Genomic DNA, 57498 nt, shown 5'->3' with positions numbered 1-57498 from the left:
GACAACGGCATTGCCCTTGCCTACATGCTGGCCGTGCTCGATTCCTCCGATCTGCCGCATCCCCCGCTGGAAGCAGTAGTCACCGTTGACGAGGAAGTGGGCATGGGCGGAGCCACAGCCTTCGACGTATCCTCTCTCGACGCCTCCCTGTTCCTCAACATGGATTCGGAAGAAGAAGGCATTTTCTGCGTCAGCTGCGCCGGAGGCAGAAGAAGCAGAATGAACATTCCCGTGGAATTTCAGGATGCTTCCACCGTTTGCACAGGCGAAGGCTGGTCTTCCCGGCGCATCACGCTCGGCGGACTCGCAGGCGGACATTCCGGGCTGGAAATCATCCGTGAACGGGGCAACAGCAACAGACTGCTGGCCCGTCTGCTGGACGGACTCGGACGCACCTTCCCCTGCCGTCTTGCCGCCCTGCAGGGGGGCACGGCGGCGAACGCCATTCCCAAGGAAAGCTCGGCCGTGCTGTTCATCAAGGCGGAGGATGAGGCCGTTCTGAAGGAAGTGAAGCGCTGGGAAGAAATATTCCGTCATGAGCTTCGCGGCTCCGACGGCGCAGGCCTTGTCATCAGCATGGACAAGGTGGAAGAAACGCGCGTTCTTACGCCGGAGAGCGAAAAACGCGTTCTTTCCGCAGCGCTGCTCGTGCCTGACGGCATAGCCTCCATGGACAAGAACATCACGACGCAGAACCTTGTGGAAAGCTCCAACAACTTTGCCGTGATCCGCATGGAAGGAGAAAACATCGTCTTCCAGTGCCAGACCAGAAGTTCCGTTGCCAGCAGAAAAGACGATCTGTGCCGCAGAATCGATATTCTCGGCGCGCTGGTCGGCGGGAGCGTCGAACATTCGGGCGATTATCCCGCCTGGGAATACAACCCCGCATCCCGTCTCGAGGCCGTCTTCACGAAGACCTATGAAGAACTCTTCCAGAAAAAGGCCAAAGTGGAAGGCATCCACGCCGGACTGGAATGCGGGCTCTTTGCCGACAAGTTCCAGAAACTCGGCCGCAAGGTGGACTTCATTTCCTTCGGCCCGACGGTGACCGGAGCGCATTCCACCAAGGAAACCCTCCATCTTGCCTCGGCGGAAAGGGCCTGGACGCTTCTTACGGAAGTGCTCCGCCGCATCGGCGAAATGAAGTAACGCCCGGCTGATAAGGGCATATCGAACACAAAAAAAGGCCGCGCCGGAACAAGTTCCGGCGCGGCCTTTTTCCACCTCCAAAGCCATATCCCCGAATGCAGAGACAAGCAGCACTTCGGGCCGTTCCAAAATTCTTCCCGGAAAAACGCTCCTTCCTCAAAAGAACGGACACGGAACCGGACCCAAAAAGCGGATGCCCGCCCGAAGGAGGACATCCGCCCGCAACGCAGAAAAAGGCATTCAGGAGAAGAACTTCTGAATATAGCCCTGCACGAAGACGAGGGCCACAACCAGAGGCAGAATCCAGGTAAGATAGAAACGCAACGCCCGGGGGAATTTGACGCCGCGGCCCGCATCCGTTTCCGCCATGAAATTGTCCCAGCCCCAGCCGAACTTATGACAGCAGAACAGCATGAAGGTGACGGCCCCCACCGAAAGCAGGTTGTTGCTGAGAATGAAGTCTTCAAGATCCATGAGCGTGCTGCCCGCTCCGAGAGGCTGCACGAAGGAAAGCACGTTGAAGCCCAGCACGCAGGGAAGCGTGAGCAGGGTAAGCGCTACGCCGTTGACCAGCGTGGACTTTCTGCGCGACCACTTCCACACGTCCATGCTGTAGGAAATGATGTTCTCGATGACGGTGATCACGGTGGTGAGCGCGGCCGCGCTCATGAACACGAAGAAAAGCGTCCCCCAGAAGCGGCCCCCCGGCATGGAGTTGAACACGTTGGGAAGCGTAATGAAAATAAGTCCCGGTCCGGAATCCGGTTCCACCCCGAAGGCAAAGCAGGCCGGAAAGATGATGAAGCCCGACATCATGGCCACGAAGGTGTCGAGTCCGACGATGCAGAGGGATTCCTGCGTGATGGTGTATTCCCGCCCGAGGTAACTGCCGAAGATGCACATGGAACCTATGCCGAGCCCGAGGGTGAAGAAGGCCTGATTCATGGCATCGTTCAAAAGGCTCCAGATACCGGCATTCACCGCACGTTCCCAGTCGGGGGCAAGGTAGAAGGCAAGGCCGTCCAGAGCTCCCGGCAGGGTGACGGCGCGCAGCGCAAGTCCCAGCATGATGACGAGAAGGCCCGTCATCATGATTTTGACCACGCGTTCTATGCCCCGGCGAAGCCCGAAGCTGCACACCAGAAAACAGAGGATGGACGTGAGAAAGGCCCAGAAGGTCATGCCCGCAGGATCGGCCAGCATGGAGCCGAAGGCGGCGGGCATCTGATCGGGAGGCAGCTCAAGAGAGCCTGCGGCTGTTCTCCATACATAAAAGAGCATCCAGCCCGCCACGGGGATATAGAACATCATGAGCAGATAACTGCCCACCATGCTGATCCAGCCCATGCGGTGCCAGGAAGTGCCCTCGGGTTCCAGCACACGCAGGGCGTTGCCGAGATTCTGCTGCGAAGCGCGGCCCACGGAAAATTCCATGATGAGCAGAGGCAGCGCCAGCATGAACAGAAAGAACAGGTAGGCCGCCACAAAGACGGCCCCGCCGTATTTCCCCGTGATGTAGGGAAATCTCCAGACATTGCCGAGCCCAATGGCGCATCCTGCGGAAACGAACAGAAAACCGATACGGCTGGCCATCTTTTCTCGTTGCATGATTCACTCCGAAATACAAAAAATGCCCGACGCACGGTTTGCGGCGCCGGACGCGAGGGGGAAAAACATCCGCAGGGCCGTGTGACGGCCGGGCGGCGAAGGGGCCTGTTCCGCAGAAGAACAGGCCCCTTCCTGCTAGAAGAATTTCTGAATGTAGCCTTCCACAAAAATAACCAGAAGCACCACAGGCAGTATCCAGGTCAGATAGAAGCGCAGGAACCTGGGGAACTTCAGGCCCGCGCCAGCATCGGCCTCGGCAATGAACTTGTCCCAGCCCCATCCGTAGCGCTGGCAGCAGAACAGGCAGAAGATGAGCGAGCCTATGGGCAGCAGGTTGTTGCTGATGATGAAGTCCTCAAGATCCATGATGGTGGAACCCGCGCCCAGAGGCTGGAAGTCCGACCACAGGTTGAATCCCAGGATGCAGGGAAGCGTGCAGAGGGTAAGAACCACGCAGTTCACCTTCACGGCCTTCTGTCTGGACCATTCGTAAGTGTCCATGAAGTGGGAAATGATGTTTTCCAGCACGGCGATGACGGTGGTGAGCGCGGCCGCGCTCATGAACACGAAGAAGAGCGTGCCCCAGAAGCGGCCCAGAGCCATGTTGTTGAAGATATTGGGGAGCGTGATGAAAATGAGACCGGGGCCTGCGTCGGGCTGCACGCCGAAGGCGAAACAGGCCGGGAAGATGATGAGGCCCGACATGAAGGCGACGAAGGTATCCAGAGAAACGATGAACACCGATTCCTTGGTCAGAGAGTTCTCTCTGTTGAGATAGCTGCCGAAAATGCACATGGCGCCGATGCCGATGCTCAGGGTGAAGAAGGCCTGATTCATGGCGTCGTTGATGAGCGACATGATGCCCGCATCCATGGCGCGCTGCAGATCGGGCACAAGATAGAAGGCCACTCCCTCAAAGCTTCCGGGCAGGGTGATGGAGTGCGCGGCAAGCCCGATGACGATGAGCAGAAGGCCGCCCATCATGAACTTGACCACGCGTTCCACGCCCTTCTGCAGCCCCATGGCGCAGACGCCGAAGCAGCCGAGAGAAGCCACCAGCGTCCAGAAAAGCATGGTGCCGGGGCTGGCGAGAAGGCCGGTGAACACACCGGGAACCTGATCCACCGGAAGGGACAGCCCGCCCGTGGCCGTGACCCAGCAGTAGTACATCATCCATCCGGCCACGGGGATGTAGAACATCATGAGGGCGTAGGAGCCTATGATGCTGAAGCAGCCGAAATACTTCCATCGGGAACCGGGCGTCAGCTCCTGGAAGGCGCGGGACATATTGCGCCGCGAGGCACGGCCCACGGAAAATTCCATGATAAGGATGGGAAGCCCCATGCCGAGAAGGAACACAAGGTAGGCGACAAGAAAGACCGCACCACCATATTTACCTGTAATAAAAGGAAAACGCCATACATTGCCGAGCCCGATGGCACAGCCAGCGGAAAGGAACAGAAATCCCAGTCGACTGGCGAGCTGTTCACGTTGAGCCATACCCTTATTTCTCCTTGGCGGGAATATTTTTTCTCGTATATGATGAAACCTTGCAGAACGGCAACCGGAAATCCCCCTTTTCGGCAGCCGGATACTCTTTTTCAGGCTGTTCTCAGACCTGAGAGGACGGATTTCATACGCCGGGGCAGGCCCCCGGCGGCAATGTTTAGAAGAACTTCTGAATATATCCCTGGGCAAAGATGAAGAGGAAGACCACGGGCAGTATCCAGGTAAGATAGAAACGCAGGAACCTGGGGAACTTCATACCCTTGCCTTCGTCGGCCTCGGTCACGAAGCCGTCCCAGCCCCAGCCGTAGCGGTGACAGCAGAAGAGCATGAACAGGAAGGAACCGAGGGGCAGAATGTTGTTGCTGATGATGAAGTCTTCAAGATCCAGCACGCAGCTGCCCTTGCCGAAGGGTTCAAAACCCGACCATACGTTGAAGCCGAGAATACAGGGAAGCGTAAGCAGGGTAAGCGCCACGAAATTGATGACGGTGGCCTTTCTGCGCGACCAGCCGTAGCCGTCCATGAAGAAGGCGATGATGTTCTCCAGCACGGCGATGACGGTGGTGAGCGCGGCCGCGCTCATGAACACGAAGAACAGAAAACCCCACAGGCGGCCCATGGCCATGTTGTTGAAGATGTTGGGAAGCGTGACGAAGATGAGGCCGGGACCTGCGTCGGGAGTGACGTTGAAGGCGAAACATGCCGGAAAAATGATGAGACCCGCGGTAAGGGCCACAAAGGTATCCAGCGCGACGATGATGACGGATTCCTGAGTGAGGGAACGATCCTTTTTAAGGTAGCTGCCGAAAATGCACATGCTGCCCATGCCCACGCTCAGAGTGAAGAAGGCCTGATTCATGGCGTCGTTGACGAGGGCCATGAATCCGGCATCCATGGCGCGCCCGAAGTCGGGCTTGAGGTAGAATTCCATGCCGCGGCTTCCGCCTTCAAGGAAGCAGGAATGTGCGGCAAGCCCCACCATGATGATGAGCAGCCCCAGCATCATGATCTTGACCACGCGCTCCACGCCCTTCTGCAGGCCCATGGCGCAGATGGCGAAGCAGGAGGCGGAAACCACCACCGACCAGAACAGCATGAGCCAGGGATTGCCCAGCATACCGCCGAATACCGCGGGCACCTGTTCCGTGGGCACGGCCAGCGTGCCGTTCAGCATGAACCAGCAGTAGCAGAGCATCCATCCCGCAATGGGAATATAGAACATCATGAGTATATAGTTGCCGATGGGACTCATGATGCCGAACTTGTGCCACCAGGTACCCTTCGGTTCCAGCTTTTCCAGCGCGTGGGCCATGTTGCGGCGCGAAGCGCGGCCCACGGAGAACTCCATAATCAGTACGGGAAGCCCCACAAAGAGCAGGAAAAGAAGGTAGACGACGAGAAACACCGCACCACCGTATTTGCCGGTGATGTAAGGAAAACGCCACACATTGCCGAGCCCGATGGCGCAGCCGGCGGAAAGAAGCACGAAGCCCAGACGACTGGCAAGCTGCTCTCTTTGAAACATAGGTCCTTCTCCTGCAGATGATTTCCCTAGATATAGGCAAAAAACACCTGAAACGGCAACAACAAAAGCTTCTCTTGTTCCTTTTGAAACACACTTGCGCCGGGGAAAGGCCTGTACTACACCTTGGAGCACATACCATTTCCCGCAGGAACAAGCATGGACGACAGACATCACAAACGCTGGACGCGCTGGGCCAACCGGGGCCTGCTTGCGCTGGAAGGAATACTTACGGGCGCAGCCTGCGCCTTCGTCATCTGCCTCTTCCGTCTGTCCCGCGACAAGGCAGCCCCCCTCATCGCGTCGTGGCTCGGCTCCTTCCGGGAACACTGGTGGATCGCTCCGCTCTGGCTGCTCATGCTCATCGCCGCCGCGCGCTTTCTGGGCTTCCTTGTACGCAAGGTGCCGCTCATTTCCGGCAGCGGTATTCCGCAGACGGAACTCATTGTGCGGGGCAGGCTCCATATCACGCGCGGAGAATGGCTCAGGATACTGCCTGCAAAATTCGTCGGCTGCCTGGTTTCCACGCTGGGAGGCCTCTCTCTCGGCAGGGAAGGCCCCTGCATACAGATGGGCGCGGCCACGGCCGCGCTTCTCACCGGGCTGTGGGACAGATTCTGGTTCTCCGGTCACATCCACATCGCCGCCGGGGCGGCTGCGGGCATGACCGCGGCCTTCGGTTCCCCCGTGGCCGGGCTGCTCTTCGTCTTTGAGGAAATGAAGAGCCGCTTCACCTGGGGCGGCTTCATCGCCGTAGGCTGCGCCGTGGCTTCCGCGGAAATGGTGACCCGCTTTCTCTTCGGTTTCGGCCTTGTCTTCCCCTTTGCCGACATGCAGGCCCCCGGGCTTGCCGAGCTCTGGCTGCTCCCCGTCATGGGCGTTCTCATGGGGGCGGCGGGCGTACTGTACAACAAGGCGCTGCTCGGTACGAAGAATTTCGAGGCCGCGCATACGCCCCTTTCCCAGAACTGGCGCATTCTGCCCCCCATGCTGATCGCCTTTGCGCTGGCCTTCGTCTGCCCGGCCGTGCTGGGCGGCGGGGAAGATCTGGCGGGCAGTCTCATCCGTTTTGCCGGAGAGCCTTCGGCGGTGCTGCGTACCCTTCTTCTGCTCGCCTGCCTGAAAACAGCCTTTTCCCTGCTGAGCTATACCGGCAACGTGCCCGGCGGCATACTCATGCCCATGCTCTGCATAGGGGCGCTCCTCGGCGCTCTGTGCGGGCAGGCGCTGCTCTATGCGGGAATCATCGGTGAAAGCGCCTGGCAGAGCTTCATCATCTACGGTATGGCGGGGTTCTTCGTTTCCATGGTGCGCGCACCTCTCACGGGCATAGCCCTGGTGACGGAAATGTCCGGTTCTCTTTCCTGCCTGCCCGGAGCCATTGTCGTCGCCTTCATCGCCGCATGGACGGCAAACGCCCTCTGCTGTCCGCCGGTGTACGATTCTCTGCGCGCCGCCATAGTGATTTCAAGAAAAAAACAGGAAACATCTGCCAAACGCCCCTGAAGAAGGAGCGCCCCTTCTGCTTCCCTTATGCCGCCTGCAACGGACGGCTTTTCCCAAAATCCGTCCTTTCCGGCACATCACAGAACAACGGCCCGTTTCTTCATGAGAAAACGGGCCGTTGTTCTGCGCCTATACCGGAAATCCTATTCTTTTCTTTCCGAAGATTCCATCATTCTGGTCAGAAGCGCGATACGGTCCGCCAGACATCGTATCTCGGAAAGCATATCCGAAGGCGGCGTGTGTTCATCGCTTTTCGGAAAGGGCTGCTCTCCGGGCATCTTGAAAAGATCGGAAACCGTACACTCAAGAAGATCCGCTATCTCCTGAATCCTGTGCAGCCGGGGAACCACGCTTCCACGTTCTATGCGGGAAAGAGAGTCGGAAGTTATGCCCAGCCTGTCCGCCAGAACGGACTGGGCCATACCCCGGGCCCTCCTTCCGGCCGCGATGTTCGCTCCCAGAAGAACGGCCAGCGCTCTGTCTTTTGTCTCTTTCATGATCTTTTCTCCGACTAGAGATAGCTAAAAGAAAAAATCTCTTTTTTTAACAGCTTATTATATCCATACTAGACATGTTGTGTCGTTTCATGATGAGATGCGACGCACAGTTTCTGCGGAATGAAACAATATGCGTGAATCCTTCCTTTTTCATACTTTTCTTTACAGGAGATAAAAAAATGACCCCTGTGATCGCTCCCTATTGGGCCTGTTGCCGGGAAATCGCCAACACCTGTAAAAATGCTTCAGAAGCAGAAAATAATGCAAAAAAGACGTATGAATCTTATAAGAGTACACTTTCCGTACTCCATGAAGAAATGAGAAATATGGAGAATGCGTTATTTTTTACTGACGATGATCAGCGTGCTGCGGAAATGATGGAGAAGCTGTTCGAGCTTCAGAAAAAAAGAAATGATATGGAGGAAAAAACAAACGAGCTTCTTCTCGTCCTGTATATGCTGAGGAAGGAAAATCTCCGCCGACATCGCTGTGAATACATAGGAAATAATAACATAATGTCAATATATCATTGAATATTTTTTATATTTCCGTTCTCCTTCGCACGTGCCTTCCTTTCCGCTGCGGCTGAACCGTTTTCCGGGAAAGCGGCAAAAAAAACGCCGGCTTCCGGGCCGGCGTTTTTTTTCAGCATATTTTTTGAAGAAAGAAAGGAGCTGAAGGCTCTTTCTCCCCTCATGGGCGTGTTTCTTACTCTTCCGTGTTTTCTCCGTTGTCGGCCACGGTATCGAAACCGACCACGTTCGCGCCGTCGTCCAGACGCACGAGACGCACGCCCATGGTGGCGCGGCCCACGGAACGGACCTCATCCACACTGAGGCGGATGATCTTGTTCGTGGAGGTGAGCAGGATGAGCGAATCCGTATCGGATACGGGCATGGCGCCGATGACGGAACCGGTCTTGGGCGACACCTTGAAGTTGATGAGTCCTATGCCGCCGCGGCTCTGCATACGGTAGAGATCTATCTTGGTGCGCTTGCCGTAGCCCAGGGCAGACACCGTCATGATCATGGTGGAGCTGTCGCCGTCCTTCACGGTGACGCAGGCGACCACCTCGTCGCCGCGGCGAAGTCCAATGCCCTTCACGCCCGAGGCGCTTCTGCCCATGGGACGCACGTCGGGCATGGCGAAGCGTATGGCCATGCCGTGCGCCGTGGCCAGCACCACATGATCGGAATCCGTCACCTCGCGGACGGCGATGAGTTCGTCCCCTTCCTTCAGGCCCAGCGCTATCATGCCGCTCTTGCGGCAGCGTGCGTACAAGGACGCGCTGGAACGCTTGACCATGCCCTGTTTTGTGGTGAAGAGAAAATAGCTTTCCTCGGCAAACTCACGCACGGTAAGGGCGTTGGCCACCCATTCATCCTTTTCCAGGGGCAGAAGGTTGGCAATATGCATCCCCTTGGCCGTGCGGCTTCCCTCGGGAACCTGATGCACCTTGAGCTGATGCATACGGCCCTTGTTGGTGAAGAGCAGCAGGTACTGATGATTGGTGGTGGTGAGGAATTCCTGCACGAAATCATCTTCCGAGGTGTGCAGGCCCGCTATGCCCTTGCCGCCTCTCTTCTGCTGCTGGTAGTTGCCCAGCGTGGTACGCTTGATGTAGCCGCGACGCGACAGGGTGATGACCACATCCTCGTCGGGAATGAGGTCTTCGATATCGATGCCGTCAAGCTCGTCCATGACCACTTCCGTACGGCGGGGCGTGGCATAGGTGTTCTTGATGTACTGCGTTTCCTCACGCAGCACGCCGCGCAGCACTTCGGAATCCTCCAGAATGGAGGTGAGGTAGGCGATGAGCTTCTGCAGTTCGCGGAACTCTTCCAGCAGCTTGTCGCGTTCCAGACCGGTGAGGCGCTGCAGGCGCATGTCCAGAATGCTCTGGGCCTGAACTTCGGTGAAGCCGAAACGCTCCACCAGGCTGGCCTTGGCCTCCTGCGGAGTTTCCGAGGCGCGGATGAGCGCCACGATCTCATCGATGACGTCCAGAGCCTTGAGCAGACCTTCCACGATGTGGGCGCGGGCCTGCGCCTTTTCCAGATCGAAGCGGGTGCGGCGGATGACCACCTCACGGCGATGATCGAGAAAGCACGTGAGCGCCGTGCGCAGGTTGAGCTGCTGGGGCTTGTTGTCCACCACGGCCAGCATGTTGATGCCGAAGGAGGTTTCCAGCGGCGTGTACTTGTACAGCGCGTTGATGACGAGTTCCGGTATGGTGCCCCGGCGCAGGTCGAGAATGATGCGTATGCCCTTCTTGTCGGAAAGATCGCGCAGGTCGGTTACGCCGTCGAGCTTGCGGTCGTTGACGAGCGCCGCAATCTTGGTGACCAGCACGGACTTGTTGAGGGCGAAGGGAATCTCGCGGATGACCACGGACTGCTGGCCCTTCTTGCGTTCCTCCACTTCCACGCGGCCGCGTACCTTCACCACGCCGCGGCCGGTGCGGTAGGCGTCGAGCAGGCCCTGCCCGGCGTAGACGAAACCGGCCGTGGGAAAGTCCGGCCCGTGCACGAGGTCGATGAGGTCATCCACCGTGCAGTCGGGTTCGTCGATGAGACGCAGAAGCGCATCGCACAGTTCCCCGAGGTTGTGGGGAGGAATATTGGTGGCCATGCCCACGGCAATACCGGAGGAGCCGTTGAGGAGCAGGTTCGGCACCTTGGTGGGAAGCACCTCGGGTTCCTGTTCCGAACCGTCGTAGTTCGGACGGAAGTCCACGGTCTTCTTTTCAATATCATCCAGAAATTCCGAAGCGAGGCGCGACATGCGCACTTCGGTATAACGCATGGCGGCGGCGGAGTCGCCGTCGATGGAACCGAAGTTGCCCTGCCCGTCTTCCAGCGGGTCGCGCATGTTGAAATCCTGCGCCATGCGCACCAGGGCGTTGTACACCGCGGAGTCGCCGTGAGGGTGATATTTGCCGATGACGTCGCCCACCACGCGGGCGCTCTTCTTGGTGGGCCTGTTGTAGGTGTTGGCCATCTGCGACTGCGCGAAGAGAATGCGGCGGTGCACCGGCTTCAGGCCGTCGCGCGCATCGGGAATGGCGCGACCTATGATGACGCTGAGCGAATAGGCCAGATAGGACTGGCGCAGCTCTTTTTCTATATCGACTTTAAATTCTGCCACTGTAGGAATCCTTTAGAGCAGTTTGATTTTCAAGGCCGGATGAGGCCCTTCTCCTTTTCCGGCATGGGATTGGGAAGGCACCGCCGGAAAAGGGAGATGTGCCGCGTCAGATATCGAGGTCTTCCATGGAAAGGGCATTGCGGATGATGAAGTCGCGACGCAGGTCGGCCCGATCGCCCATGAGCTCCTCGATGGTGTCGGAGGCCGCCTGGGCGTCTTCGATGCTCACCTGCAGAAGCGCCCTCTTCTCGGGATTCATGGTTGTCATTTCCAGCTGCTCGGGGTTCATTTCACCGAGACCTTTGTAGCGCTGGATGTTGAAGCCCTTGCGCGCTTCGGCATAGGCGGATTCTCTGAGCTCGAAGTAGTCCTTCACCTCACGGGTGGATTCGGAACTCGCCAGCTTCACCGGGAAGGAAGGGCAGGACTGACCGAGCGTCTTCCACACCTGACGGGCATGACGATACATGCGGGCATGGAAGAATTCCACGGCAAGACGGGTACGGTGCCCGCTCTTGTTTTCGAACACGAGGAAGGCGCGCTCGTCGTCCTCCTGCTTTTCCACCTCGAGCGCGGCGGCATAGCCCTGTTCCTTCATCCAGGCAAGGAAGCCTTCGGAAAGACCGGTCTGGGCCACGGCAGGATTCAGTTCCCCTTCATAGCGCAGCAGCGCGAGGAAGAGCTCGCGGGAAATGGCGGAGTTCTCCGCTTCCGTCATGGCCTTTTCCAGCTCGTCGATGCTCTTGAGCAGGGAAATGAGGTCGTTTCCGCGATAGGTTTTGCCCTCCGGCGTGGTGACGGACACGCCGTCGGAAAGACGCTGAAGCAGAAATTCGTCAAGTTCGTTGTCGTCCTTCAGGAACTTGATGGTGCTGCTGCCCTTCTTGATGCCGTACAGCGGAGGCTGGGCGATGTAGATGTGTCCTTCCTCGATGAGCTTGGGATAGTAGCGGAAGAAGAAGGTGAGCATGAGGGTGCAGATGTGCGCACCGTCCACGTCGGCGTCGGTCATGATGATGATCTTGTGGTAGCGCAGCTTGGAATAATCCATGTTCTCGCCGATGCCCACGCCCATGGCCGTGATCATGTTCTTGATTTCTTCGCTCGCGAGCATACGGTCGAATCTGGCGCGCTCCACGTTCAGGATCTTGCCGCGGAGCGGCAGAATGGCCTGCGTCATGGGGTTGCGGCCCTGCTTGGCGGAACCGCCTGCGGAATCGCCTTCCACGATGAAGACCTCGCATTCCGTCGGGTCCTTGCTCTGGCAGTCGGCCAGCTTGCCGGGCAGGGAATTGTCCGACAGAGCGCCCTTGCGCCGCACGAGTTCCCTCGCGCGGCGTGCGGCCTCCCTGGCGCGGGAGGCTTCGGCAGCCTTTTCGATGATGACGCGGATATCCTTGGGATGTTCCTGGAAGTAGACATCCAGCGCGTTGTAGACAATGCCGTTGACGATGCCCACCACTTCGCTGTTGCCGAGCTTGGTCTTGGTCTGACCTTCGAACTGCGGCTGGGGAAGCTTCACGCTGATGATGGCGGTGAGACCTTCGCGCACATCGTCGCCGGAAAGACTGTCGCCCTTCATCTTCTTCTGCAGATCGGGCTGGCTCTTCACATAGTTGTTGATGGCGCGGGTGAGCGCCGTCTTGAAGCCGGCAAGGTGCGTGCCGCCTTCATGCGTGCGGATGTTGTTGGCGAAGGTGAGCGTCTTTTCGTTGAAGCCGGAATTGTACTGCAGCGCGAAATCCACGGTGACGTTGTCCTGTACGCCTTCCCCGCTGATGATGGGGTGCAGCCCGGCTTCGTTGCAGTTCAGATCCTTCACGAACTGCTCAAGACCGCCTTCGGCGTGATAGGTGTGCGTTTCGTTGGTGCGCTCGTCGACGCAGATGATGGTCAGGCCCTTGTTGAGGTAGGCCAGTTCCTCAAAGCGCTTCTTGAGAATTTCAAAGGAGTACACCGTGGTTTCGAAAATTTCCTCGTCGGGCAGAAAGCGCACGGTGGTGCCGTGGCCTTCCGCATCGCCCAGAGGTTCCACCTTGGTCACCGGCACGCCGCGTTCATAACGCTGACGCCATCTCTTGCCGTCGCGCCGTACCGTCACCTCCAGCCAGGAGGAAAGGGCGTTCACGCAGGACACGCCCACGCCGTGCAGACCGCCGGAAACCTTGTAGGCGTTGTTGTCGAACTTGCCGCCCGCGTGGAGCTTGGTCATGACCACCTGCACGGCGGGAATGCGGAGCTTGGGATGGATGTCCACGGGAATGCCGCGCCCGTTGTCGCGCACGGTGACGCTGTTGTCCATGTGCAGAATGACTTCTATCTTGTTGCAGAAGCCCGCCATGGCTTCGTCGATGGAGTTGTCCACCACTTCGTAGACGAGGTGATGAAGGCCTCGGCTGTCCGTGCTGCCTATATACATGGCCGGGCGCTTGCGTACCGCCGCCAGACCTTCCAGCACCGTAATGGCGGAAGCGTCGTATGCGGTCTTGCCGGACCGGAGATTTTCCTGGCTCATGGGAATTCCTGAATGATATGGTTGGCCCGGAGAACCCGGGGCGTAAAGAAGATGCAGTATATACGAAAACGCAGAAAACTTCAAATCCCTGTGCAGGGGATGGGCCCATACCCTTTATGAGCGCAAAAAGGCTCCTGAAGCCTCCAAAAAGGCAAGGCCCCCGTGACGGGGCCTTTGCGGGCATGGGGAAAAGCGGAAAAAACGCGGGAAACGCACGGTACGGGCGCGTTTCCCGCACGGGACCCTATTCTTCTTCCGTATAGTAGGAGGACTCGGCAATTTTCATGGGCATGAGAATGACGGTGTACTGCGCGTCTTCCGAACCGGTGATGCCGCAGGGGCCTTCCGCTCCGGTGAAGACGTAGTGCAGGCTCTGGGACTGGAAGTGCCCGAGAATGTCCATGAGGCTGCGGGTGGGGAAGGCGATGAGCTCAAGATCGCCGGAGAAGGAACCTTCCAGGTGTTCCGTGGCGGAACCGGTTTCCTGCCCCTGGGCGGAGAGTTCCACTTCCTGCGGAGAGAAGCGGAAGTAGGTGCAGCGGTCGCTGTCGTTGTTGAAGATGAGCAGACGGTCGAGAGCGTTCAGCGTTTCGCGGCGGTCCACGTCGAGCTGCGAGGTATTGGCGCCGTCGAGTCGGGCGAGGAAGCTCAGATGATCGGGATAGCTGAAGTTGGCGCTTCTCGGCACGCTCAGCGTTTCGCTGCCGGAGCCGGTGCGGATGTGGAAGCGACGTTCGCTGATGTTCAGCATGACCTCATCGTTGCCCAGCCACTTGCGGAGTTCATTGACGTACTTCTTCTGGATGAGCAGGCCGTTTTCGGGAAGAAGACGGGCAAGATCGTCGTTGATGAAGCGCACCATGGCGAACTGATGGCCGTTCAGGCCGCACACGTCCACCTTACCGTTCTCCCCGGCCTTGAGGTACAGGCAGGCCAGACCTTCGGCGCTGTCGTCGTCGCTGATGCAGAAGGCCACTCTGTCGATGACGTCCTGGAAGAAGTCGCCGGACCAGAGCACCGCGCCTTCTTCGGGGAAGGGAGGCAGAGGCTGGAACCACACCGGGTCCACGGTGGGAAGCTTATAGGAACGGCGACCCTGCTCCACGGAAAGAATATGCGTGGCCTCGTCGAGCTTCAGGCTGATTTCTCCTCCGGGAAGACGGCGCAGAAGTTCCACGAAGGCGCGTCCGTTCACACCGGCCGTGCCCTCTTCCCTGATTTCCGCAGGATAGGTTCCGGTGAATTCGATGTTCACGTCCGTGGACATGATGGTCAGCCTGTCTCCGTCGGGAGTGCGTACGGCCTGGAGCCAGATGGAACGAAGATACGCCGCTCCCGCCTTGCTGGGAATGATGGACGCGGCTTTCTGAAGGCCTTCGATGATCTGTTCCTTTTTGACGGTCAAATACATGTTTTTTCCTTGTAGTAGATGGTTAAAGTCGGTTACTTTGTTCCTATCTTACATAACCGACTGTTTTTACTTGACTTATTAGTAACAAAAACAGGAACGGAAACGACATGGAAGCGTGCGCGGCGTAGCTTCGGCGTGTGTTTTTCCTGTTTGCGCACGCTTTTGTCGGCTTTGTGAACACGATGTGCGCATTTTTGTTCGTAACTTTGAATTGGTCAATATTCTCCATGGGATACATGGCGTTTTCCGTGCTGTTCCGCAGGCCTGTTGTTCCGTGGAAAGCCGCGTTGTTTCTGAAGGAAGCCGGCAGGAGGCCTTTGCCGGAACACGATGTGCGCATCGTGTTATTTTTCATTGTTTTCAAAGTGTTGCATGAGTTTTGAACAAAAAGTCGACCATCCGGTCCGCCGGAAGGAGAGGCTGCGCGTTCCGCGTTTTCCGCAGCCTTCCGGGAAGGCGGAGAGGAAAGGAACAACGCTGTTGTTCGTAACTCTGCGACGGATATTCCCGGCTGCGGCCCCGCAGAAAAACGGAAGTTCCCGTCCTTGCGGATGGGCGGGGAGCAGGCGCGGATATTCCCCGGATGTGCATAACATGGGGGGAGGGAGCGGCGTACCCGCGGGGGAGCGGAAAATTGCGCGTCATCCATGGGAAAGAGGCCTTCCGTCATGCGCAAGCCCTTTCTTCCGGCAGGGAAGAATCGGGAAAAAATATTCATGGGAAGCGCTGGCCGCAACGAAGAAGCCCCTGCGTGCATTGCCCGGAAAGATGTGCGTAACGTAAGAGGATTTCATAAAAAATTCATCGCAGAGCAGGGGGTTGCGGAGTGGGGGACAGAGAACCGGGCATAAATTTTTTTACCAGAAAACGCTTGCATAAACAAGTGGTTTCTTGGTTATATACCCGCTGGGCGTTTCTTCTTTTCCTTGGATTTTTCTCGCTTTTCAGTCTTGAAACGGCGGTTGTTATGATAAAGAAATATCAGATATTCCGCGCGCTGCCTGCGCGCGTGCTCTGCTTTGCCCTTTTGGGCGCCGCCGTTGCGGCGGGCTTTTTCCTTACGCGGGAACATGACGTTCCCGCGGCGTTTCCTTCCGATGCGGCGCTGTTTGCGCAGGCGGTTCAGCCGCACGACTTCTCTCTGGGCATGGATGTGCCGGAACAGACCTCGGAACATCTCGCCTCTCTGGGCAGCGGCCTTTCCCTGATGAAGGATGTCTGGGGAGAGGGCGCGGGGGAAATTCCCCGGTACGACGATTCCCTTCAGGCCTTCCTTTCCGCCAGGGAGGGCATGTGCATTCCGAACTATTCCGAAGCCGTGCCGTGGGAAAAGGACAAGCGTTACATGGTGGAGGATTCCGGCTGCGGCACGCAGATTTTCCGCATCGCCGTACGCAGCGGCGACAATGCGGGGGCGCTTCTTCTTCCCTGGCTGGACAATAATGAAACGGATCAGGTCGTGAAGGCCGCTTCCGCCGTATATCCGCTGACCAGAATCATGCCCGGGCACCTTTTCAGCGTGGAACGCAGCACGCAGGAAGAAAAGGTGACGCGCCTCATGTACGATATCGACGAGGAAAGCCGCCTTGTGGTGGAACGTGCGGATGAGGGATTTACCGCCCGCGTGGACGTTCTGGAATTCGATGTGAGACTGGTCAAGGTGAGCGGCGTCATCCGTTCCTCGCTGTTCGAAGCCATGGCCGACGCCGGGGAATCCGCCAATCTGGCCGTACGCCTGGCGGAGGTGTTCGCCCATCAGGTGAACTTCGTGAAGGACGTGCAGGAAGGCGACACGTTTGAGATGGTGGTGGAGAAGAAGTATCTCGGCGACGAATTCCGCCGCTACGGCGATATCATCGCCGCCCGCTTCACCAATGACGGCAAGGCATTCGAGGCCTTCCGCTTTGCGGATAAGAACGGCAGAGCCCGGTATTTCGCCGCCGACGGCTCGTCTCTTCAGACGCAGTTTCTTAAAGCTCCGCTCAATTTCACGCGCGTGAGCTCCGGGTACACCATGCACCGCAAGCATCCCGTGTTCGGCAAGGTGCGTCCCCATCAGGGCGTGGATTACGCCGCCCCCAAGGGTACGCCCGTCAAGGCGCTCGGCGCGGGTACCGTGACCTTCCGCGGCTGGAAGAACGGCTACGGCAACACGCTCGTCATCCGGCATTCCGGCGGGGTGGAAACGCAGTATGCCCACCTTTCCCGTTTCGCCTCCTCCCTGAAGGTGGGCCAGAAGGTGGATCAGGGCGAAGTGGTGGCCTTCGTGGGCGCCACGGGCATCGCCACGGGGCCGCATCTCGACTTCCGCGTCCGGAAGAACGGCAAATTCGTCAATCCCGACACGCTTTCCGGCGAGCGTTCCGCCCCGGTGGAAAAGAAGAACCGCGAAAAGTTCAAAAATGCCGTGGCCGAGGCCCGCACGCTGCTTGACGGAGACGTCGCCGTGGCGGAGAAGTAGTTTTTATCGCATACGACGGAAAAGGGCTGGTTTCTTCCGTAGGCGGAGACCGGCCCTTTTCTTGACCTTTCCTACAGACCCTTACGGGGACAGAATCTGACTATGACCAACGAATCCGACTTTCAGCTGTCGAGCTACGATTACGAACTGCCGGAAGAGCGCATTGCGCAGTATCCGCCGAAGGAACGCGGCGCGTCCCGCCTCATGGTGCTGGACCGCTCGAGCGGCGGGAACATCCATACCACGTTTGCCCATCTGCCCGAATTTCTGCCCGAGGGCGCGCTGCTTGTGGCCAACAATTCGTGCGTGGTGCCCGCGCGCCTTTTCGGGCATCGCCCCACGGGGGGCAAGGTGGAGCTTCTGCTGCTCACGCCGCCGCCGCTTCTCAAGGCCTGTGCGGTTGAGGAGAACGGCTGGAAAAAGGCCCCGGCCGAAGTGCTGCTCCGGCCTTCCCGCAGCATTCATCCGGGGGACCGCCTGCGCTTCGATGAATGCATTGAGGCGGAAGTCGTGGAGAAGAAAGACTTCGGTCGGCACGACGTCGTGCTCTTCTGGAAGGGGGATCTTGTGGAGTGTATGCGGCGTATCGGCCGCCTTCCTCTGCCCCCCTATATCAAGCGCGAGCAGAGCGGCGACGATATTGCCCGCTATCAGACGGTGTATGCCGACAGAGAAAAATCCGGCAGCGTGGCCGCGCCTACGGCGGGTCTGCACTTCACCGACGACATGCGCGCCAGACTCGCCCGGCAGGGCATAGGCTGGGCGGAAGTGACGCTGCATGTGGGGTACGGCACCTTCAGCCCCGTGCGCGAAAGCGATATCCGCGAACATCCCATGCACAGCGAGTATGTGGAAATTTCGCCGGAAAGCGCCGAGGCGGTGCGCAGGGCGCGTGCCGAAGGCCGTCCCGTCATTGCCGTGGGCACCACCTCCTGCCGTACGCTGGAAGGCTGCGCCGCGCAGAACGGCGGCGAGATTCCCGCCGGCGGCTGGCACGGCTGGACCAATATCTTCATCTATCCCGGATACCGGTTCCGGGTGGTGGATCATCTCATCACCAACTTCCACCTGCCGCAGTCGTCGCTCATCATGCTGGTGGCGGCCCTGTGCGGCAGGGAACGCATTCTTTCCGCCTATGCCGAGGCCGTGCGGGAGAAGTATCGTTTCTTCTCCTACGGCGACGCCATGTTCGTGCGTTGATCGGAAGTTTTTCCATCCGCCGCATCTTAGAGGGAGGAATCTTTGGGGATGAGGCGGCAAAAGACCCATGCCTCAGGAAGAAGACGCCGGAGCGGACATGCCGCTCCGGCGTCTTGCCTTCTATGGAAAGGCGCTGCCGTAACGCGGGGAGCCTTCCGGCCGTTTCCGTTTCATCCTTGCCGGCGTCCCGGCTTTGTCGCAGGATGAGGGGGATGCCGTGGGAACGGACAGCGGGCGGAGCGAGCTGACGACGGTCCGGGCCGCAGAAGGAGAAAACATGAAAAATCTCATTTTCATCAACGGCCCCATGGGCGTGGGGAAGACGTCCGTCTGCACGGAGCTTCTTCCCCTGATTTCCCCGGCGGCATTTCTTGACGGCGACTGGTGCTGGACCATGTCGCCCTTTGTGGTGAATGCGGAAACGCGCGCCATGGTGCTGGACAATATTGCCCATGTGCTGAACGGTTTCCTGCGCTGTTCGGCGTACCGCTCTGTGCTCTTCTGCTGGGTGATGCAGTATCGGAGCATTGTCGACGACGTGCTCGCGCGTCTTGCCATGGGCGGCGTGAATTTCACGCTCATCACCCTGACGGCTTCGCCGGAGGTTCTTGAGACGCGCATCATGGCCGACGTTGCCCGCAGGGTGAGGAGCCCGGGCGTTCTGACGCGCAGTCTGGAAAGACTGCCTCTGTATGCCGGTATGGAAAGCGTGAAGATCGACACGGGTGCCCTTACGGCAGGGGAAGTCGCGCGCAGCATCGCTGCCATGATAAAAAAGTAAGACCAGTCATATAAAGTTTGACTGGTCTTATAATGGAAAGTTCCGTGAGCTGCGGGGCGCAGCCGGATTACTTCGCTATTTCCCAGATGGAAACGGGCACGGGCACATCCTGTTCGGTAAGAGGGGATACGGGGAGCGTGCACAGGCGTTTATGGCGCAGGCCGTATCCGGGCAGAGTGTCGAGCAGATGATGGAACACGTCTCTGCCCGGCTCCGATATCCAGGCTCTGCCGCCTTTGGGCAGCATGGAGGCGAGGAATGCGGCGATGGGGTCGGCGAAGTCTTTTTCGTACATGATGTCCCCTGCCCAGATGCGGGCGAAGCTTTCCGGCGGGAAGGTGGGGGAGCGCCAGTCCATGACCGTGAAGTTCACGCCCTCTATGCTGTTGAGGACGGCGTTGATCTTCGCGTATTCCAGAGCCTCCGCCTCATAGTCCATGGCGGTGACGTTCGCCCCGAGCCATCGGCCGAGCAGCGCGGTGAACCCGAGGCCGCAGCCCATGTCGAGGCAGTTTTTGTCTCTGATGTCGTCCTGCATTTCCGCAAGCCATCCGGCAAGAGCGAGGGAGGAGGGCCATACCTCGTTCCAGTAGGGGGCCTCTCTGCCCTGCTGTTCGTCCATGGCGGCCCAGAGTTTGTCCATATCGGCGCGGCGTATGTGCCAGATACGCCCGCAGGACTGAAAGAGTCGGTCGAAGGGGGTGAAGCGTTCCATGCGTGTTCCTTGTCTGTTGTTTTCCGGCGCGGGAGCGGCGGGGTCTGGGGAGTATATGCCGCTCTTCGCCGGTGGGGAAGGGGCGGGAAAGGCCCCGGCAAAAGACTTGCCGGGCGTATGCAATAAGGGTATCATACCCCCTCACCTTGGCTTTTCCCGTGAGGAAAAGCCCTGTTCACGGTGTCCGTCCGGGGCGTCGGTGTGCTTGTTGCCCCTTTTGAAACGTCGTGTGCGCTGCCGACGCGCCACGCACAGAGCAAAGCAGGTTTGACATGGATAATAGGGGTGAGGACAGAAAGGATTTCGCCAGGCGTCCCTTCAGAAAGAACGAGGGCGAACGTGGCGAGAACCGCCGCAGAGAGTATGCGGACGGCGGCCGTCCGCGCCGTTTCGAGCGCGGAGCCGATGACAGGAGGGAAGGCCGCAGGGAATTTCGGAACGATCGTCCGCGTACGGATCGCGGCGCTTCGCGCGGCCGTGAGCTCGGTGCGCTCATGGATCTGGACAACGATATTCTGCATCTTGTGGTGCGTCGCGCCCAGATGCTTGCGCGTCTGCGCAGCGGCGGCCGCCTTGCCCCCGAAACCGAAAAGACTCTGCGTACCGCATGGGAAAGCAAGGCCGCCCGTCTTGCCCGCGACAACCGCCTTTCCCGCGATCTTTTCGTTCTTCTGCAGACCATTGAACCCATGACGCGCATGGAGGAAGAGCAGGGCTACTACAATCTGTCCCCCAACGGCGAAGCCGTGGACATCCGCATTCCCGCTCCTTCCGATACCGTGGCCGCCCGCTGCTGGCTGGCCATGGCCGCCGCTTCCGGCCAGGAAACCGCTCTTTCCCGCGTGCCCCTCACCGACGCCGTGATCAGCTCCGTCAAGGTGCTGAACCAGATCGGCGGACTTCTTCGCTGGGAAGAAAACGGCGACGTGCTGAGCCGCGCCGGAAAGGGGCTTGCCCGCAACATGGACAAGGTCATCCATGTGGGCGACGATGCCTTCAACCTCTGGCTCGTCATCGCTCTCTGCGTGGGGATGCCCACGCGTCTCAAGCTTACGGGCGACAGCTCCCTGCGCTTCATCGACATCGCCCCCCTGCGCCACTTCCTTCCGCAGCTCGGCGTGCGTCTGACCAACGTCATTCCTTCGCAGGACGGCCTGCCCGTGCGCATGGAATGTTCCGGCCTCATGCCGCGCGAAGTCCGCATTGCGGACGATCTGCCCGAAGATTTCGTGGCCGCCCTTGTGCTCGCTTCCCCCTTCTGGGAAGGCGACTGCAGGCTTGTTCTGCCCGAACATGAACCCCGTCTTCTGCCGCTCGTGCTGGACGTTCTGGCCGGCTGCGGCGTGAAGTTCTCCCGCAACGGGCGCGAACTCACCGTGGAACGCGGCGTGGTTTCCGTTCCTGCGCAGCCTGTGGTGCCCATGGACGCCTCCGTGGCGGCGACGCTTCTCATGCTTCCCGGCTTCAACGGCGGCAGGGCCGAGCTGGAAGGCGTGTGGGGCAGCGGCGCGGCCTTCTCTCTGGTGGAAAAGATACTGCGCGGAGCCGGACTCAACGTGAAGTACGGCGCGCAGCAGGTGACGTGCACGGGCAAGGAGCGCGAAACTTCCGCCCCCGCGCCCGAAGTCATGGCCGACGTGCTGGCTCACTGTCCGTCCCTTCTGCCTCTGTGCACGGTCATCATGGCCGCCGCCGTGCATGAAGGGGCTTCCGTTTCCCTGCCCGCGCTTTCCGAGGAGGACAGGCATCTCGTCACGGCCTTCCTCGCCCGCTGCGGCGTGGTGGAAAAGGACGGCGTGCTTGCCGCCGTGGAAGACACCGTGCCCGGTTCCTGGGTGGCGCCTTCCGCACACTGGGCCATGGCCTACGCCCTCGGCGCGTTCCTCAGGCCCAATCTGCACCTTTCCAACCCCGGTGTGATGACCGGCCTCTTTCCCCTGTTCTGGAATCTGTACAATACTCTGCCCAACCCCGAACTCAGGCGCAAAAACGCTCAGGAGACCGAAGATGCCAGGCCTGCAAGAAGAAGAGTCATCGCTCAGGGAGTCTATGGAGAGCTTCCTCCTGAACCCGTTGCCGGAGACGATTTCTGAGCTTGAGGCCCAGATGGATGTCATAGCATCGGAGCAGAAACGCTGTTCCGACGCCATACGGCGCCTCATGGCGGCCGAGGACGTGGAAAAGGGCATCGTGTTTCCGCAGGAGATTCATGAACTGCATCAGCGCAAGAACATGCTGGAAACACACATGCAGTATCGCCGGGTGCGCATCAACCGCCTGAAAATGTGGAAGGGCCTGAAGTAGTCCTCTGCGTTCCCGGGAAAGTTCATAGAAAAGTCCGTCCGGGGAGGGGCTTCTGCCCTTTCCCGCAGGCGGACTTCGGCATACAGCGAGGATAGGATGAGCGAACAACAACAATGCCGTCAGTGCGGCACCTGCTGCCGCAAGGGCGGCCCCGCGCTGCACAGGGAAGACGCCCGCCTTCTGACGGAAGGCGTGCTTCAGCTGCAGGATCTGTGCACGTTCCGCGCAGGCGAACTCGTGCGCGACACCTCCAACGATCATGTGGTTCCTCTTCCTGAGGAAATAGTGAAGATCGCCGCGCCCTTCGGTTCCCGCCCCGACGACTGGACCTGCCGTTTCCTCATGGAGGACAACCGCTGCTTCATTCACGGCAGTCACCCGGCCGAATGCCGGGCGCTTTTCTGCGAAGACCCGAAGGCCCTTCTTTCCATGCAGGGAGAAGACAGGCTTGACCGTGCGGCCATTCTCGAGCTTCTTCACGCGCCGCAGTGGCTTGCCGATTCCGTGAAGGCGCATGAGGAGCACTGCAACTATGCCGCGCTTACGGACATAGCCTCCCGTCTGGAAAGTGAGGAGGAGGCGCGCCGCGCCCTTGTTCAGGTCGTGGAATACGACAGGGCGTTTCGTGATCTCATGATGGAAAAGGGCAAGGTGCGCAAGGAGATGCTGGACTTTCTGTTCGGCCGTCCCCTCATGCACACCGTCATCATGTTCGGTATCGACGCCAGGCACACTGCCGACGGCGGCATCACCCTCGTGCAGACCACGAGGGCCACTCTGAAGAGGTAGGCATGATCATTGTTACCGGCGGCGCCGGCCTCATCGGCGCGAACATGATATGGGAACTGAACAGGCACGGCGTGGACGACATCCTTGTGGTGGACAACCTCGCCTCCACGGAGAAGTGGAAGAACCTCTCCCACCTGCGCTACAGCAACTACATGCATCGCGACAGGTTCCTTGAGGAGCTTCGTTCCGGCAAGAAGCTGGAAGGCGTGGAATGCGTGATCCACATGGGAGCCTGTTCCTCCACCACGGAGCGCAACGCCGATTTTCTCATGGAAAACAACTTCCACTATACGGTGGAACTGAGCCTTGCCGCTCTGGAGGCCGGAGCGCGCTTCATCACCGCAAGCAGCGCCGCCACCTACGGCGACGGGGAACTCGGTTTTTCCGACTCCCTGGACATCATGCCGAAGCTTCGTCCTCTGAACATGTACGGCTATTCCAAGAAGCTTTTCGACATGTGGTGTATGCAGCACAAGCTTCTCGGCGAAGTGGTGAACCTCAAGTTCTTCAACGTGTACGGGCCGGATGAGTACCATAAGGGCAGCATGATGAGCATGGTCTGCCGTGCGGTGCCGCAGGTGAGGGAAACCGGAAAGATCCGTCTCTTCAAGTCCGACAATCCGCAGTACGGCGACGGTGAATCCGTGCGCGACTTCGTGTATTCCAAGGACTGCGCCGCCCTCATGCGCTGGTTCATGGAAACGCCTTCCTGCAACGGCATCTTCAACGTGGGCACGGGCCGTGCCCGCAGCTGGAACGATCTTGCCCGCGCCGTGTTCGCCTCCATGGACAGGGAGGCGAACATCGAATACTTCGATATGCCCGAACATCTCAAGGGCAAGTACCAGTATTTCACCGAAGCCGACATGTCCTGGCTCGAACGTGAGAACTGCCCCGTGAAGTTCCATTCTCTGGAAGAGGGCGTGGACGATTACGTCCGCAACTACCTCACCAGAGAAGATCCGTATCTCTGCACGCTGTAAGGCTTTTGGCCTCTGATAAAGGAGGGCCGCCTTTCCGAAAAGGAATGGCGGCCCTCCTTTATGCGGTCATCCGTTTGGCGCGCTACATTTCCACAGCCTCAAATACGGCCGTGATGCTGTTTTTCGAACGCAGTTCCAGCATGGAACCCGTGATGTTCCATTCGTCCACTCCGGCGAACATTTCATGAATGGCGCGGGACTGTTTCTCGCCCTGAGGGCAGAGGCGCAGCGTGGAACTGCCGCCGGAGAAGGTCATTTCCTGACCGTTTCTTTTCCAGTTCATGAAGAAGTTGTTGCATCCGTCCGAGCCGCTGGCCTGTCCGTTGTCGCGCAGGATAAGGTGGGGTTCGGGCTGATCGGGAAACTGTTCCACGGCCTTGCCGTTGATTTCTCGCATACGCCAGTACGTCTGCAGAAGAGGCGCGGAAGCGTAGTTTTCCGTGGAGCACACGCCGCCCTTCTTGACGAGAAAGACGTTGGAGGCCTCAAGGCCGTTCCCCTGCATACGGCCTTCCAGCACCACGGAGGCGTTGCCGTTTTCCTGCATGATATGGTTGAGCTGGGCATAGCCCTTGCCGGAAGTCAGAAGAGGGATGTCTCTCTGGGAATTGCATTCGGAAAAGACGGGTCTGCCGCCCTGATTTCTGATTTCCCCTTCCAGCAGAAAGCCCTTGGAAGGCCAGGGAAGGTCGGCGGGCTGAAGCTGCACCATCTTTGAGGAGAGGCCGCTCAGAAGAAGACCGCCCCCGGCTTCGCGCGTGGCGGTCACGGGCTTGAGCACTCCCCGCGTGATTTCTATGGTGCGGTTTCTGTCCTTTTCCATCCAGGTGCCCATGTACTGATTGCGGTCGCCGTCCTGGGTGAGCAGGGCGAGTCCTCCTTCCTCCAGGTAGAGGTGGACGGAACTTTCCCTGTCCCCCACATGCATCGTGCCTTTGTAGCTGGCGGGCGTTTTCAGCGGAGGCAGCTGATGCTCGCCCGGCATGGTGCGGTAAAGCAGCACGCGCGGAGAACCGGGCAGGGTGACGTTTTCGTCGTTCTGCGTGGCAAAGAGCGTTTCGCCGCTGCAGAGCACGGCGGCGGCAAGGCGTACTTCCTTGTCCATGGTCTGTTCCAGATAATAGACGCGGAAGGGAAGCTGACCGTTCCCGGAAGCGGGCATGATGGATACGGCTACGGGAATGGGGGAATGCAGGGGGAAGATCTGGACATGCACCATCACCTGCGGGGGAAGGGCCATGCGTTCGCGGTAGAACAGCGTGCCTTCCAGCCGGCCTACTCTGGCCCGGCTTTTCTTCCAGGTGACGGAAGCGCCTTCGGCATCGGTGAAGCTCAGGCTGCCCGTGCGGGATTCCTTGAGAACGAGCTTTCTTTCATGAACGCTGCCCCCCGGCGAATCCATGGTGGAGAGGGTGAGCACGCCGTTTTCCAGATGCCAGCTCACGCCGGAAAGGGCCGTCTGACCGGGAAGTCCGAGGGTGCCGTCCTCATCCAGAAAATAGAGGCGGTCCTGTTCGTCCACCCATACGCCGCCAAGGTCGCGCGTGGTTCCCGATGTGGCGACGCATGAGGCGAGAAAAAGTGAACAGAAAAGAAAAAGCAATAAGTTACGCATAGGGTTTCCTTGTCAGGCCAGGGCGATGAGATCGTACTCCCTGGTTTCCGTGATGTCGGCTTCCACCATGGCCCCCCTTTCCACGCCCGGGCCGCTGATATAGGTCAGGCCGTCCACATCAGGGGCCTGGAACCATGTGCGGCCGGTGTCAAGGCCCGGCCATTCGTCGGAACTGTCGTCGACCAGCACTTCCATACGCTGCCCGGCGTATGCGGAGAGAATGTCTTCGCTGATGGAGCTCTGCAGTTCCATGAGCGCGTCCTTGCGGCTTTCCTTGACGTCCTCGTCGATCTGATCCGGCATGGAGGCCGCCGCCGTGCCGTCTTCAGGCTGGAAGGCGAAGACTCCCATATGGTGGAAGCGGTTCTTTTCCACAAAATCCATGAGGGTGCGGAAATGTTCGTCGCTTTCTCCGGGGAAGCCCACCATCATGGTGGTGCGCAGAGCGGCTTCGGGGAACACGTCGCGTATGCGGTCCACCGCTTCCTGCGGGTTGCCGGAGAAGGGACGGCCCATGCGCCTGAGCACATCCGGGTGGGCGTGCTGCAGGGGCATGTCGAAATAGGGAACGAAGGGGGCTCCCGCTTCTTTCAGGAAACGCAGAAGATCGCGGGTGAGCCCGGCAGGGTAGAGATAGAGCAGGCGCAGGCGGCGCAGTCCGTCGAGGGAAAGGAGCTTTTCCAGCAGAAAGCGGGGGTCCTTGCCGAAGTCCGTGCCGTAGGCGGTCACGTCCTGAGCCACGAGAATGAGCTCCTTCACCCCGTCGTTCACCAGGGCGGAGGCTTCCGTAACCAGGGCATCCGCATCTTCGGAGGCGTACTGGCCGCGGATGGAGGGAATCGCACAGAAGGAGCAGTTGTGGCGGCAGCCTTCGCCTATCTTGAGCCAGGCGTAGGAAGGACCGGTGCTGAGCAGACGGCCGGGGGCGGGAACGTCCAGCCTGAGGGCGTGGGAAAGCTGCGCCGCCCAGGTGTTGATATCGTCGGTATGCAGCCACAGATCCACTTCCGGCAGTTCCGCCGCAAGGTCGGCGATGCCGTATCTTCCGGGCAGGCAGCCCGCCACGGCGAGGAAGGGCCTTTTGCCCCGGGGAAGGGAACCGATGTCTTCTATCATCTCCACGACGGCCTGCACGGATTCCTGCACGGCGGGGGCGATGAAGGCGCAGGTGTTGATGAACACAAGGTCGGCCTGTTCGGGCAGGTCCACAGTGACGACGGGCCCGAGGGAACCCAGCAGCCGTTCGGTGTCGACGCGGGTCTTGGGGCAGCCAAGGCTTTGGGAATAAATACGGAGCATAGTACCTTCGGAACAGGCCTGGACTTGTCAACAGGACTGGCCTGCGATATCCCTTTCTGCCATGAAAACCGCCTTTCGGCAAGGAGACCCCCATGGCAGCTTCCCGGACGCTCATTCTCGCCACGCACAATCAGGGCAAGGTCAAGGAACTTCGCGAACCGCTGGCCCGGTTCGGTTTTGAAGTGAAAAGCCTGCCGGAGGATTTTCCCGACATAGAGGAAACGGGTACCACCTTTGAGGAAAACGCCCTCATCAAGGCCCGCGCCGTGGCCGACATGCTGCATCTTCCCGCCGTGGCCGACGATTCCGGTCTGGAGGTGGACGCGCTTGGAAAAGCGCCCGGCGTGTACTCTGCCAGATACGGGCAGGACTGGCCTCTTCTGGAGGGAGAAAGCAAGGATGAGCGCAACAACAGAAAGCTCCTTGCCGCGCTGGAAGGGGTGCCGGAGGAGCAGCGCACCGCGCGCTTTCGCTGCTGCATGGCCATGGTGCATCCTTCTTCCGGGAAGGGCGCTCCGGCCGATCTCGTCGCCTCGGGCGCGTGGGAAGGGCGTATTGCCGGAGTTCCTTCCGGCACGAACGGTTTCGGTTACGATCCGCTTTTCTTCGACCCTGAACTCGGCTGTACGGCGGCGGAGCTGGACCGCGAGGCTAAGATGGCCCGCAGTCACAGAGGAAAGGCGCTCAAGGCGCTGCTTGAGGAGCTCGGCAGAAGGCTGAGCTGAGCGCTGTAAGAATGCCCGAGTCGCAACTCGGGCTTTTTCTTTTTAAAAGGAATCGGCTGCGGCAGTCTACTTTTCTGCGCGGCACAGCTCGTGCAGGGCTTCCTTGTCCAGTATTTCCAGCCGGGTTCGGGTGAATTCCCCAAGGATGCCCCTTTCCCTCAGGTCGTGCAGGATACGGCATACCGTGCTTCTGTGCAGTCCGAGGGCGAGGGCGAGGTCGGACTGGGAGAACTTCGGCTTCAGGCGGAGGGAGGCGTCTTCCTGAAGGCGGAAGAGATAGCGGCAGACCAGGTTTTCCGGGGAAAGCCCCACGCTTTCCTCTATCTGCCCGAAAAAGGCCCCGGCCTTCAGCATGAGCGACTGCACGAGGTTCATCATGAGTTCGGGGTATTGCAGCACGAAGTCGCGGTTTTCCAGCAGCGACTTGGGGAACTGGTAGATTTCGCAGGGCTCCATGGCGAGAAAAGAGGCCGTGCTGAGAGGGGCGACGTGCATACAGCTGAGCTCGTTGAAGATGCAGCCTGCGCCTATGTGCAGGAAGATGCGTTCGCTGCCGTTTTCTCCCAGGGAGGAGAGGCGTATCAGCCCGGAGTCGAGAAAGGCGAAGACGTCTCCGCCCGGAAAGTCCGTCCAGCGCCTTCCCTTGTCCAGATGCAGGTGTTTGCCCAGAGAAAGCGCCCTGCGCCACACGCTGTTCTGTTCGAGCATGGCAATGACGTTGTTTTCCTTCCATACGCCCGCATTGGAGGGGACGTGACTGCTGCTGGCGCTTTTCATGATGTTTTCCGTCGGGAAAGGGTGCAGGGGAGAGGGGAGCTTGTCCTTGTGTCATGGTAGTCCCGAACGGCGGGTAAAACAAGAGCCGCCCGCGCTTCGGCGCAGGCGGCTCAGGGAAGAGAATGCATGGGGGATTACAGGCCCATCATGGGCCAGATGAAGGCCGCCGCGACAAGAACTGCCAGAGACACCAGGAACATGCGTATGGTCATGAGCGTCAGCACATAGCGGATGCGCACATAGCCCGTGGCGAACATGATGAGCGCGGGAGCAAGCTCATAGGGAAGGAAGAACTGATCGAGTCCGTAGAGGAAGCTGTAGAGCACGGGCTTGATGGGCATACCGAGGCTGGTGGCTATTTCCGCCATGGGAATGCTGAGGCTGGTGGCGGCGGCCACGGGCGTGAGCACCAGGTTGGAGAGCACGCCCACCCAGTAGGCGAAGAAGGCGGCCAGAGGCAGGTTCTGAATTTCGCGGAGTATGGGCATGAGCTTTTCGGAAAGCCATGCGGGGATGCCGAGGCTGCCTGCGATGATGCCTATGGCCATGCAGCCTGCGATGAAGAAAAGAATGGAGAACTGCACCTTTTCGATGTCTTCGCTGCCGAGCAGGCGGAAGAGGGGCGTGAAGCCCAGCAGAACGATGGCGCAGAACACATAGTAGCCGGGAATATGGTGTATGGGTTCGGAAATGAAGCCGATGAGCGCGGCCACGGTGAGCAGGAGCGTCTTCTTTTCATCGCGGCTCATGGCGCCGAGCTTCTGCAGTTCTTCCGAAGCCACGGCGCGGCAGCTTGCGATGTGCACGGCAAGTTCCCGGCTGCCGAACACATGGAGGATGCCGTAGGCCGCCAGCGCATGAAGGGCCTGGAAGCCCATGTTCTCAAAGGCGAAGCTGAGCCAGGTGAAGGGCACGCCCATGTCCTTCACCATGAGCAGGCCGATGATGCCCGTGTTGTTGGGCAGATACATGGCCGAAGGAATGGCGGCGCCGAAGAAGGCCGCGAGAATGATGGTGGCGGAGGAACGGGAATCCTTGTCCAGCTTGAGGCTGGCGCACATGCCCTGCGCGATGGTCATGAAGATGATCATGACGGTGATGACGTCGGGAATGATGGCGGCGAGCACCAGACCGGCCAGCAGGAAGGCCGCGTACAGACGGACGGGGGTGGTGCCTATTCTGGTGAGCAGCACCAGGGCGATGCGGTTTGCAAGGTTGCACTTGTCCATGAGCACGCCGAGCAGCATACCGCACATGCTGAGCCACGGAATGGGCGCCGTCCAGCCCACGAAGGCCATTTCCGGCGAGGCCACGCCCGTGATGATGTAGTACATGAGCAGCAGAACGACGGTGGCGAAGTTCGGCAGGAGGCTGGTGGCAAACATGGCGATGGCGAGAATGGTGCCGAACCAGTACATGTTGACCTGCGGCCTGGCAGGATCGTACAGCAGGAAGGTGGCCAGAGCTGCGACGCCGAAGCAGATGAGCCAGCTCAGCAGCTTGTTTCCCTTTAAAGAGGTGACGGAGACGGAAGGCATGGGTGCTCCTTGAATTATTTGAGGTGACGGTGCGCTGAATCCTCAGCCGGTGTTTCCTTTCTCAAACTGCCGGGAATGATAAACGCGCTTTTTTCTTTCGCGCTGTCCTTTTAAAGACATTTTTTACAAGCTGCGTGAAAAAACTCTCCGGCAGGGGCCGTATGCCGGAAAATACGCCGTTCTTCCCGGAAAAAAATCGAGAAGCCGGTTCCCGGCGGCGTCATCTTCCGAAGATTTTTTCGGCAGAACAGGGGAAAATCACGCGGAAAAGCCTGTATGAAAAAGATAAAAATCTATAAAATCAATGGGATATATAAAATTTTCCGGTAAAAAAAGAAAAAAATGATATTGTCGCACAAGAGACATAAAAAAAGAGTCATCCTGTTATGCTTTTCTTATGGGAAGAAAGGAACAAGTGCGGCCTTTTTTCGGAAGGAGCCGTCTTCCCATCCCCGGCGCAGACGGCTCCGGGGGGCACGGCCAACGGATTCATGCAATTTTTCCAGCGTCCCGCTGGGACATACAGGAGGCAACCATGGGTTATCCCACCATTTATCCTACCGGCGTCACCGTGTACAATCCCGAGAAGGCGTGGAGCGGCTATACCGTGCTTCCGCTGGAAAACGACGGTTCGCTGCTCATCGACATGAACGGTACCGAAATCCGCAAATGGAAGAATCTGCACGGTTTTCCGGTGAAGCTCTTCCCTCAGGGGCGTCTGGTGGCCAGCTCCGGTATGCGTCATCCGAAGTACGGCCTTCAGGATCAGCGCGACCTCATTCAGGTGGACTTCGACGGCAATATTGAATGGCAGTGGAATCAGGCCGAATTCATCACCGATCCGGGCGAGGAACCTCAGTGGATGGCCCGTCAGCATCATGACTTCCAGCGCGAGGGCAACCCCGTGGGCTACTATGTGCCCGGCATGGAACCGCGTATCGACGGCGGCAACACGCTGGTGCTGGCGCATAAGGACGAACATATTCCCTTCGTTTCCGACAAGCTTCTGCTTGACGACGTGGTGTACGAAGTGAACTGGGAAGGGGAAATCGTCTGGGAATGGCACTGCTGCGACCATGTGGAGGAAATGGGCTTTTCCGAAGAGGCCCGCAACGCCATGAGCCGCAACCCCAATTACCGCGGCGGCAGCCTTGTGGAAGATTCCCCGGCCATCGGCGACTGGATGCACATCAACTCCATGTCCGTGCTCGGACCCAACAAGTGGTATGATGCCGGCGACGAACGCTTCCACCCCGACAACATCATCATGGACGGTCGCGAGACCAACATCATCTTCATCATCAGCAAGGAAACCGGCAAGATCGTCTGGAAGGTCGGTCCCGACTACAACGCCACGCCGGAACTCAGGAAGCTCGGCTGGATCATCGGTCAGCACCATGCCCACATGATTCCCCGCGGCCTGCCCGGGGAAGGCAACATCCTTGTGTTCGACAACGGCGGCTGGGCCGGATACGGTGCGCCGAACCCCGGCGCGAAGGACGGTACCAAGTCCGCGCTGCGCGACTATTCCCGCGTGCTGGAATTCAACCCCGTGACGCTGGAAATCGAATGGCAGTACACCCCCAAGGAAGCGGGCTTCGTGATTCCGCTGGATGCCTGCCGCTTCTACAGCCCCTTCATCAGCTCCGCCCAGCGTCTGCCCAACGGCAATACCCTCATCACCGAAGGTTCCGACGGCCGTGTGTTCGAAGTCACGCGCGAGCATGAAATCGTGTGGGAATACATCTGCCCCTACCGCACTGCGGAAAACGGCAAGATGAACTTCGTGTACCGCGCCTACCGTGCTCCCTACGAATGGGTGCCTCAGCTTGAGAAGCCCGTGGAAACTCCCATCGTTCCCCTCGATCCCGCCACTTTCCGCGTGCCCGGCGCGGCGCCTCTGGGCGTGAAGGAAACCGTGGTCATCGAGGGCGCCATCGACGGCTTCGCCAACGCCGGAACCTGCGTGGCGGCTACGGACTGATTTCTTCTCTTACTCTCTCTCCTCCTGCCGGGAGGATATTCCCGGCTCCGTGCGGAGGTCCTGCCCTCCGCACGGACATGAAAAAAGCGGCCCCTCTCCCTGGGAAGAGGGGCCGCTTTTTTTTCGGAAGAAAACCTACCTGCTCTTTACCGGGAAATGATTGTGAGGCGTGTAGGTATAGGATTCGCTGAACAGCGGAGAGGTGATGATGTAGTCCGCCGTGGCGCGATTGTTGGCGATGGGAATGTCGTACACCTGAGCGATGCGAAGCAGGGCCTTCACATCGGGGTCGTGGGGCTGGGCCGTGAGCGGATCGGAGAAGAAGACGATGATGTCGATATGGCCTTCCGCCACCTTGGCGCCTATCTGCTGATCGCCCCCGAGGGGACCGCTGAGATAGGGCGTAACGGGCAGGCTCGTGCGTTCATTGATGAGGCGCGCCGTGGTGCCGGTGCCGCAGAGAAAGTGGCGGGCCAGAATCTGGCTGTGTTCCGCGCACCATTCGATGAGGCTTTCCTTCATGTTGTCGTGAGCGATAAGGGCGATGTGCTTGGTGGCGCTCATGGTCTTTTCCATGTGATTCCTCGCTTTGTTGTCCGGCCGGACCTTCCGGCTCGCGTTATGCTTCTTTCTTCGTTGCGGCCAGCATAGGCGGAGTGTGTGAAGCCTTCATGAAGGCAATCATGTTTCCCCACGCTTTTCAACAGGAAAAATGGTCGAACCCTGCCGAGTGCGGGCTGTGCCCGTTGAGGGTGAGGGGGCCTTTGCGCACGGTTCCCAGCAGGAGGGAGGGCGTGTCGAAGGTGGAGAGAACACGGGAAAGCTCGGGCCAGAACTGTGCGGGGCAGGTCCCTGCCAGAGCATAGTCCTCTCCGCCTTCAAAGGCAAAGTCCGGGGCGCAGATGCCCGTTTTTTCGGCGTAGCGCAGAATTTCCGGGGAAAGATCGTCCGCAGAGAGGACGATATCCGCCCCGAGGCCCGTTTTCGTTCCCGCCAGAAGGCGCGGCAGATCGCGGGCGAGTCCGTCGGACACATCCATGAGGGAAAGACGATCCTCCAGTTGATGGTGCAGGGCGAAACGGGCCAGAGCTGCGCCTTCCTTTGCCAGAGGCAGGGGATGCAGATGGGCGGCGCAGGCTTCCGGCCAGTCTTTTCTGGTCTTTTCACACGCTTCGGCGTCGGGACATGCCTCCAGCAGGGTCAGGCCGAGCCGCGCCTGTCCCACGCCGCCGATGAGAAAGATGATGTCGCCCTCCTGCGCCATGCCGCGGCGAAGGCCCCGGGGCAGGCCCTCCGGCAGTTCGCCCCATGCCGTGACGCAGATGTTCAGCAGGCTGGAGCGCGCAAGGTCGCCCCCGGAAAGGGCGAGGGAAAAGCGGTCGCACAGCTCCTTCATGCCGCGGCAGAATTCGGAAAGCCACGCTTCGTCCTCCCTGCCCGTAAGGGTAAGCCCCATGGAAAGTCCGGCGGGCGTGGCGCCGCTTGCGCCTATGTCGCTGATGTTCACGGCAAGGGCCTTGTAGCCCGTATCATAGGGCGTGAAGTAGCGGGTGCGGAAGTGCGTGTCTTCGGCGAAGATGTCCGTGCTCACGGCAAGGGGCGCGCCCGGCCTCAGTACGGCGCAGTCGTCTCCCCTGCCCAGAAGCAGGGAAGGATGTTCCGCGGAAAAGAAGCGGCCTACAAGAGCAAGAATGTCGTCTTCACCGGTCATGTTCATGACTCTCCAGGGTAAGGTAGTCGGCAAGAATGATTTTCAGCCCGAAGCCCGGGAAGTGGACGCGGTACTTGTCCGGCGGAATTTCCTCCACGATCTTGCCGCGGCCGAAGAGCCGGTGGCGGCAGAAGCCGAGCTTCTTTTTCGCGGGCTTTTCCTCGGGGGATTCTTCCAGCCTGCGCCCGGTTTTCGCCGCCTCGCGCACGGCGGCCATGTAGGCGTCGTCCGCATCTTCGCGCGGGCGAGGCGTGAAGGCGTCGTCCCGTTCCACGGGCGGCCAGTCGTCCGTGCGCCTGCGTTTCTGCTCCTTCGCCTCGTCGTCATCGAAATGCCACGCCCTGCGGCGCGGGGCGGCGAAGAAGTCCGGGGACGGCGCGCTCTGTACCTTTCTTTTCGCCAGTACGCCGCCGTAGTTTTCGTAGATTTCCTCCATCATGTCCGGGGGAAGTTCGCGAACAAAGGGGCTGGGGGAAGCGGGTTCCCTGTCCCCCGAGGAGCGGCTGTAGATGCTGAGCGGAGAGAAGAGATCCAGCGTGTCCTTGGCGCGCGTGCAGGCCACATACATGAGGCGGCGTTCTTCTTCAAAATCCTCCGGTCTTACCAGCGCGTGCCGGGAGGGGAAGCGGTCTTCCACAAGGTCGATGATGAGCACGGCCGACCATTCCAGGCCCTTGGAGGAATGCACGGTGGAAAGGGTGATGCGGCGCTCGTCCTCTTCCTCCACGGGAGCTTCCTCGGGGCTGTCGAGCGAAAGATCGGCCAGAAAGAGCTGAAGGTCGTCGTAGGTGGCGGCGATGGTGGACATTTCCTCCAGGCCCTGCAGGCGGCGGGGCCAGTCGTCGGGGAAAAGTTCCTCCATCTTCGGCCGGTAGTGTTCCAGAATACGGCTTACGACTTCTTCCGGGCGGGCGTGTTCCATGCGCAGGGAGGCGATGAGCGCCATGTTTTCCTGAAAGTCGGGCCATCGGGAGGAAGCCTTTTTCAGCGCGGCTTCGTCGCTGCCCGAGGCGAGGGCGAACAGCCTGCGCGAAGTCTTGGGACCTATGCCCCGGGAAAGCGCGGCGATGCGGTCGAAGGAGGGCAGATCCAGAGGATTGTTCACAAGCCTTGCAAAGGCGATGACGTCCTTCACATGGGCGGCCTCGGCATAGCGGAGTCCGCCGTACTTGCGGAAGCCTATGCCGCGCTTGTTGAGCTCGAGTTCCAGGTGATAGGACTGATAGCCGGAACGGAAGAGCACGGCGATTTCTTTTGCCGGCACGGTTTCGAGCAGTTCCTCGACGCGGCGGGCGGCAAGCTGGGCCTGGCTCAGGTCGCTCAGGGGGCGGTACAGCGTGACGGCCGCCTCGGAAGGCTTTTCCCGGCGGGAGAACAGGTGCTTGCGGTAGCCTTCCGTACTGTGGGAAAGCAGACTGTTGGCCACGTCGAGCACGGGCTGCACGGAGCGGTAGTTCTCTTCCAGCCGTATGATGCGCGTGTTGCGGAAGAGCTTGGGGAAATCGAGGATGTTGTGCACCGTCGCGCCGCGGAAGGCGTAGATGGACTGCGCGTCGTCGCCCACGGCCATGATGTTGCCGTCTTCTCCGGCCAGCATACGTACAAGGCGAGCCTGCACCTTGTTGGTGTCCTGATATTCGTCCACCATGATCTGGCCGAAACGCATTTTCTGGGCCGCCAGAATGTCGGGCTTGTCGATGAAGAGCTGTTCCAGTTCAAAGAGCAGATCGTCGTAGTCCATGAGGGAGTGTTCGCGCTTGTACGCCTTGTAGGCTTCCCCGAGCTTCACAAGGTCGGAGGCGTGGGGCAGAAGGTGCTGCGCCTCGCGGGAGAGCACTTCCTCAAGCGTCATTTCCTTGTTGCGCGCCTTGCTGAGCAGGCCGAGCACGGCCTGCGTGCGGGGGAAGCTCCTGTCGCCCTTGCCGAGAGCCAGGCTTTCCTTGCAGGCCTGTATGGCCGAGGTGCTGTCGGAAGTGTCCATGACGGAGAGCGTCCCGCCCGTCCAGTCCGGGGCCCAGCGGCGCAGCACGGAAAAGGCGAAGCTGTGAAAAGTGCCGCCCTGCACGCCGAAGAGCTGATGATCGAGAAGCTGGGCGGCTCTGTGCAGCATTTCCTGCGAGGCCTTGCGCGTGAAGGTGAGCAGCAGCATGGACCTGGGGTCCACGCCCTGTTCGGCAAGCCATGCCAGGCGGTACACGATGGTGCGGGTTTTGCCGGAGCCTGCGCCGGCAATGACCAGCATGGGGCCTTCCGGCGCGGTGACGGCCGCTTTCTGGGCCTCGTTCAGGTGGGATATGTCGAGCATGGCGTTCAATCGCGGGAAGGCGCGTCGTTTTCAGGTTCGCAGGTCGTTTCCGCAGGCGCGCCCGCCTCGCGCAGCCTCGCCCACAGCTCATCCAGCCCGAGGCGCGTGACGGAGGAAACCACCACGGGCCTTTCTCCGCCGAGAATCTTTTCCCAGGTCTTCTGCTGGGCGGAGCGTTCCTTCAGCGTGCATTTGTCCGCCTTGGTGAGCACGGCGATGACGGGCAGGTTCTTCGCCCGGGCAAAGTCGGCCATGACGCGGTCGGATTCCTGCGTGGGGATGCGGCAGTCGATAAGCAGCACGAGGGCGCGCAGCGTGGGCGTCTGCTCCAGATATTTCTGAATGAGGGCCGCCCAGTTGCGTCTTTCCTCATGACCGCGCCGGGCGTAGCCGTAACCGGGAAGGTCGGTGAGGCAGAACCCGTCGGGGTTGACCCTGAACAGGTTCACGGAACGGGTCTTGCCCGGTTCGGAGCTGACCTTGGCCAGTTTTTTCCTCCGGGCGAGGGCGTTGATGAGGGAGGACTTGCCCACGTTGGAGCGCCCTGCCAGCGCGAGCTGCGGCATGTCGTGCGAGGCGTCTTCCAGCTGTTCCAGCGTGTAAAGGGTGGCCAGCAGTTCCAGAGTCGGTTCCGGTCTTTTTGTTTTTTCGGCGGACGTGTCGGTCATGGCGCTCCTCGCGAGTTGACAAAGTGAGCCTCTATCGGACAATATATCTTGCTTTGCGGAAAGAGCTGAGATTAGCCTTCTCCGGCTGAAAAGGCAAATATTCCGCAGGGGCCCTTCGCAGGGCGAAGGGCGGGTTTTCCCATAAGGGAACTTGACGGGCCGCCTGCCGGCCCGTTTCGGATGTTTATAGTAAATACCGTATTTCTGCCTGGAGGCATCATGTATTCCACGACTGACTTTCGCCGCGGCCTGAAGATCGAGATCGACGGCACCCCTTATGAAATCGTTGAATTCCAGCATTTCAAGCCCGGCAAGGGCGGCGCCATGGTGCGCACCAAGCTGCGCAACATCCTGAACGGCCGCGTGGTGGACAACACCTTCCGTTCCGGCGAAAAGGTGGGCAAGCCCGATATGGAACAGCGCGACATGCAGTACCTGTACCGTGAAGGCACCGACCTCATCTTCATGGATATGACCACCTACGAACAGATCTCCCTGCCCGAAGCCGATACCGACGGCAAGGCCGACTGGCTGCTGGAATCCCAGCAGTGCCGCGTGCTGCTCTACAACGGGCAGCCCATCGACATCGAAGTGCCCGTGAGCCTCGTCATGACCGTGACCAAGACCGAACCCGGCGTGAAGGGCGACACCGTTTCCAACGTGACCAAGCCCGCCACTCTGGAAACCGGCGTGGTCATTCAGGTGCCGATCTTCGTGAACGAAGGGGATCGCGTCAAGGTCGATACCCGCACCCGCGAATATCTCGGCCGCGATTAATCCGGCTTTTTTCCTTTTGCGCTGCCGGCAGGACGTTTCGCGCCCTTCCGGCAGCGTTTTCATTTTTGGGCGGAAAAGCCCCGGGAAGATGTTCCTGAGGGCGCGCACCGCATGAAGGGGATCATGAATGTACGGACACAGGCTGATACGCGAACTGCTCGGACTGCTTTTTCTTTTCTGCGGTCTGCTTATGCTGCTCAGTCTCTGGAGCTATCATGCCGGTGACCCGACCTTCAATCAGGCCGTGAGCATACAGGCCTCGTCCGTACACAATGCGGCGGGTCTTTTCGGTGCGTATCTGTCCGGTTTTCTGGTGGACAGCTTCGGCGTCGGCTCCTTCCTGTGGGTGATTTTCTTTCTGGCCGTGGGCGCGGGACTCGTTTCCCGCTGGCTGGTGCTCAAGTGGTACCGCTGGGTGGGGTATCTTCTGCTTTTTCTCTGCGTGCTCGTCACCTCCTCCGCCTTCGACATCGCGCTGCACGGCATACACGGCGGCGGCATCACGGGACAGTGGCTTTCGGCCCTTTCCATGCTGTTTTTCAGTCCTTCCGGCTCGCTTCTGCTGTGGCTTTTCGTCTTCCTCATCGCCATGGAGCTTTCCTTCAGCATTTCCTGGCTGACGCTCATTTCCCGCTTCGTTTCCTGGGTGATGAGGAAAATTCCTTCCTTCGGCACCACCTACGATCTGCCCGTGCCGCATATTCCGCCGGCGCTCAGGCAACTGGCCTCGAAGATGGGCCGCGCAAAGGCGGGCGGTGCGCGTCCGCGCGCCGTGCTCGATCTCATCGCAGGCAGAAGGAAGAAGGAGGAAGCCGCCGGGGAACGCCCCGTGCTTGACCTGAACCTGCACGACGAGGCCCCCGAAGCGGAGTCCCCGCGGAAGGATACCCCGCGCGAGGAGGATATCGGCGAGCTTCTGCATCTTGTGGAAGGGCCGCAGATGCAGCGCTCCGCCCCTGCGCCGGTGGAGGAGAAGAGCGCTCCGCTGAGCTTCACGCTGGAGGAAGAAGCTCCCGTTTCTGCTCCTGCTCCCGCCCCGAAGGCCGAAGAGGATTTCATTCTGGAGCTGGAGGACCCGGTCGTCGCTTCCGCTGCGGTCGACCCCGCAGTTCCGGAGCCTGCGCCCGCGCGTCCTGCAGATGGGGAAGCGAGCGCACCGGTTTCCACGCCCGTGCAGGAAGCTCCCGCAGCCGTACGGAAGCCTGCGGAAGATACTGCCGAGGAAGAGGATCTCGGCCCTTCGGCCCTTGCCGCGCTTTCCGCACAGTCGCCCATGGGCGGCGAGGATTTTCCCGCCGTGATCGTTTCTTCCTCCCGTGGCGAGGGCCTTTCCCCGGAGCGGGCGGGCCTGTCCGCGCCTTCCCTCCCTGCGGCGGAAACGGTGAAGGATGAGGAATACGCCTCCGTCGATGCCGCCGTGGCCGGAGCCATGGCCGCGCAGCAGGAACTTGCGTCCGCAGCGCCTGTTGCTCCCGCTCCCGTGCTGCCGAAACGCAGAGAGCTTTCCCTGCCGCCCCTCGACCTGCTTTCTCCCCTGCCGGAAGACGATCTTGCGAACCGTCCCGACGGGGCCACGCTGGCCAGACAGGGCGCTGCGCTCATCACCTGCCTCAAGAACTTCAACGTCCATGCCACGCTGGCCCGCATCACCCCCGGCCCCGTGGTCACCATGTTCGAGGTGCGCCCCGCTCCCGGTGTGAAGGCCACGCGCATCACCAACCTGGCCAACGACCTTGCCATGTCGCTCAAGGCCGTGTCCGTGCGTATGCAGGCTCCCGTGCCCGGTACGGATACCGTGGGCGTGGAAGTGCCCAATGAAAAGCGCTCCACCGTGCATTTCAGGGAAATTGTGGAAAACGAGAACTTCCGGCAGGCCAAGTCGCTTCTTACCGTGGCGCTGGGCAAGGATACCGGGGGCAGACCCGTTTCCGCCGATCTTGCCAAAATGCCGCACCTTCTGGTGGCGGGCGCCACCGGCGCGGGCAAGAGCGTGTGCCTGAACGCCATCATTCTCAGTCTGCTCTACCGTGCAAGACCGGATGAAGTGCAGATGATACTGGTGGACCCCAAACGCGTGGAACTTTCCATGTACGCCGATCTGCCGCATCTCGTGCATCCCGTGGTTACGGACATGGATCTTACCAAGAACGCGCTGCTCTGGGCCATCGACGAGATGAACCGCCGTCTTTCCCTGTTCTCCAAGGTGAAGGTCCGCAACATCACCGGCTACAACGAACGCCAGGCCCGACTGCGCGCCGAGGTGGAAGCCGGCGGTTCCATGCCTCTGGATGCGGAAACCGGGGAACCGGAAGATCTTTCCAACATGCCTTTCCTCGTCATCATCGTGGACGAACTTGCCGACCTCATGATGGTGAAGCGCAAGGAAGTGGAAGGCAGCATCGTCCGTCTGGCACAGCTGGCCCGTGCCGCGGGCATACACCTCATCATCGCCACCCAGCGCCCCAGCGTGGACGTGGTGACGGGCATCATCAAGGCCAACTTCCCCTGCCGCATCGCCTTCAAGGTGACGAGCGGGCAGGATTCGCGCACCATTCTCGACGGCGCGGGAGCGGAAAAGCTGCTCGGCATGGGCGACATGCTCTTCAAGCCCAACGGCGGCATGATACAGCGTCTGCACGGTGCTTTTGTGAGCGATGATGAAGTTTCCGCCGTGGTGGAATACTGGAAGCGGCAGCAGCCGCCCTGCTACAAGATAGACTTTGCGGAATTCGGCAACGATTCCGCGGAAGACGCCTCGGAAGACTTCGGTCAGCCCGCATCCCGGGGCAACGATATTGTGGACGACCCCATTTATGCCGAAGCCATCCAGTTCGTTCTGGACAACGGCAAGGTGTCCATTTCCCTGCTTCAGCGGCGTTTCCGCATCGGCTTCAACCGTGCGGCCCGCTTTGTGGAGCAGATGGAGAAGGACGGTCTGCTCAGTCAGGCCGACGGCACGCGCCCGCGCAGTGTCGTTCACCGCTAACCCATGCTTTCCGGCAGGGCCGGAAAAGGAGCAGCCATGATACTCGACGGCAAGGCCACGGCGGCCGCCATACGCGCCGCCCTGCGTGAGAAAATAGAAAAGGACAGGGAAAAGGCGGGGCGCGCGCCCTGTCTCGCCGTTGTTCTGGTGGGCGAGGACCCCGCCTCCCAGGTGTATGTGCGCAACAAGGAAAAGGCCTGCGCCGATGCCGGCATAGATACGGCCTCCTACCGCAAGCCCGCTTCCATGCCGCAGAAGGAGCTGGAGGAATTCATCGCCTCCCTCAATGCCGATCCGGCCATCGACGGCATTCTGCTGCAGCTTCCCCTGCCCGAAGGGCTGGATTCCCGCCCCTGCATCGACGCCATCAGTCCTGAAAAGGACGTGGACGGCCTTACTGCCGTGAATCAGGGCCGCGTGGCCATGAACGAACCGGGCCTTCGCCCCTGCACGCCCGCAGGCATACTGGCCATTCTCGACCATTACGGCATTTCCGTAAGCGGGAAGAAGGCCGTGGTCATCGGCAGAAGCAATCTTGTGGGCCGCCCCATCGCGCTCATGCTGGGCAGCCGCGACTACAACGCCACCGTGACCATGTGCCATTCCCGCACGCCCGACCTTGCCGCCGTGTGCCGTGAGGCCGACATCATCGTCGCGGCTCTGGGCCGCCCGCGTTTCGTCACCGCCGACATGGTCAGGCCCGGGGCCGTCATCATCGACGTGGGCATCAACCGCGGGGAAGACGGCAGGCTCTGCGGCGATGTGGACTACGACAACGTGGCCCCGATCGCATCCGCCATCACTCCCGTGCCCGGAGGCATAGGACCCATGACCATTTCCCAGCTTCTCGTCAATACCGAAAAGGCCTGGAGAAAAAAGCTGCTTTCCGAGTAGCTTCCTGCCGTGATGTCATCGCCCGGAGCGCTCGCCCGGGCGATTTTTTTCCCGGGCATGATCCTGCGGCATGTCTTCCGCATCCGGCGGAGGAACTGCCGGTATGTCCCCTCAGGAAATTTCCGGTTCCTTCTTCGTCTGCTGGCCGTAGGGAATATGGAGTTTGTCGAGCTTTGCGCGCATGGTGTTGGGTTTGAGACCGGCGAGTACCGCCGCGCCGCGCGGGCCGGAAATGCAGCCGTTGCAGAGCTGGAGGAGCCTTGTGAAGTATTCGCGCTGAAGGTCGGCGAAGGAGGGCATGGTTTTTCTGTCCTGCCAGCTTTGCGGCGTGCTTTCCTTGCCGGTGCGGAAAATGACGGCCCCGGTCTGAAGGCCCCGCACGAAGCCTTCGGTCACCACGTTGATAAGCTCCCGCACGTTGCCGGGCCAGGCGTAGTTCAGCAGCTTGTGCATTTCTCCCGCCGCAAGTACGGGTACGGGAACGCCGTAGCGTACCGCCTCCTTGTGCAGTATGCGCTGTACGAGCAGGGGAATGTCGCCGGGGCGGTTTCTGAGCGGCGGAATGTGCACCGTCACCCCCGCAAGACGGAAGTACAGGTCTTCGCGGAAGCTGCCCTGCCGCACCATGTCCTGAAGGTTCTTGTTGGTGGCGCAGACGATGCGGAAATCCACGGGTACGGGAGCGCTGCCCCCCAGTCTCTCCACGGTATGGTTCTGAATGACGCGCAGCAGCCTTGTCTGCGCGTCGAGGGGCAGTTCCCCTATTTCATCGAGAAAGATCGTGCCGCCGTTGGCCCGCTCGAAGCGTCCCTTGTAGTCCTTGAAGGCCCCGGTGAACGCGCCCTTGGTGTAGCCGAAAAGCTCGCTGTCCAGAAGCGTGGGGGCAATGCCGCCGCAGTTCACCGCAACGAAGGGCTTGTCTCTTCTGGGGGAGAGACGGTGCAGTTCCGTGGCGAAAAGGTCCTTGCCGGTCCCGGTTTCTCCGGTGAGCAGTACCGGAATGTCGAAGGGGGCGAGCATCCGTATTTCCCGAGCCACGTCCTTGAGACCCGAGTTCGCGCCCACGATGTCGGCAAAGCCGCTGATCTGCTTGCGCAGGGCGCGGTTGTTTTCCTGCGTGAGTTCCAGGATTTTTTCCATGCGCTGCTGCTGGTAGTGGAAGCGGATGATGAAATAGAGCGGCTTCCACAGTTTTTTCAGAAAATTCAGCTCGTCCTCGGAAAACTCCTTTTCGCTGGAGCAGCCGAAGTAAATGCTGCCCTGTACCTGCCCCCCGTAAAGAAAGTAGAAATACAGGCAGGGCGATTCTATCTTCACCTGACTTGTGATGATGCTGAAGAAGGCGTCCATTTCCTTGCTCGACTTGATGTAGAACACCTTGTCCGAGCTGAACTTCGCCCTGTGTTCGAAAATGCGGTTGATCTGGGCGCGCGTCGGCGTCTTGACGTTTTTGAAAAGGCGTATCCCGTCGAGAGAGATGTGGATGTGGCTGGCTTCCTGGCTTTCGTAGGGAGGAGTGTAGAAAAGGTACGTCAGCGGCAGAATGTCGGACAGATAAAGGAAAAGCGCGTTCAGGCTTTCTTCCAGAGAGTCTTCCTGAATGAGCCGCTCCACGGCGCCGAGGTAGGTTTCACATCGTTCCAATATATGGGAGCCATTATTTTCAAATTCCGAAATATGGGAAGATAATTCCGATATTTCGGACCGCTGATTTTTCATTGTTTTATAACCTCTTGATAATAAAGGAAAAATAGTATGGCACGAAATTAGCATAGAGAAAGGCGAAAAGGCAAGCCTTTTCATCCTACATCAATACTTATGGAATCCGGCCGCTCGTTTTCCCATGGCGCATGGGAAACGCCGGTTCCGGCCGGAAGCCGAACATCGGGAGGAATTCGATGAAACCACTGTACAAGGAAAAGTATCCCCATGTGTTTGCTCCGCTCACCGTCGGCAAGAAGGGGCAGGTGACCTTCAAGTACCGCATCATGGTTCCTCCCATCGGCTCCCAGGGCGATATCGTGGACTCCCATCATCGTCTGAACCGTGACGGCGTGGAATTCTATACCCACTGGGCGCGCGGCGGCGCGGCCTGCATCACCGTTCCCATGGAAATTCCGGCCAACGGCGGCCACCGCGGCGACCTTGTGCTGGATGACGAAGTGGACGGCTTCATCTACATGCACAATCTCCAGCGTCCCGTGCACATGTACGGCACCAAGACGCTGTGCGAAATCTACCATGCCGGCTGCTGTATGCTTCCCTGGCCGGGCTATGACCTCATCAGCTCCAGCGCCTTCATGTACAACGGCCGCATGACCCGCGCCATGGACAGAAAGGACATGGACGATGTCAGAAAGATGTATGTGGACGCCGCCGTCCTCGCCATGCGTTCCGGTTTCGACGGCATTCTGCTGCATTACGGCCACGGCTGGCTGATGAACAACTTCCTCTCGCCCCTGTGCAACAAGCGCACCGACGAATACGGCGGCTCCGTGGAAAACCGCTGCCGTTATCCTCTGGAAATCATCAAGGCCATCCGCGACGCCATCGGCTACGACATGATCATCGAAGTGCGTCTCAACGGCGACGACAAGAAGGAAGGCGGCATCACCCCCGACGACTGCGCGCAGCAGGCTCTGATCTTCCAGGATTATGTGGATATGATTCATGTTTCCTGCGGTACGCGCCTCGACGCTCATGCCCGCCCGAAGATGCACCCCACCTGCTTCGTGCCCGAAGCCCACAACGCCGAAGCGGCCCATACCCTGAAGAAGGCCGGCGTCAAGGTTCCCGTGGGCGTGGTGGGCGCCATAGGCAGCGCGGCCACGGCGGAAAAGCTCATTGCCGAAGGCAAGTGCGACTATGTGCTCATCGGCCGTCAGTCCGTGGCCGATCCGTACTGGTTCAACAAGGTACGCGAAGGCCGTGAAGAGGATATCCGCCCCTGCATCCGCTGCGACTACTGCCTCGACGGCGGCCGCCGCGGTTCCCTGACCACGGAAGTGAACATTTCCGATACCGCCACCTTCGACGGCCACTGCTCCGTGAACCCGCTTTACCGGCAGGGTCAGTACAAGGAATACATGCTGCGCGAAACCACGCCGAAGAAAGTGGCCGTGGTCGGCGGCGGCGTGGCCGGTATGCAGGCGGCCCTCAAGGCTGCCGAACGCGGCCATGACGTGACGCTGTTCGAGCAGGGCGACAGGCTGGGCGGTCAGCTTGCCCTGTACCCCGATCATCTGTGGTTCAAGAACCATGTGCGCGACCTGCGCGAATACTTCATCACCCAGCTTGCCAAGAGCAACGTCACGGTGCTTCTGAATACCAGGGCCACCCCGAAGCTCATTGAAGACGCCGATTTCGACGCCTGCATCGTGGCCGTGGGCGCAACGCAGAACGTGCCGTCCATTCCCGGCATCGAACACGCCACCCTGGCGTGGGACGTGTTCGGTCATGAGGACAAGGTGGGCAAAAAGGTCGTCATCGTGGGCGGCGGATCCGTGGGCTGCGAACTTTCCATTCAGCTCGCAGGCAAGGGGCATGAGGTCACCGTGGTGGAAATGACGAAGTGGCTGGCCGCCAATTCGCAGATTTCCGAACGCATGAGCCTTGAAGAGCACATGGGCCTGAACCATGTGAAGGCGCTGACCGAAACGCTCTGCGTCGGCATTTCCGACAAGGGCGTGACCGTATGCGACAAGGAAGGAAAGGAATCTCTTCTGGAAGCCGACACCGTCATCGTGAGCGCGGGTTCCCGTTCTCTCGCGGCGGAAAGGGACTCCTTTGCCGATACCGCCTTCGACGTTATCAATGTGGGCGACTGCGACAGTGTGGGCACCATCAGAACCGCCATCGAATCCGGCTGGGATGCCGCTGCCCGCCTGTAGGAACAACCTTTACCGGGAAGACGCGTATGCGTCTTCCCGCCATGGAAGCGAAGGAAGGGCGCTCCGGCGCGGCAGGCAGTCTCCGCACTGCCGGAGCGCCTTTTCCGGGTTTTACCACCGAATGTCCATTTTGCGAGAAGGAGTCCTCATGAATCTGCGTTCCGTTCTTTGTGTGGTTCTTGCCGTTACCGGTATGATGCTGTCGCCTCTGTCTTCGGATGCCAAGACCGTCTTCCGTCTGGCCAACACCGGCGGCCCCAATGACGACTATACTTACGGCTGTGAACAGTTCGCCAAGAATTTGAATGAAATCTCCAAGGGAGAATTTGAAGTGCGCGTGATGAACAACGGCGTTCTCGGCAACGACCGCGTGACCACGGAAATGGCGCAGCAGGGTTCTCTGGACTTCAGCCTCATCGGCCAGAGCCAGCTCAACCTGTTCATCAAGCCCCTTCTGGCCATGGATCTTCCCTATATGGTGGCATTTGAAAAGAACCGCCAGTTCCTCGAAGCATTCGACCCATACACTGGCCCTCTCTACAAGTATGTGGACGGCGAAGCGCAGAAGGCCGGTCTGAAGCTTGTCATGACCCTTGACACCCCTTTCAGAAGCTATGCCTTCACTCCCCGTTCCGGCGTGGAGAATCTGTCCAGCGTGCGCGGCGTCAAGGTGCGCGTGACCATGTCCCCTATTGAAAAGGCCTTTGTGAATGCCCTTGCCATGAACCCCTGCGCCGTGGGCTGGACCGAAGTGTACACCGCCCTTCAGCAGGGTACCGTGGACGGCGAAATCATCAACTTCGGCACCTTCGCTTCCTTCAATAGAGCCGAAATCGAAGACCGTTTCCTTGTTACTCGCCACAATATGGCCAAGATCTTCGTGGTCATGAACAAGGCGAAGTACGACGCCCTTACTCCCGAACAGCAGAAGATGATCCTCGACGCCGGCCGCAAGTCCCAGATGGAAGAATGGGACATGAGCCAGGAATTCGAACGCAAGGGGGAAGAATACTGCAAGCAGCACAACATCAAGCTCATCGAACTCACCGATGCGGAAAAGGCTGAGATCGTGAAGAACCTCCAGCCCCTGTATGACGAATATACCAAGAACATCGATCCTGCGTTCATCAAGCTCATCCAAGACGTACAGAAGTAATGCTCCATTACTGAAAATCTTTTCCGACCGGAGGGGTCCTCCGGTCGCATACCCGTATTTTTTCTTCAGGAGCCCGCTATGGTAACGTTTCAGAAAGTCCTGCGCTGGCTGGATGAAAGCGGCGAAAAGCCCATCATCGTCATAGCCTGCGTAGCATCATGCCTGCTTATTCCGTATCAGGTTTTCGCCCGCTATATTCTCGGCACATGGCTCAAGGTGAACGTCGATACCTCTCCCGTGGAGGAACTCGCCCTGTTTTGCCTGATATGGTGCACCTACTTTGCCGTTCCGCTCGTTATCAAACGGCGTGAAAATATTCGCATGACGGCGTTGATAGACTGGCTGGTTCCTCAGAAGTATCATAATTTTATTCTGATGTTCAACAACATCGCCACACTGGCGCTTACCGTCACCATCATGTGCTTGGCCGTGCGCCTGATCCGCCTGCAGTTCCAGTTCCCGCAGGAAACGCCTACGCTCCGCATACCGTACTGGATTCCTTACTCCGTGCTTCTCTTCGGTTTCTTTGCCCAGAGCGTTCGCGTCATTCAGGATACGCTGAAGCTTATCCGCGAAGAAGGCTGGATGAAGTTCCTCCTGTCGCTATTTTTTCTCGTCTCGGTAGCCGCGCCGGTGGTATGCTTTGAGCACAGCATCATCTTCGTGCTCATGGTTTCACTGTTTGGCGGCATGATTCTGGGCATTCCCATTGCCGTAGTACTGGGCCTTTCCGGAGCTCTCGCCGTACATGCTTCTGGCTTTCTGCAGTTGAACATCATCGCACAGACAGCCTACAACTCTTTGGATTCCTTCCCTATGCTGGCCGTTTTCTTCTTTGTGCTGGCCGGTATCTTTATGGGTAAGGGCGGGCTTTCCGGTCAGCTTATCGGCCTTGCCGACATGATGATAGGGCGCCGTACCGGCGGCTTGGCCATGGCCACGGTCATTGCATGTACCTTCTTCGGAGCCATTTCCGGTTCCGGCATCGCCACCTGCGCGGCCATCGGCATGATCACCATTCCCGCCATGGTGGAACGCGGCTATTCCAAGGCCTTCGCCGGGGCCATCGTAGCGTGCGCCAGCGCCATCGGCGTCATGATTCCCCCGAGCAATCCCTTCGTGCTTTACGGCGTCATCACCAATGTGTCCATCGGCAAGCTTTTTGTGAGCGGCATCATGCCCGGTATCATTACCTGCGTGATGCTTTGCATGACAGCATGGTATATTTCCAAAAAGAACGGTTGGAAAGGCGAGGACAAGGTCTATACTTGGGGTGAAATCGGCCGTGCCGTATGGGAAGCCCGCTGGGCGCTCATGGTGCCTGTCATTATTCTTGGCGGTATTTACGGCGGTATTATGACGCCTACGGAAGCGGCGGGCGTGGCCGCGTTGTACGGTTTCCTAGTGGGTATGTTCGTACTCAAAGGGATCACCCGCGAGAATTTCATCGAAATTCTGGTAGACAGCTCCGTCACCGCCGCCACGGTGCTTTTCCTTGTGGCCATGGCCAGCGTGTTCGGTTATGTGATGGCTATCGAGCAGGTTCCCGACGCCATCTCCGAATGGATGATGTCCATTACGTCGAACAAATTCGCCATGCTGCTCATCGTGAACATTCTTCTGCTCATTGTGGGCGCGCTCATGGAATCGGCTTCGGCCACCCTGATTCTCGCGCCCATCCTCATGCCCATGATGATAAAGCTCGGCGTGGACCCGGTGCACTTCGGCGTCATCATGGTGTGCAACCTGTCCATAGGCTTCATTACCCCGCCTGTGGGACAGAGTCTGTTCGTGGCTGCGGCCATTTCCGACGAACGAACGGAACGTATCGCAGTGGCGGCAGCTCCGCTGCTTGCGTCCATGCTTGTCATGCTGCTTATCGTTACCTATATTCCTGAAGTATCGCTTTTCCTGACGCGCTTCATGTAGTCCTTTCTTCTTGCCGCACGTGAGGGCGAGGTAAGCCTTGCAGGAGGAAAACGGCCCCGGGCTTTGCGTTGAAGCAAGGCCCGGGGCTTTCCTGGGTTCCCATAAGAACGCCCTTGCCGGATGGCGCGCCTTTGCATTCTCATAAGGAGTTTGTTTTCAGAAAAGCGGCACATGCCGGGAAGACACTCCGAAAGAAAGAAGGAATGACGTGAAAAGGTGATGAAATGAAACAGATGGTGCTGCTTCTTCCCGTCGCGGCGGGAATCATGTTCGGTTCCGTGGGCGTATTTGTACGGATCTTGACGACGCACGGCATGGATAATGCCACCATAGTGTTTTTAAGGGCGGTTTTCGCGGCGCTGGCGATGTGTTGCGTCGTTCTTGTCTGCGATGCCTCCCTGCTGAAGATACGGATAAAGGATGTCGTTCAGTTTCTGGGGACAGGCATTCTCGGCATGATGGGGCTTAACCTGTGCTATAATGTGGCCATCAACGAGCTTACGTTGTCCCTTGCCGCCGTTCTTCTAAGTACCGCGCCGTTCTTCGTTATTTTTCTTGCCGCGTTGCTGTTTCATGAGAAGATCACGCCGAAAAAAATATTCTGTCTGTGCCTTGCGGTTGCCGGTTGTGTTCTGACAAGCGGGCTGCTTGAACGGCGGACGGGGCTGAGGATTTCCTCATCGGGAGTTTTCTTCGGGCTTTTGTCTGCGTTGTTCTATGCGCTGTACGGTATCTGTTCAAGGATGGCCACGGACAGACATTATCATACCTATACGATCATCTTTTACAGCGTCGCTTTTACAGCCCTGGTGCTGCTGCCGTGGGCGGATACGGCGAAGATTGGTGAATTCGTTTCCGGCAATGCGGTGCCACACCTCTTTTTTCTTCTTCTTCATGCTCTGGTTACGTCCGTATTGCCGTATATGTTCATAACCTGGGCGCTGCTGTATGCCGAAGCGGGGAAGGTATCCATACTGGCTTCCGGCGGGGAACCGACGGGAGCGTTATGCTTCGGCGTCATGCTTTTTTCGGAAATTCCCACGGCGTCGATGCTGCTGGGGCTTGTCATCACGATTGGTGCTCTGACTTTTGTATGCTGGAATACACAAAAGAATTGATGCCGCTTCCCCTGGGGGGCATGTCAAAGGCATCTTAAACACATCCGCTTCGCAAGCGGGAATATCCGGGGATCAGGTATGAGCAACGTCATCTGCATTACCGGGGCCACCTCCGGCCTGGGGCGCGCGGCAGCGCGGCTTTTCATCGACAACGGCTGGCGTGTCGTCGGTACGGGAAGGCGCAGGGAGCGCCTCGAAAAGATGCGCGGGGAACTGGGGGTGCATTTTTTCGGTCTCTGCTTCGACATACAGAGCCGTGAAGAGACGAAGGCGGCCTTTGACGGCCTGCCGGAGGATTTTTCCGCCGTGGACGTGCTGTTCAACAACGCCGGGCTCTTTGCGGGCGATGGACGCGTGCAGGACGGGGATACGGAAGCCTGGGAAACCATGGTGAACACCAATATTCTCGGCCTTCTTTACTGCACGCGGCTGCTTTTGCCCGGTATGCTCGCCCGCGGCAGGGGGCATGTGGTCAATGTGGGGTCCGTGGCCGGAAGCCGCGCCTTTCCCACGGGCAACGTCTACGGCGCAAGCAAGGCCTTCGTGCGACACCTGTCCGACAACATGCGTTCCGACCTTCTGGGAACGCCCATACGGGTGACCTGCCTGGCTCCCGGCCGTACGCGCACGGAATTTTCTCTGGTGCACAACGCCGGAGACGCAGCGCTGGCGGAAAAGGAATACGCGACGGGCAGACCGCTGGACGCTGAAGATATCGCCCGTGCGCTGTGGTGGGTGGTGCAGTGCCCTCCGCACATGGATGTGAGCTTTATGGAGATCATGCCCACAGGACAGGCCGACGGCGGCCCCCGCTTTGCCGATGTGACCTTCTAGGGCCGAAGCGGCGTTTGTTCCTCCATCGGTCTGCTTTTGCCGCAGAAGGGGCTTGCGGCGTTTTTCCGGGAATCTGCATCACGGACTTCACCGGAAGCGTCGTGTATGATTTTTCGGGCGATGGATCCTTTTTCCCCTTGCGCTTTGCATCCGCCCGGCCCATGCGGGTGCGGAGGCAGAAAAGCCTCCCCGGAATTCTGTTCCGGGGAGGCTTTTCACAGGTATTACAGGCGTACGGGGCATGGCCCCGCTGCGGACTTAGTCGTCCTTGCGTTCGTGACGGCGTTCGCCTCTGTCACGGCGTTCGCCGCGACGTTCGTTGCGGCGGTCGCCTTCGCCGCGTTCACCGCGTTCACCGCGTTCGCGGCGGGCGGGACGGGCCGTGTCTTCAGGGTTCCATTCGATGCCCTGGGCTTCAAGCAGCACGGCCTTGCGGCTGGCACGGATGCGGTCGCCGTTGATTTCAATGACCTTGACCATCATGTCTTCGCCGAGGTGCGCCACGTCTTCCGTCTTTTCCACACGGTTGGTGTCGAGCTGGGAGATGTGCACCAGAGCTTCCAGGTTGGGCAGGATTTCCACGATGGCGCCGATGTCCATGATGCGCTTCACCTTGGCATTGTAGTTTTTGCCGAGTTCCGCGTGCTGGTCGTAGTAGAGCACCATTTCCTTGGCGGCCTGCATGGCCTGCTGGGTGGGGGCGAAGATGGTGATGCGGCCGGAATCTTCGATGTCGATGGCCGCGCCCGTGGCGGTGGTGATGGCCTTGATGTTCTTGCCGCCGGGGCCGATGATCATGCGGATGATTTCGGGATTCACGAACACTTCCTCATGCTGGGGAGCGTAGGGAGAGAGTTCGCGCACGGCGGGCATGGCCTTGGCCATGACGTCCAGAATGTGCAGACGGGCCACGCGGGCCTGTTCCATGGCGCGGGCCATCACTTCGGTGGGCAGGCCGTTGATCTTGATGTCCATCTGGATGGCGCTGATGCCTTCGGCGGTACCGGCGATCTTGAAGTCCATGTCGCCGAGGGCGTCTTCATCACCGAGAATGTCGGTAAGCACGGTGTAGGTGTCGCCGTCCTTGATGAGGCCCATGGCCACGCCGGCCACGGGAGCGCTGATCGGCACGCCTGCATCCATGAGGGAGAGGCAGCCGCCGCACACGGCGGCCATGGAGGAGGAACCGTTGGATTCCACCGTGTCGGACACCACGCGGATGGTGTAGGGGAAGCTTTCGGAAGAGGGCAGCACGGCCTTGAGGGCGCGTTCGGCAAGGTGGCCGTGGCCGATTTCGCGGCGGGACACGCGCACGGACTTCACTTCGCCCACGGTGAAGGGCGGGAAGTTGTAGTGCAGCATGAAGCGCTTGCTTTCATCACCGTTCAGCGTATCCACCTTCTGTTCGTCGGAGGAGCTGCCGAGGGTGGTGACGGCAATGGTCTTGGTTTCGCCGCGGGCAAAGATCACGGAACCGTGGGCACGGGGCAGCACCGAGGCTTCGATTTCGATGGGGCGCACGGTCTTGGTATCGCGGTTGTCGATGCGGGTGCCTTCGTTGATGACTCTCTGGCGCACGAGCTTCTTTTCAAGGTGTTCCAGCACTTCGCCGATGGCGGCCTGGGCGGCCGGATCTTCGGCATAGCGTTCGTCGGTGGCCATGAGGGCCTTCACCTTGTCCTTGACGGCCTTGCGGGCGTCCTTTCTCTGCAGCTTGTCGGTGGTGCGCAGGGCGTCTTCCATGCCGGACTTGATGGCGAGCTCTTCCACATAGGCGAAGAGTTCGGGATCATCTTCCTTGGGCGTGAATGCGCTCTTGGGCTTGCCGACCAGCTTCACCAGTTCTTCCTGAGCGTCGATGAGGGGCTGAATGGCCTTGTGGGCCCAGTTCAGGCCGTCGATGAGATCCTGTTCCTTGACGAGCTTGGCTTCGCCTTCCACCATGACCACGGCGTCGCGGGAGGCCGCGAGCACGATGTCCATGTCGGAGCGCTTGAGTTCCTCATTCGTGGGGTTCAGGATGAACTGACCGTCCACGCGGCCGAGGCGCGCGCCGGCCACGGGGCCCGCGAAGGGAATGCTGGAAATGCAGGTGGCGGCGGAAGCTGCGGTGATGCAGAGCACGTCGGGGTCGTTTTCGCCGTCGGCGGAAATGACGGTGGCGAGCACCTGCACCTCATTGCCGTAGCCCTTGGGGAAGAGCGGACGGATGGGGCGGTCGATGAGGCGGGCCACCAGGGTTTCATGATCGCTGGGGCGGCCGATTTCGCGGCGGAAGAAGTTGCCGGGGATGCGGCCGGCGGCGTACATGCGTTCGGCGTATTCCACGGTGAGGGGGAAGAAGTCCTTGGGGGTGTCGAGCTGGGCTTCGCACACGGTGACGAGAGCCACGGTGCCGCCGCACTGCACCCAGATGGCACCGTTGGCCTGACGGGCCACGCGGCCCGTTTCCAGAATGATTTCCTTGCCGCCTACGGTGGCGGAAACACGAGTGCTGTTGAGCAGACCCATAATGGTTACTCCTGGAAGGAGACTCCGTGAAGAAAGACGAAAATTTCGCCTCTGTTCGCGGATGCTCCTTCCTCGCGTTGAGGTTGGGGGCCTTCGCCCCGTTCATGCAGGATGGGGGAGCGGAATGACTTCCGCTCCCCCCTTGCTTTCGGATCCTTGTCGCGACTACTTGCGCAGGCCGAGCTTTTCGATCAGGGCACGGTAGCTCTGAATGTCGGTCTTCTTCAGGTAGTTCAGCATCTTGCGACGCTGGCCGACCAGCTTGAGCAGGCCGGTGCGGGAATGAAAGTCCTTCTTGTTGGCCTTGAAGTGGCCGGCGAGGCCGTTGATGCGGGCGGTAAGAAGGGCAATCTGAACTTCAGCGGAGCCGGTGTCGCCTTCGTGCTTGGCGAACTGGGCGATAACGGCCTGCTTCTGAGCGGAATCCATAGCCACAGCGGTATCCTCCTCTCTGGCTTCTGCCAGAGGTTAGTGGGTAAAAAGCCCCCGAAGTACTGCCCAGACAGGGCGTTGCCTGTCCATACGGGCTTCCGCCAGAGCCAGGGGCGAGCCGCCTTGCGCCGTGATGAGGGCGCGTTCGCCGGGCTGGAATTCTCCGAACTCCGGCGTGTGGGGAACGGGAATGCCGTTTCTCAGGTTCGCTTCCTGCGCGGGGCTGATGGAAAGGTTCTTCCATCCCGGCAGGGCGGCGCTGATGGGCATGATCCGTTCAGGCAGCTTTTCCGGCTCGGCGAGGATTTCGTCCAGCGTGTGGGCGACATCCAGTCCGAACGGGTGACTGTATTCCCGGGTCAGTTCCGTGAGCATGGCTCCGCACCCAAGTCGAATCCCCAAGCTGTGGGCCAGGGACCGTATGTAGGAACCGGAACTGCACGTTACCCGGAATCGTACGTCGGGCATGTTCACCCATTGAACATCGGCGTACGAAACATGTATGCGTTTCACCTTGGCGGGCACTTCCTTGCCCGCACGGGCAAGCTTGTACAAAGGCTGGCCCTGGTGCTTTGCTGCGGAATAAGGCGGAACAGGCTGTTCCGTCACCTCAAGCCAGGCCGCCACTTCTCTGCGGGCAGCCTGCTCCAGCGCTGAGCCTTCGGCGAGATCATCCTCACCGAGCGGCGTTTCGCCGACGATGGAACCTTCCGCATCCCAGGTGTCGGTGGTCACGCCGAGGCGCAGCGTGCCGCCGTAGGTCTTGACGCCGCCTTCCAGAAGATACCCGGAAAGCTTGGTGGCGTGGCCGAGGAGTACGAGCAGCACTCCCGTGGCCATGGGGTCGAGCGTGCCGGCGTGGCCGATTTTCTTCTGCCCCAGGCGTTTGATCCGCGCGATGCACTGTGCGGAGCTGAGCCCTTTGGGCTTGTTGAGTACCAGTATGCCGTGCTGTTGTTCCATGCGAAAAACGTATGTACCTTTAATTGTCGTGATAGTCCAGCCCCGGATGGGGCGTCTGCGGGAAAAGGCGCGCAGGAGGAAACGGCTCCCGGGAAGGCGGCGCTCTTCTCCCCTGCGCGGAAAAACGGGAGCCTTCAGGCTAGTTCAGAAGGGGCCTCTCCACGGGGTGGGGCGCTTCCACATGGTCTTCCACTTCCGTGCCTCTGGGCGGCGTGAAGGAGAAGTCCCCGTCGGAAACGGAGGCGTTCTTTTTCAGATTGCCAAGCTCGATGGTGTTGGTGTTGCCGTAGAAGTCCATGACCATGGCGCGGCGGATGAGGAAGGTTTCCGGATCGAGCCAGAGCTGGGCTTCGGTGAGTTCCGTGGTGGGATCCTTGGGGTAGAGCAGAAGATGGATGAGTTTTCCGTCTTCCGGAGCCTGGGCGGATTCCACGTCGAAATCGCGGGAAAGGGCGCTTTGACCGGTGACCACCTGGATGAGGGAGCGGGAGTCTTCCGCCAGCTCGCGGGAATAGCGGTAGGCGAGCTCTTCATCGGGCAGGTAGTTCCAGATTTCCTTGTCCGTCACCATGAGAAGCTCGGCATGGGGCGCGGCCGTTTCCCAGCGCACACGCAGAGGCTTCTGAAAAAGAAGGACGCCTTTGCGGTTTTCCACGACGCCGCTTTCCCTCTGCAGAAGCTGCTGCGAAAATTCGGCGCGGAAACTCTGCATGGAGGCGTAGGCGGCCTGCATTTTCTCCACCGTGGCGGATATGTCTGCGGCAAGGGCGCTCCCTGCAAGGAGGCAGAGGGCGAAAAGGGAACAGAACAGAATACGCAGAGCCTTGCTCATGTGAACCTCAGGCCTTTCCGGGAAAAGCCCGGAAGAGGCGGTAGGAAGGAGAGCGGCCCGGCCTTCCGGCCGGACCGCTCCTTCATTAAGGGCGGGCATGCCCGCCCGGCATGCTTATTCGGCCTCGTCGTCGGACTGGGTGAGTCCGTAGTTGTCGGCGAGGATGGGGCCGAAGAAGAAGCTGACGTCGCTCAGTTCCTCTTCAATGCGGAGAAGCTGGTTGTACTTGGCGATGCGGTCGGAGCGGCTGGCGGAACCGGTCTTGATCTGGCCGGAGTTGGTGCCCACCGCAAGGTCGGCGATGAAGGTGTCTTCGGTTTCGCCGGAACGGTGGGAAACGATGGTGGCGTAACCGGCGTTCTTGGCGATTTCGATGGTGTCCAGGGTTTCGGTGAGGGTGCCGATCTGGTTCACCTTGATGAGCACGGCATTGGCGAGGCCGTCTTCAATGCCTTCGGCCAGAATGTCGGGGTTGGTGACGAAGAGGTCGTCGCCGACGAGCTGGATATGATCGCCGAGGCGGTCGGTGAGCAGCTTCCAGCCTTCGCGGTCGTTTTCGGCCATGCCGTCTTCAATGGAGATGAGCGGATAGCGTTCGGTGAAGTCTTCCAGCCAGTCCACCATCTGTTCGCTGGTGAGTTCCAGGCCTTCACCGGCGATGACGTACTTGCCGTCCTTGTAGAATTCGGAAGAGGCGGCGTCGATGCCGAGGGCCACTTCCGCACCGGGAATGTAACCGGCGGCCTCAATGGCCTTGATGAGGTAGCTGAAGGCCTCGTCGTGGCTCTTCAGATTGGGGGCGAAGCCGCCCTCGTCGCCCACGGAGGTGACGTGACCGTCCTTGGCAAGGATGCTCTTCAGCGTGTGGAACACTTCCGCGCCGATGCGCAGGGCGTCGGCAAAGGTCTTGGCGCCCACGGGCATGATCATGAATTCCTGGATGTCCAGGTTGTTGGGGGCATGAGCGCCGCCGTTGATGACGTTCATCATGGGAGAGGGCATGATCTTGGCGTTCACGCCGCCGAGGTACTGATACAGGGGCAGACCGAGGTATTCGGCTGCGGCGCGGGCGGTGGCGAGGGAAACGCCGAGCATGGCGTTGGCGCCCAGGCGGGACTTGTTTTCCGTGCCGTCGAGGTCGATGAGGGTGTTGTCCACCTGCACCTGGCGCAGGGCGTCGAGGCCGACGACGGCTTCGGCGATTTCACCGTTCACATGTTCCACGGCGCGGGTCACGCCCTTGCCCTTGTAGCGGCTCTTGTCGCCGTCGCGCATTTCAAGGGCTTCGCGGCTGCCGGTGGAGGCGCCGGAAGGCACGGCCGCGCGGCCGACGTGGCCGGATTCGAGGCTGACTTCCACTTCAACAGTGGGGTTGCCGCGGGAATCGAGAATTTCGCGGGCCCATACGGAAGTGATGGTGCTGTTGTTCATTGAGGAAACTCCTTGGAGATGTGGCCGGACAGAGCCGGGTAAGAGAACGGAATGCTAGAGTGAAGCGCGCGCCCCGCCTCCGGCCCAGAGCAGCCGGAGTCCTTCCAGAATGAGGTCGGGCCGAACGACGTCGAAGGCCCGGCATATCCTTGCAAGGTCATGCGCCGCGCCGCCCGTGCCCACAACGAGGGTGGGGCCGGGCAGCTCTTCCTTCAGGCGTTCGCACAGGCCTTCCGTCATGGCGGCGAAGCCGAAGAGAAAACCGTGATTCATGCTGGTGATGGTGCTCTTTCCTATGCTTACATGGGAATCCGTCATTTCCAGAGAAATGCGCGGGAGCTTGGCGGTGTTGGCCGCAAGCGCGTTGCGGGAGGAAAAGAGCCCCGGGCAGATGAGTCCGCCGAGATAGGTGTTGCCGGAAACGCAGTCGAAGGTGGTGGCGGTGCCGAAATCCACGGAAATGAGGGAGGGCGTTTCGGGAAAGAGCTTTCTTGCCGCAAAGGCCGCGAGCAGCCGGTCGGCCCCTACTTCCTGCGGCTGATCATAACCGTTGACGAGGTCGACGGCAAAGTCGCCGGGGAAGGAGAGGGGCGTCTTTTTCAGATATCTGCGGCAGGCTTCCTGAAACAGGGTGTTCACGTCGGGTACCACGGAACAGACCACGCAGGCGGTGATGTCCGCGGCGCCGAGGCCCTGCAGGGAAAGGAGCTGCATGAGGGAGAGGCCCAGGCTGTCGGCCGTGTGCTGCGCCCTGGTGGGCAGGGAATAGGCGGCCTCCAGCGCGTCGGGGCGGGCAAAGACGAGCTTGATGCAGGTATTGCCGATGTCGGCAAGGAGAAGTTGTTCAGACATGCGCGCACCACCCGGGAAGTAAAAAGACAAGAGAGTTTATCCTTTCTTCGCAGCGCACGCAATGGGTAAATCCCCCTCTTCCGCAGCCGGAAAAAGTCCGCCTCACGCCTTTTTTCCGCCGTCTTCCTTCCCGCCCTGCGCCAGAGGGTGGGAAGCATCGTAAATGCGCGTAAG

The 57498-nt window shown here is 59.7% G+C and carries 46 protein-coding genes (2 of these 46 running past the window's edge); 20 read left to right on the top strand and 26 right to left on the bottom strand.

The window, feature by feature from the left end:
- Nucleotides 1-1149, top strand: the 3' portion of a protein-coding gene (locus CZ345_RS02460) for an aminoacyl-histidine dipeptidase (RefSeq protein ID WP_077071605.1). It extends 339 nt beyond the left edge of the window; only the last 1149 of its 1488 coding nucleotides appear in the window; its start codon lies beyond the left edge, outside the window; it ends in the stop codon at nucleotides 1147-1149.
- Nucleotides 1150-1389: 240 nt separating this feature from the next.
- Here the strand turns inward: CZ345_RS02460 and CZ345_RS02455 are convergent, their stop codons facing one another.
- The 3 genes from CZ345_RS02455 to CZ345_RS02445 form a co-directional block, all read right to left on the bottom strand.
- Entirely contained in the window at nucleotides 1390-2757 is a 1368-nt protein-coding gene (locus CZ345_RS02455) for a sodium-dependent transporter (RefSeq protein ID WP_083717073.1), read from the bottom strand.
- Nucleotides 2758-2892: 135 nt separating this feature from the next.
- Nucleotides 2893-4257, bottom strand: a complete 1365-nt coding sequence (locus tag CZ345_RS02450) for a sodium-dependent transporter (RefSeq protein WP_077071603.1) — start codon at nucleotides 4255-4257, stop codon at nucleotides 2893-2895.
- Between the two features lie 166 nt (nucleotides 4258-4423).
- Complete coding sequence (locus CZ345_RS02445) at nucleotides 4424-5791, bottom strand: sodium-dependent transporter (RefSeq protein WP_077071602.1); 1368 nt, start codon at nucleotides 5789-5791, stop codon at nucleotides 4424-4426.
- Between the two features lie 156 nt (nucleotides 5792-5947).
- Between CZ345_RS02445 and CZ345_RS02440 the strand changes: the two genes are divergently transcribed.
- Complete coding sequence (locus tag CZ345_RS02440) at nucleotides 5948-7294, top strand: chloride channel protein (RefSeq protein WP_077071601.1); 1347 nt, start codon at nucleotides 5948-5950, stop codon at nucleotides 7292-7294.
- 143 nt (nucleotides 7295-7437) lie between these two features.
- Here the strand turns inward: CZ345_RS02440 and CZ345_RS02435 are convergent, their stop codons facing one another.
- Nucleotides 7438-7791 carry a helix-turn-helix domain-containing protein gene (locus CZ345_RS02435; protein ID WP_077071600.1) on the bottom strand — a complete coding sequence of 118 codons (354 nt, stop codon included), beginning with the start codon at nucleotides 7789-7791 and terminating at the stop codon, nucleotides 7438-7440.
- A gap of 179 nt (nucleotides 7792-7970) precedes the next feature.
- Between CZ345_RS02435 and CZ345_RS02430 the strand changes: the two genes are divergently transcribed.
- Entirely contained in the window at nucleotides 7971-8324 is a 354-nt protein-coding gene (locus CZ345_RS02430; protein ID WP_077071599.1) for a hypothetical protein, read from the top strand.
- Here CZ345_RS02430 and CZ345_RS16830 read toward each other — a convergent pair.
- The 5 genes from CZ345_RS16830 to CZ345_RS16465 all read right to left on the bottom strand — a co-directional run bounded on the left by CZ345_RS16830 (nucleotide 8318) and on the right by CZ345_RS16465 (nucleotide 15582).
- On the bottom strand, nucleotides 8318-8488 hold the full coding sequence (locus tag CZ345_RS16830; protein WP_154674795.1) for a hypothetical protein: 171 nt from the start codon (nucleotides 8486-8488) through the stop codon (nucleotides 8318-8320). The two genes, CZ345_RS02430 and CZ345_RS16830, sit on opposite strands and share 7 nt — an antisense overlap.
- 11 nt (nucleotides 8489-8499) lie before the next feature.
- Nucleotides 8500-10938: a DNA gyrase subunit A gene (gene gyrA / locus CZ345_RS02425; RefSeq protein ID WP_077071598.1), complete on the bottom strand. Its 2439-nt coding sequence runs from the start codon at nucleotides 10936-10938 to the stop codon at nucleotides 8500-8502.
- A gap of 106 nt (nucleotides 10939-11044) precedes the next feature.
- Nucleotides 11045-13453 carry a DNA topoisomerase (ATP-hydrolyzing) subunit B gene (gene gyrB / locus CZ345_RS02420; protein WP_077071597.1) on the bottom strand — a complete coding sequence of 803 codons (2409 nt, stop codon included), beginning with the start codon at nucleotides 13451-13453 and terminating at the stop codon, nucleotides 11045-11047.
- Between the two features lie 244 nt (nucleotides 13454-13697).
- Nucleotides 13698-14864 carry a DNA polymerase III subunit beta gene (dnaN, locus tag CZ345_RS02415; protein WP_077071596.1) on the bottom strand — a complete coding sequence of 389 codons (1167 nt, stop codon included), beginning with the start codon at nucleotides 14862-14864 and terminating at the stop codon, nucleotides 13698-13700.
- 43 nt (nucleotides 14865-14907) lie between these two features.
- Complete coding sequence (locus tag CZ345_RS16465) at nucleotides 14908-15582, bottom strand: hypothetical protein (RefSeq protein WP_144277209.1); 675 nt, start codon at nucleotides 15580-15582, stop codon at nucleotides 14908-14910.
- Nucleotides 15583-15831: 249 nt separating this feature from the next.
- Here CZ345_RS16465 and CZ345_RS02405 point away from each other — a divergent pair, with 249 nt between their 5' ends.
- From CZ345_RS02405 to CZ345_RS02395, 3 genes are all read left to right on the top strand, one after another.
- Entirely contained in the window at nucleotides 15832-17325 is a 1494-nt protein-coding gene (locus CZ345_RS02405) for a M23 family metallopeptidase (RefSeq protein ID WP_077071594.1), read from the top strand.
- A gap of 102 nt (nucleotides 17326-17427) precedes the next feature.
- Nucleotides 17428-18525, top strand: coding sequence for a tRNA preQ1(34) S-adenosylmethionine ribosyltransferase-isomerase QueA (queA, locus tag CZ345_RS02400; RefSeq protein ID WP_077071593.1), 1098 nt, complete (start codon nucleotides 17428-17430; stop codon nucleotides 18523-18525).
- 277 nt (nucleotides 18526-18802) lie between these two features.
- The gene (locus CZ345_RS02395; protein ID WP_077071592.1) at nucleotides 18803-19306 is read left to right on the top strand and encodes an AAA family ATPase; all 504 of its coding nucleotides are present in this window, start codon (nucleotides 18803-18805) and stop codon (nucleotides 19304-19306) included.
- A 67-nt stretch (nucleotides 19307-19373) separates the two neighbouring features.
- Here the strand turns inward: CZ345_RS02395 and CZ345_RS02390 are convergent, their stop codons facing one another.
- Nucleotides 19374-20021, bottom strand: coding sequence for a class I SAM-dependent methyltransferase (locus CZ345_RS02390; RefSeq protein ID WP_077071591.1), 648 nt, complete (start codon nucleotides 20019-20021; stop codon nucleotides 19374-19376).
- 272 nt (nucleotides 20022-20293) lie between these two features.
- Here CZ345_RS02390 and CZ345_RS02385 point away from each other — a divergent pair, with 272 nt between their 5' ends.
- The 4 genes from CZ345_RS02385 (at nucleotide 20294) to rfaD (ending at nucleotide 24097) form a co-directional block, all read left to right on the top strand.
- Nucleotides 20294-22114, top strand: a complete 1821-nt coding sequence (locus CZ345_RS02385; protein ID WP_083717071.1) for a 3-phosphoshikimate 1-carboxyvinyltransferase — start codon at nucleotides 20294-20296, stop codon at nucleotides 22112-22114.
- On the top strand, nucleotides 22071-22325 hold the full coding sequence (locus CZ345_RS02380) for a hypothetical protein (protein WP_239446586.1): 255 nt from the start codon (nucleotides 22071-22073) through the stop codon (nucleotides 22323-22325). Before CZ345_RS02385 ends, CZ345_RS02380 begins: the two co-directional genes overlap by 44 nt.
- Nucleotides 22326-22421: 96 nt before the next feature.
- A complete protein-coding gene (locus CZ345_RS02375) occupies nucleotides 22422-23114 on the top strand; it encodes a YkgJ family cysteine cluster protein (RefSeq protein ID WP_077071589.1) in 693 nt (230 codons plus the stop codon).
- 2 nt (nucleotides 23115-23116) lie between these two features.
- The gene (rfaD, locus tag CZ345_RS02370; RefSeq protein ID WP_077071588.1) at nucleotides 23117-24097 is read left to right on the top strand and encodes an ADP-glyceromanno-heptose 6-epimerase; all 981 of its coding nucleotides are present in this window, start codon (nucleotides 23117-23119) and stop codon (nucleotides 24095-24097) included.
- A gap of 82 nt (nucleotides 24098-24179) precedes the next feature.
- Here the strand turns inward: rfaD and CZ345_RS02365 are convergent, their stop codons facing one another.
- Together CZ345_RS02365 and rimO are read right to left on the bottom strand one after the other, a co-directional pair.
- Nucleotides 24180-25712, bottom strand: a complete 1533-nt coding sequence (locus CZ345_RS02365; RefSeq protein WP_077071587.1) for an META domain-containing protein — start codon at nucleotides 25710-25712, stop codon at nucleotides 24180-24182.
- 12 nt (nucleotides 25713-25724) lie between these two features.
- Entirely contained in the window at nucleotides 25725-27011 is a 1287-nt protein-coding gene (gene rimO, locus CZ345_RS02360) for a 30S ribosomal protein S12 methylthiotransferase RimO (RefSeq protein ID WP_077071586.1), read from the bottom strand.
- Nucleotides 27012-27103: 92 nt separating this feature from the next.
- Here rimO and rdgB point away from each other — a divergent pair, with 92 nt between their 5' ends.
- Nucleotides 27104-27736, top strand: coding sequence for an RdgB/HAM1 family non-canonical purine NTP pyrophosphatase (gene rdgB, locus CZ345_RS02355; RefSeq protein WP_077071585.1), 633 nt, complete (start codon nucleotides 27104-27106; stop codon nucleotides 27734-27736).
- A 66-nt stretch (nucleotides 27737-27802) separates the two neighbouring features.
- On the opposite strand, the gene CZ345_RS02350 is transcribed toward rdgB, so the two are convergent.
- Entirely contained in the window at nucleotides 27803-28513 is a 711-nt protein-coding gene (locus tag CZ345_RS02350; protein WP_239446585.1) for a Crp/Fnr family transcriptional regulator, read from the bottom strand.
- Between the two features lie 134 nt (nucleotides 28514-28647).
- Nucleotides 28648-30051: an SLC13 family permease gene (locus tag CZ345_RS02345; RefSeq protein ID WP_083717070.1), complete on the bottom strand. Its 1404-nt coding sequence runs from the start codon at nucleotides 30049-30051 to the stop codon at nucleotides 28648-28650.
- A gap of 535 nt (nucleotides 30052-30586) precedes the next feature.
- On the opposite strand from CZ345_RS02345, the gene CZ345_RS02340 reads away from it, so the two are divergent.
- Nucleotides 30587-32035, top strand: coding sequence for an aryl-sulfate sulfotransferase (locus CZ345_RS02340; RefSeq protein WP_077071584.1), 1449 nt, complete (start codon nucleotides 30587-30589; stop codon nucleotides 32033-32035).
- Between the two features lie 135 nt (nucleotides 32036-32170).
- Here CZ345_RS02340 and CZ345_RS02335 read toward each other — a convergent pair whose 3' ends face one another.
- From CZ345_RS02335 to yihA, 4 genes are all read right to left on the bottom strand, one after another.
- Complete coding sequence (locus CZ345_RS02335) at nucleotides 32171-32611, bottom strand: methylglyoxal synthase (protein WP_077071583.1); 441 nt, start codon at nucleotides 32609-32611, stop codon at nucleotides 32171-32173.
- Nucleotides 32612-32735: 124 nt separating this feature from the next.
- Nucleotides 32736-33752, bottom strand: coding sequence for a thiamine-phosphate kinase (gene thiL / locus CZ345_RS02330; protein WP_077071582.1), 1017 nt, complete (start codon nucleotides 33750-33752; stop codon nucleotides 32736-32738).
- The gene (locus CZ345_RS02325) at nucleotides 33736-36051 is read right to left on the bottom strand and encodes an ATP-dependent helicase (RefSeq protein WP_077071581.1); all 2316 of its coding nucleotides are present in this window, start codon (nucleotides 36049-36051) and stop codon (nucleotides 33736-33738) included. The genes thiL and CZ345_RS02325 overlap by 17 nt, the downstream gene beginning before the upstream one ends.
- A 5-nt stretch (nucleotides 36052-36056) precedes the next feature.
- Nucleotides 36057-36719, bottom strand: a complete 663-nt coding sequence (gene yihA, locus CZ345_RS02320) for a ribosome biogenesis GTP-binding protein YihA/YsxC (RefSeq protein WP_077071580.1) — start codon at nucleotides 36717-36719, stop codon at nucleotides 36057-36059.
- A gap of 219 nt (nucleotides 36720-36938) precedes the next feature.
- On the opposite strand from yihA, the gene efp reads away from it, so the two are divergent.
- From efp to folD, 3 genes are all read left to right on the top strand, one after another.
- On the top strand, nucleotides 36939-37496 hold the full coding sequence (gene efp / locus CZ345_RS02315; protein ID WP_077071579.1) for an elongation factor P: 558 nt from the start codon (nucleotides 36939-36941) through the stop codon (nucleotides 37494-37496).
- A 127-nt stretch (nucleotides 37497-37623) separates the two neighbouring features.
- Entirely contained in the window at nucleotides 37624-40482 is a 2859-nt protein-coding gene (locus tag CZ345_RS02310) for a DNA translocase FtsK (protein WP_077071578.1), read from the top strand.
- 36 nt (nucleotides 40483-40518) lie between these two features.
- Nucleotides 40519-41376 carry a bifunctional methylenetetrahydrofolate dehydrogenase/methenyltetrahydrofolate cyclohydrolase FolD gene (gene folD / locus CZ345_RS02305; protein WP_077071577.1) on the top strand — a complete coding sequence of 286 codons (858 nt, stop codon included), beginning with the start codon at nucleotides 40519-40521 and terminating at the stop codon, nucleotides 41374-41376.
- A gap of 111 nt (nucleotides 41377-41487) precedes the next feature.
- On the opposite strand, the gene CZ345_RS02300 is transcribed toward folD, so the two are convergent.
- A complete protein-coding gene (locus tag CZ345_RS02300) occupies nucleotides 41488-43020 on the bottom strand; it encodes a sigma-54 interaction domain-containing protein (protein WP_162274910.1) in 1533 nt (510 codons plus the stop codon).
- A 254-nt stretch (nucleotides 43021-43274) separates the two neighbouring features.
- On the opposite strand from CZ345_RS02300, the gene CZ345_RS02295 reads away from it, so the two are divergent.
- The 5 genes from CZ345_RS02295 to CZ345_RS02275 all read left to right on the top strand — a co-directional run bounded on the left by CZ345_RS02295 (nucleotide 43275) and on the right by CZ345_RS02275 (nucleotide 50303).
- The gene (locus tag CZ345_RS02295; RefSeq protein WP_077071575.1) at nucleotides 43275-45266 is read left to right on the top strand and encodes an FAD-dependent oxidoreductase; all 1992 of its coding nucleotides are present in this window, start codon (nucleotides 43275-43277) and stop codon (nucleotides 45264-45266) included.
- A 148-nt stretch (nucleotides 45267-45414) separates the two neighbouring features.
- Nucleotides 45415-46422, top strand: a complete 1008-nt coding sequence (locus CZ345_RS02290; protein ID WP_077071574.1) for a TRAP transporter substrate-binding protein — start codon at nucleotides 45415-45417, stop codon at nucleotides 46420-46422.
- A 78-nt stretch (nucleotides 46423-46500) separates the two neighbouring features.
- On the top strand, nucleotides 46501-48351 hold the full coding sequence (locus tag CZ345_RS02285; RefSeq protein ID WP_077071573.1) for a TRAP transporter large permease: 1851 nt from the start codon (nucleotides 46501-46503) through the stop codon (nucleotides 48349-48351).
- A 224-nt stretch (nucleotides 48352-48575) separates the two neighbouring features.
- The gene (locus CZ345_RS02280; protein ID WP_077071572.1) at nucleotides 48576-49469 is read left to right on the top strand and encodes a DMT family transporter; all 894 of its coding nucleotides are present in this window, start codon (nucleotides 48576-48578) and stop codon (nucleotides 49467-49469) included.
- 78 nt (nucleotides 49470-49547) lie between these two features.
- Nucleotides 49548-50303, top strand: coding sequence for an SDR family NAD(P)-dependent oxidoreductase (locus CZ345_RS02275; RefSeq protein WP_077071571.1), 756 nt, complete (start codon nucleotides 49548-49550; stop codon nucleotides 50301-50303).
- Between the two features lie 258 nt (nucleotides 50304-50561).
- On the opposite strand, the gene pnp is transcribed toward CZ345_RS02275, so the two are convergent.
- The 7 genes from pnp to CZ345_RS02240 all read right to left on the bottom strand — a co-directional run.
- Entirely contained in the window at nucleotides 50562-52817 is a 2256-nt protein-coding gene (gene pnp / locus CZ345_RS02270) for a polyribonucleotide nucleotidyltransferase (RefSeq protein ID WP_204224198.1), read from the bottom strand.
- A 162-nt stretch (nucleotides 52818-52979) separates the two neighbouring features.
- Nucleotides 52980-53243 (bottom strand): 30S ribosomal protein S15, encoded by a 264-nt coding sequence (rpsO, locus tag CZ345_RS02265; RefSeq protein ID WP_144277213.1) that lies wholly within the window; start codon nucleotides 53241-53243, stop codon nucleotides 52980-52982.
- A gap of 39 nt (nucleotides 53244-53282) precedes the next feature.
- Nucleotides 53283-54209, bottom strand: coding sequence for a tRNA pseudouridine(55) synthase TruB (truB, locus tag CZ345_RS02260; protein WP_077071568.1), 927 nt, complete (start codon nucleotides 54207-54209; stop codon nucleotides 53283-53285).
- A 139-nt stretch (nucleotides 54210-54348) separates the two neighbouring features.
- Entirely contained in the window at nucleotides 54349-55041 is a 693-nt protein-coding gene (gene lolA, locus CZ345_RS02255; protein WP_077071622.1) for an outer membrane lipoprotein periplasmic chaperone LolA, read from the bottom strand.
- 114 nt (nucleotides 55042-55155) lie between these two features.
- Nucleotides 55156-56472: a phosphopyruvate hydratase gene (gene eno / locus CZ345_RS02250; protein WP_077071567.1), complete on the bottom strand. Its 1317-nt coding sequence runs from the start codon at nucleotides 56470-56472 to the stop codon at nucleotides 55156-55158.
- A gap of 54 nt (nucleotides 56473-56526) precedes the next feature.
- Nucleotides 56527-57324, bottom strand: a complete 798-nt coding sequence (locus tag CZ345_RS02245; RefSeq protein ID WP_077071566.1) for a type III pantothenate kinase — start codon at nucleotides 57322-57324, stop codon at nucleotides 56527-56529.
- A gap of 102 nt (nucleotides 57325-57426) precedes the next feature.
- Nucleotides 57427-57498: the 3' end of a tyrosine recombinase XerC gene (locus tag CZ345_RS02240; RefSeq protein WP_077071565.1), read on the bottom strand. Its footprint extends 918 nt past the window's final position; only the last 72 of its 990 coding nucleotides appear in the window; its start codon lies off the right edge, out of view — the gene reads right to left on this strand; its stop codon occupies nucleotides 57427-57429.

Origin of the sequence: Mailhella massiliensis, assembly GCF_900155525.1 — a bacterium.
GTDB classification, from domain to species: domain Bacteria; phylum Desulfobacterota; class Desulfovibrionia; order Desulfovibrionales; family Desulfovibrionaceae; genus Mailhella; species Mailhella massiliensis.
This window is presented reverse-complemented; position numbering and strand designations above follow the sequence as displayed.

What these genes read in the sequence shown, in the direction of transcription:
- rdgB (WP_077071585.1), top strand. Translation starts at nt 27,104, where the DNA reads ATGGCAGCTTCCCGGACGCTCATTCTCGCCACGCACAATCAGGGCAAG.
- queA (WP_077071593.1), top strand. Translation starts at nt 17,428, where the DNA reads ATGACCAACGAATCCGACTTTCAGCTGTCGAGCTACGATTACGAACTG.
- gyrB (WP_077071597.1), bottom strand. Translation starts at nt 13,453, where the DNA reads ATGAGCCAGGAAAATCTCCGGTCCGGCAAGACCGCATACGACGCTTCC.
- CZ345_RS02310 (WP_077071578.1), top strand. Translation starts at nt 37,624, where the DNA reads ATGTACGGACACAGGCTGATACGCGAACTGCTCGGACTGCTTTTTCTT.
- rpsO (WP_144277213.1), bottom strand. Translation starts at nt 53,243, where the DNA reads ATGGATTCCGCTCAGAAGCAGGCCGTTATCGCCCAGTTCGCCAAGCAC.
- CZ345_RS02435 (WP_077071600.1), bottom strand. Translation starts at nt 7,791, where the DNA reads ATGAAAGAGACAAAAGACAGAGCGCTGGCCGTTCTTCTGGGAGCGAAC.
- CZ345_RS02345 (WP_083717070.1), bottom strand. Translation starts at nt 30,051, where the DNA reads ATGCCTTCCGTCTCCGTCACCTCTTTAAAGGGAAACAAGCTGCTGAGC.
- CZ345_RS02450 (WP_077071603.1), bottom strand. Translation starts at nt 4,257, where the DNA reads ATGGCTCAACGTGAACAGCTCGCCAGTCGACTGGGATTTCTGTTCCTT.
- CZ345_RS02275 (WP_077071571.1), top strand. Translation starts at nt 49,548, where the DNA reads ATGAGCAACGTCATCTGCATTACCGGGGCCACCTCCGGCCTGGGGCGC.
- truB (WP_077071568.1), bottom strand. Translation starts at nt 54,209, where the DNA reads ATGGAACAACAGCACGGCATACTGGTACTCAACAAGCCCAAAGGGCTC.
- rfaD (WP_077071588.1), top strand. Translation starts at nt 23,117, where the DNA reads ATGATCATTGTTACCGGCGGCGCCGGCCTCATCGGCGCGAACATGATA.
- CZ345_RS02455 (WP_083717073.1), bottom strand. Translation starts at nt 2,757, where the DNA reads ATGCAACGAGAAAAGATGGCCAGCCGTATCGGTTTTCTGTTCGTTTCC.
- CZ345_RS02350 (WP_239446585.1), bottom strand. Translation starts at nt 28,513, where the DNA reads ATGAAAAGCGCCAGCAGCAGTCACGTCCCCTCCAATGCGGGCGTATGG.
- CZ345_RS02325 (WP_077071581.1), bottom strand. Translation starts at nt 36,051, where the DNA reads ATGCTCGACATATCCCACCTGAACGAGGCCCAGAAAGCGGCCGTCACC.
- efp (WP_077071579.1), top strand. Translation starts at nt 36,939, where the DNA reads ATGTATTCCACGACTGACTTTCGCCGCGGCCTGAAGATCGAGATCGAC.
- thiL (WP_077071582.1), bottom strand. Translation starts at nt 33,752, where the DNA reads ATGAACATGACCGGTGAAGACGACATTCTTGCTCTTGTAGGCCGCTTC.
- CZ345_RS02375 (WP_077071589.1), top strand. Translation starts at nt 22,422, where the DNA reads ATGAGCGAACAACAACAATGCCGTCAGTGCGGCACCTGCTGCCGCAAG.
- CZ345_RS02335 (WP_077071583.1), bottom strand. Translation starts at nt 32,611, where the DNA reads ATGGAAAAGACCATGAGCGCCACCAAGCACATCGCCCTTATCGCTCAC.
- dnaN (WP_077071596.1), bottom strand. Translation starts at nt 14,864, where the DNA reads ATGTATTTGACCGTCAAAAAGGAACAGATCATCGAAGGCCTTCAGAAA.
- CZ345_RS02295 (WP_077071575.1), top strand. Translation starts at nt 43,275, where the DNA reads ATGAAACCACTGTACAAGGAAAAGTATCCCCATGTGTTTGCTCCGCTC.
- rimO (WP_077071586.1), bottom strand. Translation starts at nt 27,011, where the DNA reads ATGCTCCGTATTTATTCCCAAAGCCTTGGCTGCCCCAAGACCCGCGTC.
- CZ345_RS02385 (WP_083717071.1), top strand. Translation starts at nt 20,294, where the DNA reads ATGGATAATAGGGGTGAGGACAGAAAGGATTTCGCCAGGCGTCCCTTC.
- CZ345_RS02440 (WP_077071601.1), top strand. Translation starts at nt 5,948, where the DNA reads ATGGACGACAGACATCACAAACGCTGGACGCGCTGGGCCAACCGGGGC.
- CZ345_RS02285 (WP_077071573.1), top strand. Translation starts at nt 46,501, where the DNA reads ATGGTAACGTTTCAGAAAGTCCTGCGCTGGCTGGATGAAAGCGGCGAA.
- CZ345_RS02365 (WP_077071587.1), bottom strand. Translation starts at nt 25,712, where the DNA reads ATGCGTAACTTATTGCTTTTTCTTTTCTGTTCACTTTTTCTCGCCTCA.
- CZ345_RS16830 (WP_154674795.1), bottom strand. Translation starts at nt 8,488, where the DNA reads ATGAGGGGAGAAAGAGCCTTCAGCTCCTTTCTTTCTTCAAAAAATATG.
- yihA (WP_077071580.1), bottom strand. Translation starts at nt 36,719, where the DNA reads ATGACCGACACGTCCGCCGAAAAAACAAAAAGACCGGAACCGACTCTG.
- CZ345_RS02280 (WP_077071572.1), top strand. Translation starts at nt 48,576, where the DNA reads ATGAAACAGATGGTGCTGCTTCTTCCCGTCGCGGCGGGAATCATGTTC.
- CZ345_RS02405 (WP_077071594.1), top strand. Translation starts at nt 15,832, where the DNA reads ATGATAAAGAAATATCAGATATTCCGCGCGCTGCCTGCGCGCGTGCTC.
- folD (WP_077071577.1), top strand. Translation starts at nt 40,519, where the DNA reads ATGATACTCGACGGCAAGGCCACGGCGGCCGCCATACGCGCCGCCCTG.
- CZ345_RS02445 (WP_077071602.1), bottom strand. Translation starts at nt 5,791, where the DNA reads ATGTTTCAAAGAGAGCAGCTTGCCAGTCGTCTGGGCTTCGTGCTTCTT.
- CZ345_RS16465 (WP_144277209.1), bottom strand. Translation starts at nt 15,582, where the DNA reads ATGAATATTTTTTCCCGATTCTTCCCTGCCGGAAGAAAGGGCTTGCGC.
- CZ345_RS02395 (WP_077071592.1), top strand. Translation starts at nt 18,803, where the DNA reads ATGAAAAATCTCATTTTCATCAACGGCCCCATGGGCGTGGGGAAGACG.
- CZ345_RS02390 (WP_077071591.1), bottom strand. Translation starts at nt 20,021, where the DNA reads ATGGAACGCTTCACCCCCTTCGACCGACTCTTTCAGTCCTGCGGGCGT.
- eno (WP_077071567.1), bottom strand. Translation starts at nt 56,472, where the DNA reads ATGAACAACAGCACCATCACTTCCGTATGGGCCCGCGAAATTCTCGAT.
- lolA (WP_077071622.1), bottom strand. Translation starts at nt 55,041, where the DNA reads ATGAGCAAGGCTCTGCGTATTCTGTTCTGTTCCCTTTTCGCCCTCTGC.
- CZ345_RS02430 (WP_077071599.1), top strand. Translation starts at nt 7,971, where the DNA reads ATGACCCCTGTGATCGCTCCCTATTGGGCCTGTTGCCGGGAAATCGCC.
- CZ345_RS02245 (WP_077071566.1), bottom strand. Translation starts at nt 57,324, where the DNA reads ATGTCTGAACAACTTCTCCTTGCCGACATCGGCAATACCTGCATCAAG.
- CZ345_RS02340 (WP_077071584.1), top strand. Translation starts at nt 30,587, where the DNA reads ATGGGTTATCCCACCATTTATCCTACCGGCGTCACCGTGTACAATCCC.
- CZ345_RS02380 (WP_239446586.1), top strand. Translation starts at nt 22,071, where the DNA reads ATGGAGAGCTTCCTCCTGAACCCGTTGCCGGAGACGATTTCTGAGCTT.
- CZ345_RS02290 (WP_077071574.1), top strand. Translation starts at nt 45,415, where the DNA reads ATGAATCTGCGTTCCGTTCTTTGTGTGGTTCTTGCCGTTACCGGTATG.